This is a genomic window from Streptomyces sp. JLBT605 (assembly GCF_058215555.1).
On record NZ_CM177087.1, the window covers coordinates 3,750,924 to 3,806,529 of the forward strand.

Annotated in this window: 52 protein-coding genes, 1 tRNA gene and 1 pseudogene (1 of these 54 running past the window's edge); 35 read left to right on the plus strand and 19 right to left on the minus strand. The window is 71.2% G+C overall.

Annotation, left to right across the window (positions count from 1 at the left end):
* Positions 1-239: 239 nt before the first annotated feature.
* The 6 genes from ispD to AC4BDD_RS16305 all read left to right on the plus strand — a co-directional run bounded on the left by ispD (position 240) and on the right by AC4BDD_RS16305 (position 6,792).
* Entirely contained in the window at positions 240-1,013 is a 774-nt protein-coding gene (ispD, locus tag AC4BDD_RS16280; protein ID WP_490686160.1) for a 2-C-methyl-D-erythritol 4-phosphate cytidylyltransferase, read from the plus strand.
* Positions 1,003-1,491 (plus strand): 2-C-methyl-D-erythritol 2,4-cyclodiphosphate synthase, encoded by a 489-nt coding sequence (gene ispF, locus AC4BDD_RS16285; protein ID WP_490686161.1) that lies wholly within the window; start codon positions 1,003-1,005, stop codon positions 1,489-1,491. Before ispD ends, ispF begins: the two co-directional genes overlap by 11 nt.
* Before the next feature lie 300 nt (positions 1,492-1,791).
* Positions 1,792-2,202, plus strand: coding sequence for a PPOX class F420-dependent oxidoreductase (locus AC4BDD_RS16290; protein WP_490686162.1), 411 nt, complete (start codon positions 1,792-1,794; stop codon positions 2,200-2,202).
* A gap of 83 nt (positions 2,203-2,285) precedes the next feature.
* Positions 2,286-3,683: a cysteine--tRNA ligase gene (gene cysS / locus AC4BDD_RS16295; protein WP_490686163.1), complete on the plus strand. Its 1,398-nt coding sequence runs from the start codon at positions 2,286-2,288 to the stop codon at positions 3,681-3,683.
* Between the two features lie 102 nt (positions 3,684-3,785).
* Entirely contained in the window at positions 3,786-4,739 is a 954-nt protein-coding gene (gene rlmB / locus AC4BDD_RS16300; RefSeq protein WP_490686164.1) for a 23S rRNA (guanosine(2251)-2'-O)-methyltransferase RlmB, read from the plus strand.
* A gap of 268 nt (positions 4,740-5,007) precedes the next feature.
* Positions 5,008-6,792 carry a DoxX family membrane protein gene (locus AC4BDD_RS16305; protein ID WP_490686165.1) on the plus strand — a complete coding sequence of 595 codons (1,785 nt, stop codon included), beginning with the start codon at positions 5,008-5,010 and terminating at the stop codon, positions 6,790-6,792.
* A gap of 273 nt (positions 6,793-7,065) precedes the next feature.
* On the opposite strand, the gene AC4BDD_RS16310 is transcribed toward AC4BDD_RS16305, so the two are convergent.
* From AC4BDD_RS16310 to AC4BDD_RS16320, 3 genes are all read right to left on the minus strand, one after another.
* Positions 7,066-7,824, minus strand: coding sequence for a nucleotidyltransferase family protein (locus AC4BDD_RS16310; protein WP_490686166.1), 759 nt, complete (start codon positions 7,822-7,824; stop codon positions 7,066-7,068).
* Positions 7,825-7,943: 119 nt separating this feature from the next.
* The gene (locus AC4BDD_RS16315; RefSeq protein ID WP_490686167.1) at positions 7,944-8,360 is read right to left on the minus strand and encodes a hypothetical protein; all 417 of its coding nucleotides are present in this window, start codon (positions 8,358-8,360) and stop codon (positions 7,944-7,946) included.
* A gap of 335 nt (positions 8,361-8,695) precedes the next feature.
* Positions 8,696-9,832: an ABC transporter ATP-binding protein gene (locus tag AC4BDD_RS16320; protein WP_490691796.1), complete on the minus strand. Its 1,137-nt coding sequence runs from the start codon at positions 9,830-9,832 to the stop codon at positions 8,696-8,698.
* A gap of 180 nt (positions 9,833-10,012) precedes the next feature.
* Here AC4BDD_RS16320 and AC4BDD_RS16325 point away from each other — a divergent pair.
* From AC4BDD_RS16325 to AC4BDD_RS16350, 6 genes are all read left to right on the plus strand, one after another.
* Positions 10,013-10,085: transfer RNA gene (locus AC4BDD_RS16325), tRNA-Thr, on the plus strand.
* A gap of 176 nt (positions 10,086-10,261) precedes the next feature.
* Positions 10,262-10,639, plus strand: coding sequence for a PadR family transcriptional regulator (locus AC4BDD_RS16330; RefSeq protein WP_490686168.1), 378 nt, complete (start codon positions 10,262-10,264; stop codon positions 10,637-10,639).
* Positions 10,636-11,223: a hypothetical protein gene (locus AC4BDD_RS16335; protein WP_490686169.1), complete on the plus strand. Its 588-nt coding sequence runs from the start codon at positions 10,636-10,638 to the stop codon at positions 11,221-11,223. The genes AC4BDD_RS16330 and AC4BDD_RS16335 overlap by 4 nt, the downstream gene beginning before the upstream one ends.
* 799 nt (positions 11,224-12,022) lie before the next feature.
* Entirely contained in the window at positions 12,023-12,661 is a 639-nt protein-coding gene (locus AC4BDD_RS16340; RefSeq protein ID WP_490686170.1) for a hypothetical protein, read from the plus strand.
* 95 nt (positions 12,662-12,756) lie between these two features.
* Complete coding sequence (locus AC4BDD_RS16345) at positions 12,757-13,509, plus strand: helix-turn-helix transcriptional regulator (RefSeq protein WP_490686171.1); 753 nt, start codon at positions 12,757-12,759, stop codon at positions 13,507-13,509.
* 21 nt (positions 13,510-13,530) lie between these two features.
* A complete protein-coding gene (locus AC4BDD_RS16350; RefSeq protein ID WP_490686172.1) occupies positions 13,531-14,295 on the plus strand; it encodes an IclR family transcriptional regulator in 765 nt (254 codons plus the stop codon).
* Between the two features lie 421 nt (positions 14,296-14,716).
* Here AC4BDD_RS16350 and AC4BDD_RS16355 read toward each other — a convergent pair whose 3' ends face one another.
* Positions 14,717-15,916, minus strand: a complete 1,200-nt coding sequence (locus AC4BDD_RS16355) for a beta-ketoacyl synthase N-terminal-like domain-containing protein (protein ID WP_490686173.1) — start codon at positions 15,914-15,916, stop codon at positions 14,717-14,719.
* The gene (locus tag AC4BDD_RS16360) at positions 15,913-17,217 is read right to left on the minus strand and encodes a beta-ketoacyl-[acyl-carrier-protein] synthase family protein (protein ID WP_490686174.1); all 1,305 of its coding nucleotides are present in this window, start codon (positions 17,215-17,217) and stop codon (positions 15,913-15,915) included. Before AC4BDD_RS16360 ends, AC4BDD_RS16355 begins: the two co-directional genes overlap by 4 nt.
* Before the next feature lie 359 nt (positions 17,218-17,576).
* On the opposite strand from AC4BDD_RS16360, the pseudogene AC4BDD_RS16365 reads away from it, so the two are divergent.
* The 5 genes and pseudogenes from AC4BDD_RS16365 to mycP form a co-directional block, all read left to right on the plus strand.
* Positions 17,577-17,816, plus strand: a pseudogene (locus AC4BDD_RS16365) (acyl carrier protein); the annotation flags it as partial.
* Positions 17,817-17,902: 86 nt separating this feature from the next.
* Positions 17,903-19,006, plus strand: coding sequence for an acyl-CoA thioesterase family protein (locus tag AC4BDD_RS16370; protein WP_490686175.1), 1,104 nt, complete (start codon positions 17,903-17,905; stop codon positions 19,004-19,006).
* Entirely contained in the window at positions 19,003-19,740 is a 738-nt protein-coding gene (locus AC4BDD_RS16375; RefSeq protein WP_490686176.1) for a 2-hydroxychromene-2-carboxylate isomerase, read from the plus strand. Before AC4BDD_RS16370 ends, AC4BDD_RS16375 begins: the two co-directional genes overlap by 4 nt.
* Positions 19,741-19,926: 186 nt before the next feature.
* Positions 19,927-20,427 carry a DUF2563 family protein gene (locus AC4BDD_RS16380; protein WP_490686177.1) on the plus strand — a complete coding sequence of 167 codons (501 nt, stop codon included), beginning with the start codon at positions 19,927-19,929 and terminating at the stop codon, positions 20,425-20,427.
* 1,546 nt (positions 20,428-21,973) lie between these two features.
* Positions 21,974-23,239: a type VII secretion-associated serine protease mycosin gene (mycP, locus tag AC4BDD_RS16385; RefSeq protein WP_490686178.1), complete on the plus strand. Its 1,266-nt coding sequence runs from the start codon at positions 21,974-21,976 to the stop codon at positions 23,237-23,239.
* Positions 23,240-23,261: 22 nt separating this feature from the next.
* On the opposite strand, the gene AC4BDD_RS16390 is transcribed toward mycP, so the two are convergent.
* On the minus strand, positions 23,262-23,780 hold the full coding sequence (locus tag AC4BDD_RS16390; RefSeq protein ID WP_490686179.1) for a hypothetical protein: 519 nt from the start codon (positions 23,778-23,780) through the stop codon (positions 23,262-23,264).
* Positions 23,781-24,183: 403 nt separating this feature from the next.
* Here AC4BDD_RS16390 and AC4BDD_RS16395 point away from each other — a divergent pair, with 403 nt between their 5' ends.
* Genes AC4BDD_RS16395 through AC4BDD_RS16405 form a run of 3 tightly spaced genes read left to right on the plus strand, consistent with a single transcriptional unit; the run spans position 24,184 to position 27,417 of the window.
* A complete protein-coding gene (locus tag AC4BDD_RS16395; RefSeq protein ID WP_490686180.1) occupies positions 24,184-24,612 on the plus strand; it encodes a hypothetical protein in 429 nt (142 codons plus the stop codon).
* Between the two features lie 31 nt (positions 24,613-24,643).
* On the plus strand, positions 24,644-26,890 hold the full coding sequence (locus AC4BDD_RS16400) for a hypothetical protein (RefSeq protein ID WP_490686181.1): 2,247 nt from the start codon (positions 24,644-24,646) through the stop codon (positions 26,888-26,890).
* Positions 26,890-27,417, plus strand: a complete 528-nt coding sequence (locus AC4BDD_RS16405; protein WP_490686182.1) for a hypothetical protein — start codon at positions 26,890-26,892, stop codon at positions 27,415-27,417. The genes AC4BDD_RS16400 and AC4BDD_RS16405 overlap by 1 nt, the downstream gene beginning before the upstream one ends.
* A 29-nt stretch (positions 27,418-27,446) precedes the next feature.
* Here the strand turns inward: AC4BDD_RS16405 and AC4BDD_RS16410 are convergent, their stop codons facing one another.
* Entirely contained in the window at positions 27,447-27,893 is a 447-nt protein-coding gene (locus AC4BDD_RS16410) for an ATP-binding protein (protein WP_490686183.1), read from the minus strand.
* A 112-nt stretch (positions 27,894-28,005) separates the two neighbouring features.
* Between AC4BDD_RS16410 and AC4BDD_RS16415 the strand changes: the two genes are divergently transcribed.
* The 7 genes from AC4BDD_RS16415 (at position 28,006) to AC4BDD_RS16445 (ending at position 34,695) form a co-directional block, all read left to right on the plus strand.
* Positions 28,006-28,830 carry a helix-turn-helix domain-containing protein gene (locus AC4BDD_RS16415; protein ID WP_490686184.1) on the plus strand — a complete coding sequence of 275 codons (825 nt, stop codon included), beginning with the start codon at positions 28,006-28,008 and terminating at the stop codon, positions 28,828-28,830.
* Complete coding sequence (locus AC4BDD_RS16420; RefSeq protein WP_490686185.1) at positions 28,827-29,060, plus strand: DUF397 domain-containing protein; 234 nt, start codon at positions 28,827-28,829, stop codon at positions 29,058-29,060. Before AC4BDD_RS16415 ends, AC4BDD_RS16420 begins: the two co-directional genes overlap by 4 nt.
* A 6-nt stretch (positions 29,061-29,066) precedes the next feature.
* A complete protein-coding gene (locus AC4BDD_RS16425) occupies positions 29,067-30,770 on the plus strand; it encodes a phytoene desaturase family protein (protein WP_490686186.1) in 1,704 nt (567 codons plus the stop codon).
* Between the two features lie 147 nt (positions 30,771-30,917).
* The gene (locus tag AC4BDD_RS16430; protein WP_490686187.1) at positions 30,918-32,021 is read left to right on the plus strand and encodes an aminopeptidase P family protein; all 1,104 of its coding nucleotides are present in this window, start codon (positions 30,918-30,920) and stop codon (positions 32,019-32,021) included.
* 447 nt (positions 32,022-32,468) lie between these two features.
* Positions 32,469-33,452, plus strand: a complete 984-nt coding sequence (locus AC4BDD_RS16435) for a cyanobactin maturation protease PatG family protein (protein WP_490686188.1) — start codon at positions 32,469-32,471, stop codon at positions 33,450-33,452.
* A 24-nt stretch (positions 33,453-33,476) separates the two neighbouring features.
* Positions 33,477-33,716, plus strand: coding sequence for a hypothetical protein (locus tag AC4BDD_RS16440; RefSeq protein ID WP_490686189.1), 240 nt, complete (start codon positions 33,477-33,479; stop codon positions 33,714-33,716).
* A 4-nt stretch (positions 33,717-33,720) separates the two neighbouring features.
* Positions 33,721-34,695, plus strand: coding sequence for a S8 family peptidase (locus AC4BDD_RS16445; protein WP_490686190.1), 975 nt, complete (start codon positions 33,721-33,723; stop codon positions 34,693-34,695).
* A gap of 133 nt (positions 34,696-34,828) precedes the next feature.
* Here AC4BDD_RS16445 and AC4BDD_RS16450 read toward each other — a convergent pair whose 3' ends face one another.
* Entirely contained in the window at positions 34,829-35,821 is a 993-nt protein-coding gene (locus tag AC4BDD_RS16450) for a zinc-binding dehydrogenase (protein WP_490686191.1), read from the minus strand.
* Between the two features lie 173 nt (positions 35,822-35,994).
* On the opposite strand from AC4BDD_RS16450, the gene AC4BDD_RS16455 reads away from it, so the two are divergent.
* Positions 35,995-36,750, plus strand: coding sequence for a pentapeptide repeat-containing protein (locus tag AC4BDD_RS16455; protein WP_490686192.1), 756 nt, complete (start codon positions 35,995-35,997; stop codon positions 36,748-36,750).
* A 263-nt stretch (positions 36,751-37,013) separates the two neighbouring features.
* On the opposite strand, the gene AC4BDD_RS16460 is transcribed toward AC4BDD_RS16455, so the two are convergent.
* The 4 genes from AC4BDD_RS16460 to AC4BDD_RS16475 all read right to left on the minus strand — a co-directional run bounded on the left by AC4BDD_RS16460 (position 37,014) and on the right by AC4BDD_RS16475 (position 41,574).
* The gene (locus tag AC4BDD_RS16460; RefSeq protein ID WP_490686193.1) at positions 37,014-37,511 is read right to left on the minus strand and encodes a hypothetical protein; all 498 of its coding nucleotides are present in this window, start codon (positions 37,509-37,511) and stop codon (positions 37,014-37,016) included.
* 116 nt (positions 37,512-37,627) lie between these two features.
* Positions 37,628-38,713: an S-(hydroxymethyl)mycothiol dehydrogenase gene (locus tag AC4BDD_RS16465; protein ID WP_490686194.1), complete on the minus strand. Its 1,086-nt coding sequence runs from the start codon at positions 38,711-38,713 to the stop codon at positions 37,628-37,630.
* A gap of 159 nt (positions 38,714-38,872) precedes the next feature.
* The gene (locus tag AC4BDD_RS16470; RefSeq protein ID WP_490686195.1) at positions 38,873-40,501 is read right to left on the minus strand and encodes a M4 family metallopeptidase; all 1,629 of its coding nucleotides are present in this window, start codon (positions 40,499-40,501) and stop codon (positions 38,873-38,875) included.
* A gap of 497 nt (positions 40,502-40,998) precedes the next feature.
* Positions 40,999-41,574: a TerD family protein gene (locus AC4BDD_RS16475; RefSeq protein ID WP_490686196.1), complete on the minus strand. Its 576-nt coding sequence runs from the start codon at positions 41,572-41,574 to the stop codon at positions 40,999-41,001.
* A gap of 194 nt (positions 41,575-41,768) precedes the next feature.
* Here AC4BDD_RS16475 and arfB point away from each other — a divergent pair, with 194 nt between their 5' ends.
* Together arfB and AC4BDD_RS16485 are read left to right on the plus strand one after the other, a co-directional pair.
* On the plus strand, positions 41,769-42,230 hold the full coding sequence (gene arfB / locus AC4BDD_RS16480) for an alternative ribosome rescue aminoacyl-tRNA hydrolase ArfB (protein WP_490686197.1): 462 nt from the start codon (positions 41,769-41,771) through the stop codon (positions 42,228-42,230).
* Positions 42,231-42,486: 256 nt separating this feature from the next.
* Positions 42,487-42,981: a hypothetical protein gene (locus AC4BDD_RS16485; RefSeq protein WP_490686198.1), complete on the plus strand. Its 495-nt coding sequence runs from the start codon at positions 42,487-42,489 to the stop codon at positions 42,979-42,981.
* Positions 42,982-43,085: 104 nt separating this feature from the next.
* On the opposite strand, the gene AC4BDD_RS16490 is transcribed toward AC4BDD_RS16485, so the two are convergent.
* The gene (locus AC4BDD_RS16490) at positions 43,086-43,643 is read right to left on the minus strand and encodes a flavin reductase family protein (RefSeq protein ID WP_490686199.1); all 558 of its coding nucleotides are present in this window, start codon (positions 43,641-43,643) and stop codon (positions 43,086-43,088) included.
* Positions 43,644-44,125: 482 nt separating this feature from the next.
* On the opposite strand from AC4BDD_RS16490, the gene cdgB reads away from it, so the two are divergent.
* Together cdgB and AC4BDD_RS16500 are read left to right on the plus strand one after the other, a co-directional pair.
* Positions 44,126-45,814, plus strand: a complete 1,689-nt coding sequence (gene cdgB, locus AC4BDD_RS16495) for a diguanylate cyclase CdgB (RefSeq protein ID WP_490686200.1) — start codon at positions 44,126-44,128, stop codon at positions 45,812-45,814.
* 229 nt (positions 45,815-46,043) lie between these two features.
* Positions 46,044-47,084 carry a carbohydrate-binding protein gene (locus AC4BDD_RS16500; protein ID WP_490691797.1) on the plus strand — a complete coding sequence of 347 codons (1,041 nt, stop codon included), beginning with the start codon at positions 46,044-46,046 and terminating at the stop codon, positions 47,082-47,084.
* An 84-nt stretch (positions 47,085-47,168) separates the two neighbouring features.
* Here AC4BDD_RS16500 and AC4BDD_RS16505 read toward each other — a convergent pair whose 3' ends face one another.
* From AC4BDD_RS16505 to AC4BDD_RS16525, 5 genes are all read right to left on the minus strand, one after another.
* Positions 47,169-47,588 (minus strand): hypothetical protein, encoded by a 420-nt coding sequence (locus AC4BDD_RS16505; protein WP_490686201.1) that lies wholly within the window; start codon positions 47,586-47,588, stop codon positions 47,169-47,171.
* A gap of 96 nt (positions 47,589-47,684) precedes the next feature.
* Positions 47,685-48,539: a class II fructose-bisphosphate aldolase gene (locus AC4BDD_RS16510; protein WP_490686202.1), complete on the minus strand. Its 855-nt coding sequence runs from the start codon at positions 48,537-48,539 to the stop codon at positions 47,685-47,687.
* A 188-nt stretch (positions 48,540-48,727) separates the two neighbouring features.
* Positions 48,728-49,648, minus strand: a complete 921-nt coding sequence (locus AC4BDD_RS16515; protein WP_490686203.1) for a 1-phosphofructokinase family hexose kinase — start codon at positions 49,646-49,648, stop codon at positions 48,728-48,730.
* A 208-nt stretch (positions 49,649-49,856) separates the two neighbouring features.
* Positions 49,857-51,179: an N-acetylglucosamine-6-phosphate deacetylase gene (nagA, locus tag AC4BDD_RS16520; RefSeq protein WP_490686204.1), complete on the minus strand. Its 1,323-nt coding sequence runs from the start codon at positions 51,177-51,179 to the stop codon at positions 49,857-49,859.
* Positions 51,179-52,111, minus strand: coding sequence for an ROK family protein (locus tag AC4BDD_RS16525; protein WP_490686205.1), 933 nt, complete (start codon positions 52,109-52,111; stop codon positions 51,179-51,181). Before AC4BDD_RS16525 ends, nagA begins: the two co-directional genes overlap by 1 nt.
* A gap of 346 nt (positions 52,112-52,457) precedes the next feature.
* On the opposite strand from AC4BDD_RS16525, the gene AC4BDD_RS16530 reads away from it, so the two are divergent.
* The 3 genes from AC4BDD_RS16530 to otsB all read left to right on the plus strand — a co-directional run bounded on the left by AC4BDD_RS16530 (position 52,458) and on the right by otsB (position 55,250).
* Complete coding sequence (locus AC4BDD_RS16530; RefSeq protein ID WP_490686206.1) at positions 52,458-53,681, plus strand: extracellular solute-binding protein; 1,224 nt, start codon at positions 52,458-52,460, stop codon at positions 53,679-53,681.
* Between the two features lie 168 nt (positions 53,682-53,849).
* Positions 53,850-54,188, plus strand: a complete 339-nt coding sequence (locus tag AC4BDD_RS16535; protein WP_490686207.1) for a DUF3263 domain-containing protein — start codon at positions 53,850-53,852, stop codon at positions 54,186-54,188.
* Positions 54,189-54,344: 156 nt separating this feature from the next.
* Positions 54,345-55,250 carry a trehalose-phosphatase gene (otsB, locus tag AC4BDD_RS16540; protein ID WP_490686208.1) on the plus strand — a complete coding sequence of 302 codons (906 nt, stop codon included), beginning with the start codon at positions 54,345-54,347 and terminating at the stop codon, positions 55,248-55,250.
* 36 nt (positions 55,251-55,286) lie between these two features.
* Here otsB and AC4BDD_RS16545 read toward each other — a convergent pair whose 3' ends face one another.
* Positions 55,287-55,606: the 3' end of an endonuclease/exonuclease/phosphatase family protein gene (locus AC4BDD_RS16545; protein WP_490691798.1), read on the minus strand. It continues 607 nt past the right edge of the window; the window shows 320 of its 927 coding nt (coding positions 608-927); its start codon lies off the right edge, out of view; the stop codon is at positions 55,287-55,289.

Genomic DNA, 55,606 nt, shown 5'->3' on the forward strand with positions numbered 1-55,606 from the left:
GCCACACGGCCGCTGTACCGTTCGTCCGCGCCGCTCGTCCGGGTGATGTCGCCGGATGAGCGACGCCGACGTGTCGCCGCGTCGTGGAGTCCGCACCTCGTCGTGCGGTGTAAGGAGTGTGCCGGGCCCGGGCAGCTGGCTCGACCAGTCGTCACGGAAGGGTCCGGTCGGGGCATCGCGCCCGGCACGCTGTGGCCATACCCATTTCGGCCGAGGAAGCAAACCTGAACGCGAACGCAATGTCCGCCCCCCAGGGCGCTGAGCGCCCCCAGCGGACTTTCCGTACCGCCGCGGTCATCCCCGCGGCCGGCCGTGGCGTACGCCTCGGCCCAGGCACCCCCAAGGCGCTCCGCGCGCTGGGCGGCATCCCCATGCTGGTGCACGCGGTCCGGGCGATGGCCGGATCCCGTGCCGTATCCCTCGTCGTGGTGGTCGCCCCGCCCGACGGCGCCACCGAGGTCCAGCACCTGCTCGACGAGCACCCGCTGCCTGGCACCACCGAGCTGCTGGTCGTCCCCGGCGGCTCGACCCGCCAGGAATCGGTGCGGCGCGGGCTGGCGGCCCTGCCCGCGGACATCACCACCGTGCTGGTGCACGACGCGGCGCGCCCGCTCGTCCCGGCCGACACCGTGGACTCGGTGATCGCCGCCGTCCACGAGGGCGCGCCCGCCGTCGTCCCCGCGCTGCCGCTCGCCGACACCGTCAAGCAGGTCGAGCCGCGCACCGGCGACCGGGCCGGCGAGCCCGAGCCGGTGGTCGGCACCCCCGAGCGGGCCCTGCTGCGCGCCGTGCAGACCCCGCAGGGCTTCGACCGCGCCACGCTCGTCGAGGCCCACGAGAAGATCACCTTCGACGGCGAGGGCGCCACCGACGACGCCGGCATGGTCGAGCGGCTCGGCGTCCCCGTCGTGGTCGTCCCCGGCCACGAGGAGGCGTTCAAGGTGACCCGGCCGCTGGACCTGATCCTGGCCGAGGCCGTGATCGCCCGCAGGAGGGCCACCGATGGTTTCTAGCGCCGCCGTCCCCCTGGTCGGCATCGGCACCGACGTACACGCCTTCGAGCGCGGCCGCGAGCTGTGGTGCGCGGGCCTGCACTGGCCTGGCGAGGAGTACGGCCTGGCCGGGCACTCCGACGGCGATGTCGCCGCCCACGCCGCCTGCGACGCGCTGTTCTCCGCCGCCGGCGTCGGGGACCTCGGCGCGCACTTCGGCACCGACCGCCCGGAGTGGTCCGGCGCCTCCGGGGTCACCCTGCTCACCGAGGCGGCCCGGATCGTGCGGGCCGAGGGTTTCGAGATCGGCAACGTGGCGATCCAGGTGATCGGTGTCCGCCCCAAGATCGGCAAGCGCCGGGGCGAGGCCCAGCGGGTGCTCTCCGAGGCGATCGGCGCCCGGGTGTCGGTCTCCGGCACCACCACCGACGGCCTCGGCCTCACCGGCCGCGCGGAGGGGCTCGCCGCCATCGCCACCGCCCTGGTGCTCCCGGCCTGACCGCGGGCCTCCCGGGCGGCCGGCCTGACCGTCACCGCCCCCGGCGCTTCCGGCCCGCCCGTGACCGCCTCGTCGGAGGTCGGCCGTCCCTCGCCCGGCGCAGCGGGCCCGTCCCGCGTGGGCCCTCGCGGCGGTGGCGCGGCGTCCGGGTGGTCCCGGCGTGTCGCCACTCAGGGAGCGCCGGGCGGCTCGCGCGGTGCCACGGCGCGAGCGTCATCCACGTGGTAGTCAGGAGTAAGGCGGAGGGGAGCGCAGCCGGGGGGCGCCCGTGCATGTTCACGACTCCGTCCGGGAGGACTCATGGCCGCGCTGTCGGACAACCTCAAGCAGCTCCTCGACTCGCCCGTCTTCGTCATCCTGGCGACCATCCAGCCCGACGGCAGCCCCCAGGTCTCCCCGGTGTGGGCCGACCGGGAGGGCGACGACGTGCTGATCTCGACCACGATCGGGCGGCGCAAGCAGCAGAACATCGGCCGGGATCCGCGGGTGACCGTCGTCGTGCAGCCCTTCGACGCGCCCTACAACTACGCCGAGATCCGCGGCACCGCCTCGCTCACCACCGAGGGCGGGCAGGAACTGATCGACAAGCTGTCGCGCAAGTACACCGGCAAGGACTACCGCGACTTCAACCCGGCCGCCGTCGATGACGCCGAGCGCGTCGTGGTCCGCGTCACGCCGCGGAAGATCGTCGGCATGGGCAACCTCACCTGACGGCAAACGCCCCGAGTGTCACGCTTCGGTGTCCCCAGGCCCAGCGTCACGGGGCACCGCCGCCTTCCGTCTACCCTTGATGCGTGACTATTCGCCTGTACGACACCAGCGCCCGGCAGATCCGCGACTTCACCCCGATCACGCCGGGCTGTGTCTCGATCTACCTGTGTGGCGCGACCGTGCAGGCCGCCCCGCACATCGGGCACATCAGGTCGGGGCTGAACTTCGACATCATGCGCCGCTGGTTCGCCTACCGCGGTTATGACGTCACCTTCATCCGCAACGTCACCGACATCGACGACAAGATCATCGCCAAGTCCGCCGAGCAGGGCCGCCCGTGGTGGTCGATCGGCTATGACAACGAGCGCGGCTTCAACGCCGCGTACGACGCGCTCGGCTGCCTGCCGCCGACGTACGAGCCGCGGGCCACCGGGCACGTCCCGGAGATGATCGAGATGATGCGCGGGCTCATCGAGCGCGGGCACGCCTACGCCGCCGAGGGCAACGTCTACTTCGACGTGCGCTCGTTCCCCGGCTACCTGGGGCTGTCCAACCAGTCGCTGGAGAAGCTGGAGCCCGCCGGGGACGTGGACACCGGCAAGCGGGACTCCCGCGACTTCGCCATGTGGAAGGCGGCCAAGCCCGGCGAGCCGAGCTGGGAGACCCCCTGGGGCCGCGGCCGTCCCGGCTGGCACCTGGAGTGCTCTGCCATGGCGCACAAGTACCTGGGCCGCGCCTTCGACATCCACGGCGGCGGGATCGACCTGATCTTCCCGCACCACGAGAACGAGATCGCCCAGGCCAAGGCGTTCGGCGACGACTTCGCCAACTTCTGGGTGCACAACCACTGGGTCACCATGAGCGGCGAGAAGATGTCGAAGTCGCTCGGCAACTCGGTGCTGGTCTCCGAGATGGTCAAGCAGTGGCGGCCCATCGTGCTGCGCTACTACCTCGGCACCCCGCACTACCGCTCGACCATCGAGTACAGCGAGGACGCCCTGCGCGAGGCCGAGTCCGGCTTCGCGCGCATCGAGGGCTTCGTGCAGCGGGTCACCGAGAAGACGGGCAAGCCCGTCGAGCCCGCCGCCGAGGTGCCGCCGGCCTTCGCCGACGCGATGGACGACGACTTCGGGGTGCCGCAGGCCCTCGCCGTCGTGCACACCACCGTCCGGCAGGGCAACTCCGCCCTCACCGCCGACGACAAGGAGACGGCGGTGGCGCGGCTGGCCGAGGTGCGCGCCATGCTCGGCGTGCTGGGCCTGGACCCGCTCGACGATCACTGGGCCGGCGGCGCGGACCGCGGCGACGACCTGCACGGCGTGGTCGACTCGCTGGTCCGGCTGGTACTGGAGCAGCGGCAGGCCGCCCGCTCCCGCAAGGACTACGGCACGGCGGACGCCATCCGCGACCAGCTCCAGCAGTCCGGGCTGGTCATCGAGGACACCCCGTCCGGTCCGCGCTGGGAGCTCGGCTCGCGCTGACCTCCCTCTTTGTGCCGCCCGGTGCTCCGGGCGGCACACTGTTGACCAGTAGCACGTACGTTTGCTGAGCAGTGCTGAGCAATGAAGAGACAGGTGACATTCATGGCCGGCAACAGCCAGCGCAGGAACCGTCGTACCGCCAACAAGAAGGGCGCCACGGTCGGCAGCGGCGGCAAGCGGCGCCGCGCCCTGGAGGGCAAGGGCCCGACCCCGCCCGCCGAGATGCGTAAGGGGCACGTCAAGCAGCGTGCCGCGAACGCCAAGGCCAAGCAGGCGGCCCGCCGCCCGGCGCCCCGCCGCGGCGGCCCCAAGGGCACCAGCGAGCTGGTCGTCGGCCGCAACCCGGTGGTCGAGGCGCTGCGCGAGGGCGTCCCCGCCAACACGCTGTACGTGCAGCAGTTCATCGACAACGACGAGCGGGTGCGCGAGGCGCTGCAGCTCGCCGCCGAGCGCGGCGGGATCAACCTCATGGAGGCGCCGCGCCCCGAGCTCGACCGGATGACGAACGGGCTCAACCACCAGGGCCTGGTGCTCCAGGTCCCGCCGTACGACTACGCGCACCCCGAGGACCTGCTCGACGGCGCGGCGGACGGGAACGAGGACCCGCTGATCGTCGCCCTCGACGGCGTCACCGACCCGCGCAACCTGGGCGCCGTGGTGCGCTCGGTGTCCGCTTTCGGCGGCCACGGTGTGGTGGTGCCGGAGCGGCGCGCGGCCGGAATGACGGCGGGCGCCTGGAAGACCTCGGCCGGCACCGCGGCGCGCACGCCGGTCGCGCGCGCCACCAACCTCACCCGCGCGCTGGAGTCGTACCAGAAGGCCGGGCTGACGGTGGTCGGTCTCGCCGCCGACGGCGAGGTCGAGCTGCATGAGCTGGAGGCGCTCGACGGCCCGGTGGTGATCGTGGTCGGCAGCGAGGGCAAGGGCCTCTCCCGCCTGGTCGGCGAGACCTGCGACCTGCGGGTGCGGATCCCGATGCCCGGCGGCGCCGAGTCGCTGAACGCGGGCGTCGCGGCGGGCGTGGTGCTCTACGAGGCGTCTCGCCGCCGCGCCTGAGCCGCGCGCGTCCCACCAGCCCCAGGCCCCGGGCCCCAGGTACTCGTGCCTGGGGCCCGGGGCTTTGCGCTCGGTGCGCCCCGGTGGGGCCCTGACGCCCGACGCCCGGGGCCTGGGGCTGACGTCCGACGGCTGGGGCCTGGGCCTGACGAGGCTGCCCGGCCGGCGGCCGACTCCCGGCCGACCCGCGGTGTGGATCTTGACTTGACGGGCCTCCGACAGATGGGGCCGGTCAAGGCAGTGTCTTAAACGCGGGTCACTCGGTTAGATGAGCGTGGACACCAGAACACCCCGCACGCCTACGGGGGGCCGCTCACCGGGATTCGACGACGAGCCGCAGCTGGCCATGGCCAAGGTGCCGAGCGATCCGGCGCAGGTCGTCGTCAATCACGCGAGCTTCCGCGTGGAGCTCGCCCACCCGGTCCCCAGCCGCGGGCCGGCGGACGCGGCGCGGCTGGACACCGTGCCGGGCGCGCGCCGCCGCCGTACCCCCGTGGTGTGGAGCGGGCGCACCGAGCCGGGCGGTGACCCCGCGGCGCAACTCCTCCAGGCCGTCCGGCACTCGGGCCGCACCTGGGCCACCGGATCCGATGCCGACGAGGGCACCCTCACCCAGGTCCTGCCGCGCGTGTCCGTGGACGACCCACCGACGGTCGTGATCGCGCCGCGCGGCCCCCGTGACCCGGGGGGCCGTCCTCCCCGGCTCCCGGCGGCCCGCACCGCGGACACCGCGTTGGACGACGCCTCCCCCGATTCCTCTTCCGCCTACGACGATCGAGACGATCGATACGACAGCGCCGGCGGCGCGGGCCGGCTCGGCGCGCTGGGCGCGCGTTTCGCCCGGGTCCGCACCGCGGGCGAACGGCCGGGCGAGGCCGGTCCGTTGGACGAGGCCGGCGGCGACGAGTTCGACGACGACTTCGACGACGACTTCGACGAGGACGAGTTCGACGACGCCGCCGGGCCGGGCGGCGGACGGCGGTCTCGGCTGCGGCGCAACCGCGCGGGCTCGGGCGCCGGCGGGCCGGGCGTGCGGCACGCCTACTACCCGGGCCGCCGGATGAACCTGGGCATCGTGCTGCTGCCGATGCGGGTCTTCCTCGGCCTGATCTCGATCTACGCGGGCATGGGCAAGCTCGCCGACCCGGTCTACTTCGACGGCGGCGAGCGCGGCTCGATGGTCAAGTGGCTGCGGTCCCTGCACCCCTGGCCGATCGCCGAGCCGCTGCGCGACTTCGCGCTGGGCCACCCGGTCGGGGCCGGTCTGACGGTCGCCTTCCTCCAGGTCGTCGTCGGCGTGCTCACGGTCATGGGGCTGTGGCAGCGGGTGGCGGCGGCGTTCGGCGCCCTGCTGTCCGCCGCCCTGCTGGTGACGGTCAGCTGGCGCACCGTGCCGGCCTATGACGCGCCGGACATCATCTATCTCGCGGCCTGGAGCCCGCTGGTCATCGCCGGCGCCCCGGTCTACTCCATGGACGCCCGGCTGGCCGGTGAGGCGTGGCGGCGGCTGGGGCCGCGCGTCGAGCTCTGGCAGCTGCGGCGGCGGGTGCTGCGCAGGGGTGCGGTGATGACCGCCGTGGTGACCGGAATGACCCTGCTCTTCGGGTCGATGCTCGGCGCGGCGGTGCGCTCCTCGCAGACGGTCGACTCCCCGAGCCGGGACGACCATCCGCGCAACAGCCTGCCCGGCTCGCCGCTGCCCGAGAGGTCCGGTCGCGGCGAGCACCGGCACCTCAAGAAGGGCGCCACGGCGTCCGCGTCCGCGCGTGAGCGGTCGGCGAGGCCCTCGGCCTCGGCCAGCTCCTCGGCCCCGGCGGCGCTGCCGGGCACGCCGACCGCGGGCAGCACGGCCGGCAGCATGCCCAGCCGGACCCAGGGCGCCACCCAGGGCGCTCAGCAGCGGGCGCCGCAGCGGCCCTCGGCCACGGCCGGACCCAGCTCCTCGGGCGGGACGGGCGGTTCCGCCGGCACCGGCGGCGGGGCGAGTGGCGGCTCGTCCTCCGGTTCGTCCGGCGGCAGCGGTTCGGACGCCCTGGGCGGCCTGCTCGGCTGACGGCAGCGGCCGCCCGTGGCCGCCCCGGCCTTCGGCAGCGGGCGGCGGACCGGGCCCGTGCGGAAACGCGTGAGCGTCTCCGCACGGGCCCTTTGTCTTGTGTCCTCAATCTCCCCCAGCTACCGCTGGGAGGTGCCCCCAGGACGGGCTGGATTTTCCAGCCCGTCCTGGGGGCACCTCCCTGGGGGCACCCCCGGACGAAGTCTGGGGGAGGTAGCTGGGGGAGATTGAGGGCCGGGGCTGCCTGGGGTGGAGCCCCAGCCAAGAAACGGCTCAGCGGCCCGCCAGCTCCTTCGCCGCCTCCGTGAGGTCCTTCGCGGTGTCGATGGCCCGCCAGTACGCCCCCTGCGGCAGCGGGAAGCCGGCCAGCCGCCGCTCCCGGGCCAGGCGCGGGAAGGTGGTGCGCTCGTGGTCGCCGTGGTCCGGCAGCAGTGCGGTGAACTCGGCGGAGAAGACGTACACGCCCGCGTTGATCAGGTAGGGCGAGGGCGGCGCTTCGATGAAGTCCAGGACATGGCCGAACTCGTCGGTCTCCACCGCCCCCCACGGGATCCGCGGCCGGGCCAGGGCCAGCGTCGCGACGGCGTCGCGTTCGCGGTGGAAGTCGGCCATCTCGCGGAGCGAGAAGCGGGTCCAGATGTCGCCGTTGGTGGCGTACCAGGGCTGGTCGGGGTGGGGAAGGGAGGCGGCGGCGTACTTCAGGCCGCCGCCGCGCCCGAGCGGCTCGGTCTCGACCACGGTGGTCACGCGCAGCGGGAGCTCCGCGGTGGCGAGCCAGTCCTGGAGGACGTCGGCGAGGTGGCCGCAGGAGATGACGGCGTCGGTGACACCCTCGGCGGCCAGCCAGGCGAGCTGGTGGCCGATGATCGGCGTCCCGGTGCCGGGGATCTCGACCATCGGCTTGGGCCGGTCATCGGTGTAGGGGCGCAGCCGCGAACCCTGGCCCCCGGCCAGGACGACTGCCTGGGAGGGCCGTGCGGGCCGTGCCGGCTGCGCGGGCGGCTGAGCGGTTGTGCGGGCGTCACCTGTCATGGTGCGCACCTTATGTGGTGCCGGTCAGCGGCCGGGCCCCGGTGTCCCGGGGCCAGGGATGCCCGTTCCCGCGGCGGCCCCTCGGGCACCCGCCAGGGGGCGCCTGGGCCGGTGCCGGGTCAGTGCCGGACCTGGCCCACGCCGGACGCGAAGGAGGTGTCGCAGACGGGCCGGGCGTACCGCTGGGCGCGCTGGGTGCCGTACTTGGCGACCGCGGCGCGGCCGAGCGCGCGGGCGATCGAGGCGCAGTGCCGGGCCAGCGAGGGGCGGCGGTCGGTCTCCGTCTGGAGGTGGGTGAGCGCCACGCTCGGGTTCTTCTCCTGCAGCTCGGCGAGGAGCCGGTCGCGCAGCACCTTGTGCGGGGCGGACCGGGTGGCGTGGGTGGAGGCCCGGTCGGCGGAGGCGGTGAGGATCTGCGACTCGGCGCGCGGGTCCGCCCAGGGCACGCGGGTCACCGCGAGCGTCCCGGAGAGCACCAGGACGACGGGGAGGACGAGGGCGAGAGTTCTGCCGATGCGGCGGGTGACGGTGTTCACGAAGGTCCTCGCGGAAGTTCGGATTTCGGGGAGGGGACTGCGATACGCCCGCGATCGTAGCGAGGAGTGATGATTTGGCGACATTCGGTCACTCTGATGAGGGATGGCGAACGCGGTAAGGCCGTCGTGATGTTGACGTACAGGATCGAAATGGCCGTTCTGTCTGGACACTTGTCGACAGGGCAACCCGGCAGCGCCGTCCGCGCGCCCCGCCACCGCGGCAGCGCCCGGCGCCCCGCCGATGCGCCGGCACCAGCCCCCCCCGCACCCGGCAACGCGGCGGCGCCGCCTCCCCGCACTCGCGGGAAGACGGCGCCGCCGTCTCGTCTGGTCGGTCAGTCGCTGAGCCGCTCGCCCGAGGAGGTGGAGAAGACGTGGGTCTCGCCCGGCCGCGGCACCACGTGCAGCACCGAGCCCTTCTCCGGGACCTGGCGGCCGTTGACCCGGACCACGAGGTCCTTGGTCTCGCCACCGACCTCCGCGTGGCCGTACACATAGCCGTCGGCGCCGAGCTCCTCGACGACGTTGACGGTGACGGCCAGGCCCGCCGGGGCGTCCTTGCTCTCCTTGGACAGGGACTTCGTGGCCTCGCTGCCCTGCTCGACCACGTCGAAGTGCTCGGGGCGGACGCCGACGGTCACCGTGGTGTCGCCCTTGTCGGCGGCGGCGCCCAGCGCCTCCCGGGAGACCGGCACCACGCTGTTGCCGAACTTCACGCCGCCGTCGGTGATCGGCACCTCGACCAGGTTCATGGCGGGGGAGCCGATGAAGCCCGCGACGAAGAGGTTGGCCGGGCGGTCGTACATGTTGCGCGGCGAGTCGATCTGCTGGAGCAGGCCGTCCTTGAGCACGGCGACCCGGTCGCCCATCGTCATGGCCTCGACCTGGTCGTGGGTGACGTAGACGGTGGTGATGCCCAGCCGCCGCTGGAGCCCGGCGATCTGGGTGCGGGTCTGCACCCGGAGCTTGGCGTCGAGGTTCGACAGCGGCTCGTCCATCAGGAAGACCTGCGGCTCACGGACGATGGCGCGGCCCATCGCGACCCGCTGCCGCTGACCGCCGGAGAGCGCCTTGGGCTTGCGGTCGAGGTACTCGGTCAGGTCCAGGATGCGCGCCGCGTCCTCGACCTTCTGCCGGATCTCGGTCTTGTTCACGCCGGCGATCTTGAGCGCGAAGCCCATGTTCTGCGCGACGGTCATGTGCGGGTACAGCGCGTAGTTCTGGAACACCATGGCGATGTCCCGGTCCTTCGGCGGCAGGTGGGTGACGTCGCGGTCACCGATGCGGATCGCGCCGCCGTTGACGTCCTCCAGGCCGGCGAGCATCCGCAGCGAGGTGGACTTGCCGCAACCGGAGGGGCCGACGAGGACGAGGAATTCGCCGTCCTCGATCGCGATGTCCAGCTGGTCGACGGCGGGCTTGGTGCTGCCCGGATAGATCCGGGTGGCCTTGTCGTAGGTGACCGTAGCCATGGTGATGAGTCCCTTCACCGGCAGGAACGTGCCGGACGATCCGAGTAAAGGAGGTTGGTCTGGTCCACGTGCGCGGACCTGCCGTGACGCTACCTGGCGGTGGCCTGGATGTCAGCAGTCGGACAGCGGCGAAGTTTCCGGCCGGCGCACCCCTCCGCCGTGGGTACACTTCAGGGACTCGCCGACTTAGCTCAGCTGGTAGAGCACCGCTCTTGTAAAGCGAAGGTCGTCGGTTCGAACCCGACAGTCGGCTCTGCTGAGACCGCGGGGTCACCACAGGTGGCCCCGCGGTCTTTTGTTCTTCCCAGGCCGCGAAGCGCCCCAGTGACATCAGAGGCACCAGAGGCATCAGTGGCATCTCAGCGCGTCCATTGCCATGCGCCGCAAGTCTCTTGCGTCGCATGGCAATGAGCGACTATCTTGTGCCGCATGACAAAGGGGCTACCGACCACGGCCGACCAGCGGCGCAGTCAGCTCCTGCGCGGAGTGCTCGACCTGTGCCTGCTCTCGCTGATCGCCGAGCGCCCCCGGTACGGCTACGAGATCACCGAGGGGCTCGCCGACAGCGGGCTTGAGCTGGTCAGTGAGGGCAGCGTCTATCCGCTGCTCGCCCGGATGGAGCGCGCGGGGCTGATCTCCTCGTACCGCGCGCCGTCCCCCAGCGGCGGCGCCCCGCGCAAGTACTACCGCCTGACCGAGGCGGGGCGTGCCGAGCTGAGCGGCGGCCAGGCCGTGTGGCACGACTTCGCCGGGCGTGTGGGCCGGATCCTGTCCGAAACCGAATCCACGGGGGAGCACACACCATGACGGCCACGACCACCATGACGAAGGAGCGGATCCTCGCGGTCTGCCGCACCAACTGGGAGTACCGGGGGGTCGACGAGGCGTCGGTGCGGGAGATGGTCGACGAGCTCGCCGCGCACCTTCAGGACGCGGAGGCGGCCGGCCGCACGGCGCGGGACGTCGTCGGCGGCGACGTCAGGGCGTTCGCCGCCTCCTGGGCGCGGGCCCGCGCCCCGCTGCCCGTCCGCGCGCTGCGCACCGCCTCGCTGCTCTGCGCCGTGGTCGGCTTCGCGCTGCTGCTGATGTACGTCATCAGGTGGACCACCCGGCTGGAGCTGACCGCTGGTGACATCGCCTTTCCCCTCGCCGGCGCGGTGGCCACCGGCGTCTGGGAGATGCGGCGCGGCAGTCTGGGTTTCCGCAGGAGCTGGCTGATCGCGCTGGTGGTCGGCCTGCCCACGGTGCTGCTCGCCAAGTGGCTGGCCGGTGACGAGGTGCTGTTCACCGTGGAGCTGTGGGCCGCGCCGGTGCTGGTGCTGCCCGGCCTGCCGTACATCGTCGGTGACATCCGGGCCCGGAAGGGCGCCGCCGTCCCCGACGCCGGCTGACACCGATCGGCCACCCACCGCACGTCCCTGACGCCTCTGGCGCCCCCGATGTCGCTGACGCGGGGCCGCCGGCCGGAGCGGGTGCCGCACCGACGCCGGGCTCCCGACGCCGTGCCGTCGCGGCGCCGGGCGGCTTCCTTTCCGACACCGGGGCGGTCCCCTTCCCGACATCGGGCGGTCCCCTTCGCGGCGGGGGCCGTCCCCTCGGCGGCGCCGCACGCCCTGATCTTCGCGGCTGTCAACAACCGGCCATCCAGGGCGAGTTCGATCGCCCAGGGTGGCGCGGCGGGTGCGCAGCGCTCGCACCGGCCGGGCCGGGTGGCATGGCCCGGCCGGTTGTAGTGCAACTTGCTGACAATTCCTGTGCGTACAACCGGTCGCCGCCTTGTGAAGTGCCTGGTAGTCGTGGGGTCTTTTGTGTGTTCACTGTCCGACGCCGTGCGTTGACTCGATTGCAGCGAGCGAACTAATCTCGCGCGTCAAGCGCTTGCGACGAATTTTCCACGTAATGCGTGTCCGGCCCGCTCAGTTCTTACCTGCGAGTGAAGGGCCGGTGGCGCGCCGGTGGACATGGGGGTCGGGTCGGGCGATCGCGTCATTTCGGATTCCATTGCTGGATTCAGGCGGACGCGCATCATATGGGGGAGTCATGGCAGATCTGCCGCGGACAGTTCAGAGGAAGACTCGGCGATCGGAATCGGGTGGCGCACGGCCGGTGCGATCGGATGACGCACACCCCGGCCCATCGGTCGGGGCACCGCCCGCGCGATCGGATGGCGCGCAGCCGGCGCCCGCGCCGATGGTGCTGGCCTCCGACGGGCCGGGGGTGCGCCGGGAGATCACCCGGCTGCTGAACCAGGCCAGGCACAGCGTCAACGTCATCATGCCCGGCAGCTACGAGCGGGCCAGGCCGTTCGCCCCGCTGCTCGGCCGGCTGACCGCGCTGCGCGGCTCGGGCGTCACCGTACGGGCGCTCTGCTCGCCCGGAGTGGTGGCCCCGCTGGCGCTGGCGGCCGCCGCCCGCCGGGACACGAACCGCTGTGACCTGCGGGTCAGCGAGGTCGGGCCGCAGGGCATGCTCATCGTGGACGGGCGGCAGGCGTTCGGGCGCACCGGCCCGGCCCGTGGCGGGCGCCGGCTGTCGCTCATCGCGGACCCGGCCGCCGTACGGGCGCTGGACCTGATGTTCGCCGGGGCCTGGAGCAGCGCGATGCCACTCGCCGAGCACCTGCGGCTGTCCGAGCGGCTGAGGACCGACTCGGTGCGGCTGATCCTGGAGCGGCTGCGCGCCGGCCGCACCGACGACGTGGCCGCCAAGGAGATGCAGGTGAGCCTGCGCACCTACCGCCGCCATGTGGCGGCGATCATGCGCGAGGTGGGCGCGAACTCCCGCTTTCAGGCCGGCGTCCGCGCCGTTGAACTGGGACTTCTGTCGTGAAGTGAGCGGTGTGAGCGAATGCGGTCCTTGCCAGTGTGCGTGGTGCCAGTGTGAGCGATGCCAGCCTGAGTGATGCCAGTTTTGAGTGATGTCAATTGAGCGGCAGTCTGAGCGGTACCGGTTTGTGTGACGAGGAAATCGCGGCGGCCGCGACGGAATCGATCGGCCAGGCCACCGAGGGCGTCGATGTCGTACTTGCGGCGGAAGCCGCACACGCCCGGGTGATGCATTCCGTCCTGGGGGAATGGCTCGCCGGAGACGGTGGCGACAAGAAAACCCGGATGCTCTGCGCGCAGAACCTGGTGGACTGGGAATTCGTCGAGCGGCACACCGGAGGCGGCCGGCCGCTGGACATACGAGTCGCCCGCATTCCCCGGCTGGCCGCGCTCATCATCGACGGCCGGGCCGCGTTCGTCTGCGCCGACTCGGCGGCCGGGAGCCGGGCCGGCCCCTCGGCCATCCGGGACCCGGGCGTCATCGAGACCCTGCGGACCCTCTTCGACGGCATCTGGCACACCGCCCTGCCGGTGACCGAGCGCATCGACTTCGGCGACCGGGTCCGTGCCGACCTGGTCGGACCGATCCTGGAGTGGCTGCGCCTGGGCGTCACCGACGACGTCGCCGCCCGCCAGCTGTCGGTCTCGGTCCGCACCTATCGCCGGTACGTCGCGGAGATCATGGCGCAACTCGGCGCCAACTCCCGCTTCCAGGCCGGGGTGAGGGCAGCGGAGCTGGGCCTGCTGCCGATCACCCCGCCGCCGGATCCGCCGCACTCGCCGCACTCCCCGCACTCGCCGCACTCGCCGTACGCGCCGCACTCGCCGCGCCCGCCGCACGCGCGGCGCTGAGTCCCATGAGGAGACACATCCATGACGACCTCTCCGACGGCCTCTCCGACGGCCGCTCCATCGGAGCAGGCAGTGAGCGGAGTCGGTGTTCTCGACAAGGCGTCACTCCTGCTCGGCGTCGTGGAAGGCGGCCCGGCCTCGTTGGCGAGACTGGTCTCGGACACCGGTCTGAAGCGTCCGACGGTGCACCGGCTGGTGGTCGCGCTGGAGCGGCTGCGGCTGCTGGCCCGCGACGGGCAGGGCCGGTTCGTCCTGGGCCCGCGGCTGGGCCTGATGGCCATGGAGGCGTGCCGGGACCACCTGGCGCTGTCGGCCGATCCGGCGCTGGCTGAGCTGCGGGACGCCACCGGGGCCAGCGCGCGGCTCTACCGGCGCCGCGGCACCATGCGGATCTGCGTGGCCGAGGCGACCGCCCCGGACAACCCGGCCGCCCGCGACCGCGTGCCGCTGGGGGCCGCGCTGCCGATGAACGCCGGCCCGGTCTCCCAGGTGCTGCTCGCCTGGGAGCGCCCGGAGGAGCTGTACGCGGCCCTGCGCGGCGCCCGGTTCACCGCGGCCACCCTCTCCGGGGTGCGGCGGCAGGGCTGGGCGCAGAGCACCGGCGCCCGCGAGCACGGCATCGCCGCCGTGGCGGCCCCGGTACGCGGCCCCGGCGGCCGCGTGGTCGCCGCCGTCTCCATATCCGGCCCGGTGACACACATGACCAGCACCCCGGGCCGGCTCTACGGCAACGCGGTGGTCGACGCCGCGATCCGGCTGAGCGGGGGCGGGCTGTACGCCGGCTGAGCCGCGCGGCGCGCGTGCGGGCTGGGCGGGCTCCGCGTGCGTGCGGGCCGGGCGCCGTGTGCGCGCGGGCCGGGCGCCGCGTGCGTGCGGGCCGGGCGCCGCGTGCGTGCGGGCCGGGCGCCGCGTGCGTGCGGGCGCGGGGCGCTGCCTGTACGGCGCGGGGGCGACCCCCGTACGGCGCGGCAACTGCGCGTGTACGGCTCGGCAGGTGCCGGGTGTGGCTCACGGGCCGGGCGCCGCAGCTCCGGGCGGCGGCCGCATGGCTGAGCGTCGGGCGCGCAGGTGCCGGCGGCGGGCGGGGGGCGCTCGCCGGCACGGCGGGCCGCGCCCGGCCGATCGGCGCCGCGCGCGTGCGGGCTCGGCGGGCCGGGCGCCAGCGGCACCGCGCGCCGGGCGTCCCGGCGGATGCGTCGGGACGCCGTCAGCGCAGCCGGAGCAGCGCGCAGGCCAGGGCGCCGTCGCGGTCGACCGAGGTGATCACCGCCACCCGGCCTCGCGATCGAGGGCTGTCCTGGGCCGCGGTGAGCGTGGCCACCAGCTGGAACGCGGAGCTGGCCGCGGAGGTGTCGCCGATCAGGCCAGGCAGGCCACCCCGCCCGGGCGGGCCGGGCGGGCCGGGCAGGCCGGTGTCGGCAGGCTGCCCGATGGTCGGCAGGCGGAGATCGCCGAAGAGCGCGTCCAGCGCCGCGCGTTCCTGGCGTCCGGCCTCCCCGGCCGGAGCCGACAACGAGCGGGCCCACAGCTCGCCCCGGGAGATCCCGGCGCGCCTGAGGGTGTTCCCGACGACGCTCTCCAGCGAGGCCGCCACCCCGCCCGGGCCCACCACCCCGGCGCCGACCCCCACCACCTCGGCGAGCGCCTCGTCGTCCCGCCCGCCAACGCCGCCCGGCGCGCGCAGCGTGACCACCGCGCACCCCTCACCGAGCACCGCGCCCGCGTCGGCTGTCTCATCGTCGAGGCCGCGCGCGTGCCACTCCAGCCAGGCCCGATCGGCGGTGTACTCCTCCGCCGCGCCGCAGAGCACCGTCCTGGCCCGGCCCGCCGCAAGCAGTCGACGGCCATAGCCGAGCGCCGAGATCCCCGAGCAACGGCCGGTCGCCAGGGTGGTGTTCGGCCCCTTGAGCCCGTACCAGATGGCACACATCGCGGCCGGCGCGTTGCCGATGGCGTTCGGGATGTGCGCGGTGTTGATGTAGTACGGCTTCTCGTCGGTCAGGGTGTCCCGGGTGATGTCCACCATGCTCTTGGCGCTGCCGTGCGTGGTGCCCAGCACCAGGGCGGTGTCCGGGTCGGCGTCCTCGGACGGCAGCGGCCCGCCGGTGGTGTCCAGCAGCCGGCCGACGGCGGTCACCACCAGGCCGGTGACCCGGTCCATGGCCCGCGTGCCCTTCCTCCCCAGCACGTCCTTGATGACGAAGCCGGGAACCAGGCAGGCCCGCCCGTCTGGCCCACCCCCCTCCAGCCCGTCCTCACCCGGCCCGTCCCCGTCCCCCACCGACTCCAGGGGCGCGTCCGTCGTCCGGCCGCTGCGGAAGCCCTCCTCGAAGGCCGCGCGCCCGATCCCGTACGGGGAGACGGCCGACCAGTCGGTGATCAGCGGCCCGCCCGCCGTTCCGGTCATCGCGCTCCCTCCGCGGTCCCGGCTCCCGGCCGATCAGCCCCGTCCCCGTCCCCGCCCCCGTCGTATCTGCCCAGCAGCACGACGGCGTTGTTGCCGCCGAAGGCCAGCCCGTTGTTCTGGACGATCCGCAGGTCGGCGGCGACGGACTCGTTCGGTACGCAGTCGATTCCGCACTCCGGGTCGGTGGCGCCGTGGTTGATGGTGGGCGGGATGAAGCCGTGGACGATGGCGAGCGAGCAGGCGATCGCCGCCAGCGCGCTCGCCGCTCCCATGGTGTGTCCGAGCATCGACTTCACCGAGATGGTGCGCGGCGGCTTGTCCCCGTAGACCGAGCGGATCGCCCGGGCCTCGGTGATGTCGTTGGTCTTCGTCCCGGTGCCGTGCGCGGAGATCAGATCGACCTGCTCGGGCCGCACCCCCGCGTCGCGCAGCGCCAGCTCCATGCAGCGCGCCACATCCGCCTCCAGTGGTGCCACCTGGTGGCCCGCGTCGCAGTTCAGCCCGTAGCCGAGGACCTCGGCGTAGATCCGGGCGCCGCGCGCCAGCGCCGATTCCTCGGTCTCCAGCATCAGCACCCCGGCGCCCTCGCCGGTCAGCAGCCCCTGGCGGTCGGCGTCGAACGGCCGGCAGCGCTCCGGGGCGATGGTGCCCAGCCGGTAGAAGCCGGCGAAGGTCTTGCGGCTCATGGCGTCGGCCCCGCCGCACAGCGCGAAGTCGACATCGCCGGAGCGCAGTGCGTCGAAGCCGTAGCCGATGGCGTAGTTCCCGGCGGCGCAGGCGGTGGGGATGGTGACCGCCTCCACATCGGTGAGCCCCAGTTCCCGGGCCGCGGTCGCCGACAGCCGCCCGGCCCGCACCCGGCCCGCGATGGACCGGTCCATCCGTGCCGGACCGTGCCGGAGTTGGCTCGCGACCAGCCGGTCCAGGTCGTAGGACTCGCCGTCGGTGGTACCGATGGCGACCAGGCCGCGCCGCTCCCGCAACTCCGCCGGATCCAGCCCGGCGTCCTGGACCGCCATCCGAGCCGCCGCCGACGAGAACTGACTCGCCCGTCCGAGGCCCGCGACATCCAGGGTGCGGACCCATCGCTCGGGCTCGAAGCCGCGGATCTCGCAGCCGTTGGTGTGCTCGAAGCCCTCGGTGTCGAACGCCGTGATCGGCTTCGCGCCGCTCCGCCCCGCGCGCAGCCCCTCGGCGAACTCGGCCGCGCCCACGCCGATGCTGGAGATGACCCCGAGCCCGGTCAGCACCACCGTGTGGCCATCGCCACGCACTCCGGTCCCGGCTTGATGTGTCGACATGGACTACCGACCCGTGGAACTGGAAACGATCTCCCTGACGGCAGCGGCACGTGAGGCGGTGACTTGGGCCATGAGGCAGACGACCTTCCGCGTATTCCTGGGTATTTCCCGGCGTCGTGAAGTGTCCCGCCATGAGTTCCGGTCATTGACGTACGTGACCTGGACCTGCCGTTACGGGGGCCGAATGCCGGTGCGCCGGGGCCTGGTTGGCAACTTCCTGACGGGCGGACCGGGGCTTCCTCCGGCCGCCTCTAGTGTTCCAGTTGCCCCAGCGAATCCGCATTCTTGTTCCCGCGATTCGGTGCGGGGACATTTCCACTTTCCTTCCCTATCCGTTCCGCCCCCTGTGGAGGTCCCTCATGTCCGCGATCGCTGACGAGCGCTTCGAGCAAATCAAGGAGATCGTCTGCGAGATCCTGGAGTTGGAGGAGGACGAGGTCACCGCGACCAGCCTCTTCCGCGAGGACCACGGTGCCGACTCGCTGCGGGCCATCGAGATCCTGGCTTCCCTGGAGAAGCAGTTCAAGATCGTGATCGACCAGGCGGAGCTTTCCCGCATGGTCCATCTGGACGCCGTGGTGGAGGTCGTCACCGAATCGCTGGCCGCCAAGTCCGCGTCCGCCGCGTCTCCGTCCGCAGCGTCTCCGTCCGCAGCGTCTCCGGCCGCCGGTCAGGACGCCTGACGATGACCGAGATCGACAGCTCGCTGAAGGGCCTGCTGACCGAACCGACCACGGTCGTCCACACCCCCGGGTACGAGGGCGCCAACATCGGCACCATCATCGGCTTCAAGCACGTCAACTACCTGGTCGAGAAGGCCGTCATCGACCACTTCCGGGCCGGCGGCCTGCCGGTCGGCGCGCTCTACGAGGACCATGGCCTCGGCTTCGACCTCACCCACCTCGACGCACGCCTCAACACCGCGCTGATCGTCGACGATCAGGCGTCGATCGAGGTCAGGCCGGTCACCAAGGACGGCGACGACGAGCTGGCCTTCAAGGTCGCCATCACCGTCGACCGCGACGGCGCCCCGGTCAAGGCGGTCACCGCCACGGCCCGCGCGGTGCTCCGCCGCGACGAGGACGACCGCCGCATGCCCGACCGCACCCCGCCCCCGCCCGGCCTGGAGCGCTTCGTCCGCACCCGCATCGGCGACGCGCGGCCCGGCGAGCCGGTCAAGGAGGGCGGATCGGCACCCCTGATCTCCGGCGGCAGCACGGACAACGCGGACGCGAACGCGAACCCGGACGCGAACCCGGACGCGAACCTGGTCGCGAACCCGGACGCCACCCCGGACGCGAACCCGGACGCGAACGCCAATGACCCGGTCCTGGCGCAGCTCACCCAGGGCCAGAACGCCTACGCCTGGAAGTTCCGCGTCCCCTATCCCTACGTCCACTTCTTCGAGCGCGTCCCGATGTCCGGCTATCTGCGCCTGATGGAGGAGGCCAAGCACCGCTTCGTCGACGCCCGCGGCATCTCCATCCGCACCCTCCTGGCGGAGTCCAACTGGATCCCCGCCGTGACCCGTTCGCGCATCACCCTCCTCGACGAGACACACCTCGAAGAGGACCTCTACACCGTCTACACCGTCGACAGCGTCTTCAAGAACCTCCTCTACACCGCCCGCGTCGACTGGTACGTGGTCCGCGACGGCCACCTGATCAAGACCGCCACCGGTGAGATCACCCACGGCTACGGCGTGGTGGAGAACGGCAAGCGGGGCCGCCTGGTGGAGTGGGACGACCGTGTCGCCCGCGCCCTGAGCGGTGAGGAGGGAGGGCGATGACCGCGCGGAAGACCAAACGCAGCAAGCAGCCCCGCTGGTACTTCTCGCTGCGCAGCCCCTACTCCTGGTTCGCCTACCGCGACCTGCTCGACCGCTATCCCGACGTCGCCGACACGATCGAGTGGATCCCCTTCTGGGAGCCGGACCCCATCACCCAGAAGCTGCTGGACGAGGCCGGCGTCGAGTTGCCCCTCGTTCCGATGTCCCGGGCCAAGAACTTCTACATCCTCCAGGACATCCGTCGGCTGTCGAAGCTGCGCGGCCTGGAGATGACCATCCCCATCGACCGCGACCCCAACTGGGAGGTCTCGCACCTGGCTTATCTCCTGGCGGACGACGCGGGGCAGGGCCGCGCCTACATCGACGCCGTCTACCGAGCCCGCTGGCAGGAGGGCCAGGACATCACGACACGCGACACCATCGCCGCGATCGCCGAGCGGCTTGGCCTCGACGCGAACCGGGTGGCCAGCGCCTCCGACGACCCCGACCTACGCGCCCGCGGCGTCCAAGTCCTCACCCGCGCCTACGACGACGGCCTCTTCGGCGTCCCGTTCTTCGTGCACGGCTTCGACAAGTTCTTCGGCGTCGACCGCCTCAAGCCGTATGTGGCCGCGGTGCGCGGCACGGAGCCGGTGGAGGGCGACATCGACCAGTCCTGGCTCGGCGAGCACGTCGAGCTGCCGGAGGCCGGGGGCCCAGGCGGCGACGCGGGTCCGGCGGGAGGCTGCGCATAGGACACGACCCCTGGCCCTAATCACACTGGCGTGATTTCGATCGCTCTGCGCGGCCAGTCGACCGTGAACTGTCACGACAGGTCGTTAGAGTTACAAGCCGAACTTCGGCTAAACGGCCGCGCAGGGGGGATCGTGTCAGGAAGCAAGGACGGGAAGCACTCGGGACCGTGGTCGTGGACGTCCGACGTGAAGCATGGGGTCGAGGGCTTTCGGGAGAGATTCGGTGACCGTGACCTCGTCACCGAGCTGACGTCGTTCACGAAGTTCCAGCAGCGCGTCGACAAGCTGATCACCGACCTCAAGGGCTCCGACGCGGGCCCGGGCAAGGTGGGACAGGAGCCATTGACCCGCAACCAGTTCGGCGGGGGCCATGACGGCTGGGTTGAGGCGGCCGGTCTGTTCAGCACCTACCAGACGGTGATCACGGAGTTGGAGAAGCTCTCCAAGGTGCTGTCCGACTCGATCGAGGGCATGGGCATCGCGGTGCAGGCTTCGCATAACGGTTACGCGGAGTTGGACGTGTCGGTTCGCGACCGCATGGCCGCGATCAGCAAGGAGACCACCGAGCATTACGGGGGTGCCTACGACCCCACGGCGCCGCACGGGGCCGAGAAGAGTAGCGACAGCAGCGGAAAGGGACAGCAGGACCAGGCGTCGTCGGGCGAGGACTCGGGGGTCAAGGCCTAATGGGTGGCAAGAAGAGCGGTGGCCGCACGTCTTTCGACGACATGAGTCACGAGCAGATGCTCGCTTGGCTTGACGAGGCGAACGCGTCCACGGTGCAAGCAGCTGCTGAACGGCTAGCCGCGGCGGCCACGGAGCTTGGCAAGATCGCGGAAGATATCAAGTTCTATCCACAGTACGTGGAGTGGAAGGGTGAGGGCGCGGACGCTTTCCGCACCTGGACCGCTGACCTCGGCAACTCCACGCTGCGCTTGGCCATGCTCAGCGGGTCATCGGCGGCGCTGCTCGGCATGGCGTCCGAGACGATTTCCCAAGTCCAGTCGGCGATCCCCCGCGACAAGACCAGTGCAAAAGCGAATCTGGACGCGGCAGAGTCGGCGCCCAACGACCCGGACTCGGACACGGTGTCCAGAAAGTCCTCGGGCGAGCTGGCGCAGGGAAAGGAAGCCCTTCGACAAGAGGCGATCGGCCAGATGAACAAGCTAGGGGAGGCCTATCAGTTTTCCGCCGCGTGGATGGCTGCACAGGAACGGCCCAAGTTTCCGCCTCCGCCGATGGCTATTCAGCCAGACCCGAGCCAGGTCACCCAGGAAGAGGCGGTGTCCGCTGGGAGCCCCGACTCTGGCAGGTCATCGGGCGTTGGTGCATCTGGTGTCTCCCCCGGCGCCGTGGCTCATCGAGTACCTCCCGAGGCCACTGGGGGTGTGGCGACGCCGGGCGAATCTCACCTGCCTGTGGTCACTGGGCCTGAAATCCCTGGCGGGAACCAGCGACCGACACCCGCCGATCCCGTTGGCGTAGAGATTGACGGTACGGCGCCGGTGCCGGAACTGCCGACAACTCATACGCCCCCCGTCGGCTTGCCGCATGGAGGTGGCGAACGCGGAACTCTGCCGCCCATAGATGGCTTTCCACCTGTGGTGGGTGGTGCGAAGGGTCTACCCTCAGGGCCGAGCTTCCCCACCGGGCCCGGGCGTGTGGTGCCCGGTGTCCGGCCCCCTGGTCTGCCAGGACGAGGACTGACAGGGCCGGTCTCCGGCCCGCTACCGGGTGGTGGCAACCAGCCCATGACTGGGAACCCAGCGGGACGCTCGGTGCCTGGTGGTCGTCCTATGGTTCCCGGGCTCCCTGGGCCGGGGGGTCCCGGTGCGACCCCAGGGCGTAACGGCATCGTGGGCGGTCGGCCCATGCCGCCGTCCACCGGTCGGCCGACCGGTGGACTGCCTCGCGGCACCGTCATCGGCGATGAGCGATCGGGAACGCATGGTCGAGGGCCGATAGGGCAGGGCGCTGGCAGCGGTGTCGGCGGGGCGAGTGCGGGGCGTCGTGGGGCAGGGCCCGAGCGTCGCTTGGCGGGGGAGACTGGCGGCATTGTGGGAGGGCGAGCGCAACGGGGGCCTTCCGCCTCGCGAACGTTTACACCTGGTGGCTCGGGGTTGGTGCGTCGGGATCGTGACGAAGGGGACCAGGAGACCGGGCGCCAGGCTGGTCCCGGGGCTGCGCCCCCAGCTATTGATTGATCTTGTCGAGAAATATCGAGAGGAAGCGAATGTCTGCCAGCACCACGCGAAATGGCCGACTGAAAAGTGCCGTCTCCGGGGCCGTAGGCCTGGTGCTGGTGGGCATCGCGGCCACTCCCGCGCATGCGGAGTCGATCCGTTCGCGGGAGTGGCACCTTACGGTCATGAAGGCCGAGCAGATGTGGAAGAGCAGCACCGGGAAGGGCATCACGGTCGCTGTCATCGATACCGGCGTCAACGACGACCTGCCAGACCTGCGGGGACAGGTCCTGCCCGGGAAAGACGAGGCCCCGGCGGCGCCTGGCGATGAGCGGACAGACCCAAACGGCCACGGAACCATCATGGCACTTGAGATCGCCGGCACTGGCAAGGCTAATGGAGGCAATGGCACCTTTGGGCTGGCTCCTGGAGCCAAGATCCTCCCCATCCGCGTACCTGATCGTGGTTTTGAAGCCAACAAGTACCCCGAAGAGTTCAACGATACGGTTAGCCGAGGAATCCGTTATGCCGCTGATTCCGGAGCTCAAATCATCAACATCTCGCTGCGGTCATGGAAAACCTCAGAGAAGCTCACGGCCGCTGTGAAGTACGCGCTGGATAAGGGTTCGCTGATCTTCGCGGGAACCGGGAACAAGGGCACGCGGGTAGTGGAGTACCCGGCGGGGACTCCTGGCGTGGTAGGAGTCGGAGCCATCGGCAGGGACCTTCACAAGACCGAGGAATCTCAATACGGGCCGCAGGTAGATGTCTCCGCGCCTGGCGATGAGATGTACCACGCATGCGGAGGCGGCGAGGGCGACCTGTGCAGGTCCCACGGCACCAGTGACGCCACCGCGATCGCCTCCGCCAGTGCCGCCCTCATCTGGTCCAAGCACCCCAACTGGACCAACAATCAGGTCCTGCGGGTCATGCTCAACACCATCGGTGGCCCCACCGACGGAGCCAAGCGCAATGACTCCGTGGGGTATGGCCTCGTCCGACCGCGAATCGCGCTGAAGGACCCCGGTGACCCCGGCCCCGCCGATGTCTACCCGCTCTCCGACTTCAAGTACGAAGACAAGACATCGCCCCGGCCCTCCAGCCCCGCACCATCGAAGTCAGAGCCGCCGGCCTCCGCCGATGCCAAGCCCAACGCCGCCCCCGATGACGAAGACGACGACAGCAGTTCCACGACCTGGATCGCCGCAGGCGTCACCGCCGCCGTTCTGACCGGTGCGGTGCCCTTCGCCCTGTCGGCCCGCCGGCGCCGCCGAGACGCCGCTGCGGCGCAGGCTCACAACACCTGGAGGCCGTGACACGCCGGGTGCTGTGGGCCGGTCACAGCTTGGAGCGCTTCAGCACTCCGCGCCAGATCCAGCCCGCGCCGAGGACCGTGTCGCGCACGGGGTTCTTCATGTCCCGGGAGTCGAAGCTGAACGTCTCGACCCTGCGCCGGCGGCCGTCGGGCCCTTTTTCGTACGTCCACTGCTTGGAGACGGTGGTCGTTGGCCCGCGGCCGTAACTGCGGGACATGGTCTTCTTGGGCGGGTTCCCGACCCAGGTCACTTCCCACTGCTCTTCGAGGCCGCGCACCTCGCGCTTCCCCGGGACCAGGTGCATGGAGATCCGGAATTGCCGTTCCAGCTGGCTCCGGCGACCGAAGTTCTGCGAGGCGGGTTCCTGGATCCGCCACTCGGCCACCAGGTCCGCCTTCTCGCCAGGGTGGGCGTCGCGCACGACGAACGGCACGTCTGGGCCATTGAGCGCGAGCAGCGCTGCCCGGAGTTCCGTGGTGGGGCGCGGTGTGGTTCCGGCGTCGGGGTGCCGGGTGCCGGTGAACTTGTCCCAGAAGCCCATCGCTACGCCCCCGCTCCGGTATCGAGCATGTCCACAGGCTGGTCCACGCTCCCTGAGCGCAAACGGTCCCACCCCTGGTCGAATTCCTCCGACATCGTCAGTCCCCCATCGACAGGCTTTTGATCATATGTTTCGGGCCGCCACGGGGAGCATCTGACACTGACGAGCCCAGTGGTTCAACCGCCTTTACGGACGCGACCTGTCGACTTCTGGTTGCCGCAAGGATCAAGCGCTCGGCCGGGCATGCCGCGTCAAGGGCGTGTCAGTGTGGGAACCGAGGCAACTGCCATGCTCGTTCGGATAGTTGGAGCTATCGGTCCGGTCGTCGCGGTGCCTGCGTGCTCGCCCGTTCGCAGGTGCCGCCAGGTCATACGGCGGCAATGTCCGCTGGGGAGGCGTTGCGATGGCGTGGGATGAGTGGGAGCGGTTAAAGGCAGAGGCAGAGGCGCGGCAGGGGAATGGGATGCGCCTCGACGGGGCATCCGGTCCGCCGGGCGGCGGGGACGTGGCCAGCCTCAAGACCAATGCTGCCGGTAATGGGAGGGCGGTCGCCGCGTTGCGGGACAGCATCCGGCCCGCTACGGACGTGGTTGGTAGCCACAGTAAAGATCCCTCGGACGAGGCCGTGCGTGAGTTTTCGGGCTGGTGTACCGCCACTGGCCTCAGCGAGGCGCAGATGGAATGGAATGCGCAGCTCAAGAATCTGGTGGCACGTCTTGAGGTGGATCAGGAGGCTCTGCAGAAGAGGAAGAGCGACTTCCAGTACGTCGACTTCGATGTGAGTGACCGGATAGCGCAGCTCGACCCGGGCCACGGCCAGCGCGAGATCTGAGAAGCCGAACAGGAATCGGGGAGGGACGGGCGTGCTCACCTATCAGGACGTCATCAGCATCAAGCTCAGTAAGTTGACGGACGCGGCTACCGCTTGGGAGGACATGGCCAAGGGATTCGACACGCTGGAAGACGCCTACAAGTCGGAGGTGGAGTCGGCCGCGACCCAAGGCGAGACCGGCCTGAGTGCCACGGCGGCCAGCACGCGGTTCGCGGCGACACGTAAGCAGTTTGCCAACGCCCAGGTCGAAGCCCGGGCCATCGCCTCGCTTCTGCGGGACGCGCACGCGCAGTTCACCGAGCGGATCCGCCATGTGAAAGAGATTGTCAGGGAGGCGAAGAAGGATGGGGAGTTCTCCGTCAACAGCAACGGGCAGGCGGTGTACGACCACACCAAGATTTCCATAGACCACCACGACGCCCGCTACGAGGGCCTCATAAGGGAGGTGCGAGATGCTGAGGCGGCGTGGACGAGGAAGATCAAAGATGCCGTGCAGGCGGTCGATGACGCTGACCAGGGCGTGAAGCTCGCGCTCCGCGAAGCAGCGGGCGTCAAAAATCTCGTTGAGCTCATGGCGGGGGAAGCGCACACCTTCAACGGGGAAGCGGTCGGCGATATCGAGGTCTACGAGGCACGCTTGGCCAAACGGTACGCCGATCAGATCCTGGAGGGCGAGGAGGATCCGGATAGTGCCGAGTCGTTTGCCGACCTGATGCGCGCCAACTCAGGTGACAAGGCCTTCAGTCGGACACTGCTTGACGAGTTGGGCCCGGAGGAGACGCTGAAACTTTCCAACAAGATTGATGATCTGGCCTACTTCGACGACACCAAGCACAAGAGCGTCTACCTGAAGATCAACGGCGGCCTCTCCGACTCGCTGGCGACCGCCATGCGTGTGCCTGAGTTCAAGGACTCCGAAGGTAAGCGTCTGCGTTTTGGTACCGAGGCGTACAACCAGGAATTCAAGAAATGGCAGAAGAAACCAGAAGCTGATTTCTACAACAGGTGGCTCGAGTCCCTGCATGAGCTCGGTGACGACAAGTACGACCTGAAGGCTGCGGGCGAGAAGGTCGACAGTACCTACAAGGGACACAACCAGCAGGTGCGGGGCTACCAGAGCCTGGCCACGCTGATGCAGCAGGGCCACGGGTATTCGCCGCAGTTCGTCGCGGACGTCACCGACGACATGATCGCCATGGAGAAGGAGGACCCCGGCATCTGGGACCTCTACGGCAAGTTCGGTGGTAAGGACGGCGATGGCTGGTTCGCGAACGACCCCGTCGACGCTGCTCTGGGGGTCATGTCGCGCACGCCGGAAGGGGCCGCCGGATACCTCGACCCCGGCACGCCTGCCGGCAAGGAACGCTTTGACTATCTGGTCGGCGATGGTGACGACAGTCGCGACTGGGGCCTTGTCAACACGACCCGATGGGACAACACCGGTAGGGAGTTCGATGCCGACGACACCGAGGACACCGACAGCCGTAAGGGTCTTGGCGATGCCCTGACCGCGGCTGCCACCGGTGTTTCCCCCGCGGGTGGGGCTCACGCTCCCACCGAACACACGGATGCCAACAACCGGGTCTTCAAGTACTCGCTGGAAGTTCTATCCGGGCAGGGCGACGATATGCCGGAGTCGCTGCGGGACGACATGGCGAAGGTTTTCACCAACCATGGGCGTGAGGTGCTGGTCGCCATGAGCGACCAGAGCGGTGAGATCTCGCCGCTGGACCAAAATCAGGTTATGGAAATGACCAAGCAGATCTCGCGGAGTGAGAACTCCTACGGCATGCTCCATGAAGGCATGAACTACGCGATGGTCGAAAGCTTCCATGACAAGAACAGCAAGCCGGAGGATACGCTGGATTCGGCCGGTCTCGCGGTCGGCTTCATGGAAGAGGCTCGGTACAACGCGCTCAAGGGCGATCAGCACGACTACACGTGGGACAAGGCATGGAGCTACCACGCCTCAGGTGGGCTGCTCAACTTCATTCCGTTTTTTGGAGATGGCGCCCAGCGAGGAGCTGATGTGGTCACCACCAAGTGGATCATGGACGAGCAGGCGCGTGATGCAGAGGAGTTGACCGACAACAACAAGGAGACATACGAACGGCGAAGGCGTCAGCTCAATGCTCTCGCTGACGAGTGGTATTCCGTTAATCGGGACTGGGCAAAGGGTGAAACAGGTTACTCGGAAACGAAGGGGAAATACAACAAGATTGCTGCGGCTGCGAATGATGGCAACGCATGGGCCGACGGTCTTTCGGGTGATCAGTGATGAGATTGACGCTCCGGGTCGCGGGCTTGGTTGCTTCTGTCGTACTGATGGCAACCGGGTGTACTGAAGCGAGCTACACCCCTCCGGAGGCGTTCTGTGGCGTCCCGGTGAAGAGTGAGGTTCTGTCGCCGATGTTGCCGGACGGGGAAAAGCTAAGAAATAGGCATGACGAAGCGCAGAGTCGCCCTGGGGCATACTGCTTCATGTACGTCGACGGCGCTCAAATATTTTTCGCAACCATTCTCTACTATGACGATCACCCTATGGAGCCGGTGGACTGGGGCTTGGTGGCTTCCAGGTTGAGCTACCCTGTCAAGGGAGGGATTTCTTTCCCGGGTGAAGGGGTTATCGGAAGCAATGGTGCTTTGGTCTACCCCAAGTGTGACTCCCCGACTGCGAGCATGTCTGTAAATTTCGACCTCAATGACAAGTTCGCGGACAATTCCAGGGCGGGATACAGGAAACTTCAGCGCCTTATCAATGACTTTGTGCCGAAGGTGGCGAAGAAGTACGGCTGCACCACATAGCCGGTCGAGGGCTGAGTCGGTGACGCTGATCAGCGGCAGCGGATGAGTGGCTCGTCCTCGATCCGGCGGGAGATCCGCAGCTCGCACCAGACGGTCTTGCCGAGGATGTGTTCGTCCACGCCCCACTTGTCGGCCAGCGATTCCACGATCAGCAGGCCGCGCCCGCGCTCGGCGGAATCCTCCTGCTCCTGGAGGCGCGGGCGTTCCGGGCTGGTGTCGCGCACGTCCACGCGGAGCAGCCAGTCCTCCTCCAGCCGCAGCCCGAGGCGGAAGGCGTGGCCGCCCGGGACGGCGTGCTGTACGGCGTTGGTGGTCAGCTCGCTCACGCAGAGCAGGACGTCCCGGCACCGGCGGCGGTCGGCGAGGCCCCAGCCGATGAGGGTGTGCCGGACGAAGTTCCGGGCCAGGGGGACGGCCTCGGGTTCCCGGTCGTAGAAGGCGCGGCGGGTGGCCGGGAAGTGGATCTCGTGGTTCATGAGACGAGGGTCACGGTCCGTGATTAGCCTCTGCCATTGAGTCAGGTCGTACGGATGCGTTGTACGACCCTGCGGCGGAGTCACGGATGTCCCGGATGGGAAGTGAGGCCCCATGCAACCGGCGAACAAACCCCAGAAAGTCACCTCTTGGCAGCTGATCGGCGCCCAGCTCGCCCACTGCCGCAAGCAGGCCCGCCTCTCGCAGGAGGCGCTGGCCGAGCGGGTGTCCATGCACGTCGACTCCATCGCCTCCGTCGAGCAGGGCAGGCGTGCGCTCAAGCTCGACCTGGCTGAGCAGCTGGATGAACTCCTCGATACGCGCGGAGTGTTGGCGGTGGCGGTGAAGAAGGTACCGAAGAAGGAGAAGCTGCCCGCGTTCGTGCAGGACTTCGTGGAGTACGAGGCGTTGGCTTTGACCTTGCTCTCGTACGAGAACCAGGTCGTGCCGGGGCTGCTCCAGACCAAGGCGTACGCGCGCGGCCTCTTCAACTGTCTCTATCCGCCCATTGACGCGGACCAGGTGGAGGACTGGGTTGCTGGACGGCTGGACAGGCAGAAGCTGCTGGATCGTAAGAAGCCGACGCCCATGCTGAACTTCATCCTGGAAGAGTCCATCCTGCATCGCCATATTGGTGGCCGTGAGGCCATGCAGGAGCAGATCCGCCATCTGAGGCGATGTGCCGAACTACCCTTTCTGGGACTCCAGATCATGCCCCTGAGCCGGGCCCATCACGCGAGCCTCGCTGGCCCAATGGTCCTGCTCGAGACCCACGAACACGAGCATCTGGCCTATCTGGAGGCGCATTACGTCGGTTTACTCATCGATGATCCGGATCAGGTAAGCCTCTACCAGCAGAAGTATGGGATGCTGCGCTCGCAGGCCCTCAACCCCGAAGAGAGCATGAGCCTGCTGGACGACCTGGCGGGAGCGTCATGAATTGGTTCAAGTCCAGCTACAGCGCCGACACTGGCGGCAACTGCGTCGAAGTCGCCTATAACTGGCGCAAGTCGAGCCATAGCGCTGACACCGGCGGCGACTGCATCGAGGTCGCCCAACACCCCGCCGCCATCCACGTCCGTGACTCCAAGGACCCCGACGGCCCGGTCCTCACCTTCAGCCCGGACGCCTGGGCCGCCTTCGTCAGCGACGTCGCGTCGGAGCACTGACGCGCGGTGGGCTCGGAGGCGTGGGACGCGATCGTCGTCGGCGCCGGGCTGGGCGGGCTGACCTGCGCGGCGACGCTCGCGGCGGCGGGCCGGCGCGTACTCGTCCTGGAGCAGCACGACATCGCGGGCGGCAACAGCCATGTCTTCCGGCGGCGCCGCGCCTATGAGTTCGACGTCGGCGTCCACTACATAGGCGACTGCGGCCCCGACGGCATCGTGCCCACGATCCTGGGCGGCCTCGGCGTCCGCGACCGCATCGCGTTCCGGGAGCTGGATCCGGACTGTTTCGACCGGATCGTGCTGCCGGGGCTGACGGTGGAGGTGCCCGCCGGGTGGCCGGAGTACCGGGCGCGGCTGAGGAAGGCGCTGCCGCGGGACCGTACCGGGCTGGACGCCTTCTGCGACATCGTGGAGGGGATGGGGGAGGAGCAGCGGGCCACCCTCTTCACTCCGCCCGGCACCCCGCTGCCCGAGATCATCGCCAGTACGCCCACCATGCAGGCGTGGGGCCGGGCCACGCTGACCGAGCTGTTCGACCACTGCGGGCTGTCCGGGCCCGCCCGTACCGTGCTGGCCGCCCAGTCGCCGAACTACGGGGTGGGTCCTGATCAGGCCACCGTCTCCGTCCACGCTCTGGTGACCGACCACTATCTGCGGGGGGCGTACGTCCCGGTCGGTGGGGGGCAGATCCTGGCGGCGACGCTGGTGGAGGTGGTGGAGGCGTACGGCGGCGAGCTGCGCACCCGGGCGCTGGTGGAGCGGATCACCGTCGAGGACCAGCAGGTGCGCGGGGTGGTGCTCGATGACGGGACCGCGATCGACGCGCCGCTGGTGGTGTCGAACGCGGACTACCGGCGGACCGTGCTGGAGCTGGTCGGCCCCGACCACCTGAGCCGGAGCGTCATCCGGAACGCCGAGCGGGCCGAGATGGGGCTGCCGGTGGTGACGCTGTACGTGGCGCTCGACCGCGAGGTCGGGGCGCTGGCGGGGCTGCGGAACGAGGCGAACATCTGGTGGTACGACACCGATGACATCGGCGCGTACTACCGGGGGCTGACCGCGGGGGAGCAGCCGCGTGACGTGCCGTTCCTCTTCCTCTCCTTCGGTTCGCTCAAGGATCCCCACTCGCGGCACCTCTGCCCGCCCGGGCACAGCAACTTCCAGCTGATGACGCTCTGCCCGCCGGGCTACGCCGCCTGGGGTGTGGAGGCGGGACCGGCCGAGGGCGCGCGCTACCGGCGGGTGGCGGCGTACCGGGCGGAGAAGGAGCGGGTCAAGGAGGCGATGCTGGCCGCCGCCGAGCGGGTCCTGGGGCCGTTCCGTGATGCGATCACCCACTGCGAGCTGGGGACGCCGCTCACGCAGGAGCGGTACACCCGGTCCACCGGGGGCACCCCTTTCGGGATGGCCACCTGGGGGCGGGCCGGGACCCGGCCGGGGACGCGCACCAGCGTGCGGGGGCTGCATCTGGTCGGGCAGTCGACGCGGTACGGGAATGGGGTCACCGGGGTGATGGTCGGTGGCATGGCCGCCGCCGCGGACATCCTGGAGCGACCGCTGATGTACGAGCTGCGGCGCGGCGCCGTGCTCGGTGATCCCGCGTTGCTCCCGGCGCGCGGTCCGGAGTGGGATCCGGTCGTGGTCTCGCGCGGCAGGGCGCGGCGCACGGCCCGTGGCCTGGCCCCGATGGACGTCCGCCCGCGCGGGTGAGCGGCCGTCGGCGAGCCGCGCCGTTCCGGGCCATGCCGGGGCCATGCCGGTGGGGCTGGGGGCCTGCGCGGCGTCCGTCGCCGAGTTTCGCCTCGTAGCCGGCATATTCCTGTCGCATCGTGGTCGCCGCTGCGCGATCCTGGCCGCATGACCTTCGTCGACTACTCCGACCGCATGGCCCGCGCGTCCCGCGCGGCCGAGGACGCCGGACTCGCCGGACTGATCGTCACCCCGGGCCCGGACCTGGTGCACCTGTGCGGCTACCAGCCCACCGCGATCCTGGAGCGGCTGACCGCTCTGGTGCTCGTCCCCGGCGGCACGCCCCGGTTGCTGGTGCCCCTCCTGGAGCGGCCCGACGCCGAGGCCGCGATCGGCGTGGCGTCGACCGAGGTCACCGGCTGGCCGGACGGCGCCGACCCGTACGTCACCCTCGCCGAGTTCCTGCCGTCGCGCGGCCGGTTCGGCATCTCGGACGGGGCCTGGGCCGTCCATCTGCTCGGCCTCCAGCGCACTCTTCCTGACACCTCCTACGCCGCGCTGAGCGAGGCGCTGCCGATGCTGCGCGCGGTCAAGGACGCGTACGAGGTGGAGCGGCTGGCCGCGGCCGGGGCGGCGGCCGACGCGGCCTTCGAGGAGATCGTCGGGGTCCGCTTCGCGGGGCGCCGGGAGCGCGACATCGCCGCCGACCTGCACGCGCTGCTCCTCGAATACGGCCACCACCAGGTCGACTTCACCATCGTCGGCTCCGGTCCGAACGGTGCCAACCCGCACCACGATGCGGGCGACCGGGTCATCGAGGAGGGCGACATGGTCGTCCTGGACTTCGGCGGCCTGAAGGACGGCTACGGCTCCGACACCACCCGCACCGTGCACGTCGGCGAGCCCACCAAGGAGGAGCTGCGGGTCCACGAGATCGTGCGCGAGGCCCAGCAGGCGGGGTTCGAGGCGGTCCGCCCGGGCGCGGCCTGCCAGGACATCGACCGGGCCGCCCGCGCGGTCATCGTCGAGGCCGGTTACGGCGAGTACTTCATCCACCGCACCGGCCACGGCATCGGCGTCACCACGCACGAGCCGCCTTACATGGTCGAGGGCGAACACCTGCCGCTGGTGCCCGGCATGTGCTTCTCGATCGAGCCGGGGATCTATCTGCCGGGGCGTTTCGGGGTGCGCATCGAGGACATCGTGACCTGCACCGAGGACGGCGGCCGACGGCTGAACAACTCCGACCGCCAGATGCGCGTCGTCGCCTGATCATTTTCCCTCCCCCCGGTGGATGCCGGCTTCGCGGTGCCGAGATGCAGCCTGCTTCGCGCGGGGGGAGCATGAAAACAGGGGGCGGATCACCGCGTAATCCGATGTGCGGGCCTCCAGGTGATGGCGATGAGTCAGGGTGAGAAGAAGACCGGCCGCGGCAGGGCAGCCGAGGTTCGGCCGCATCGGGTGCGCATTCCCGGATTCGTCAGCGGCGATGAGGAAGTCGGGCTCGGCGACGCCATCAAGCGCGTGACGTACGCGATGGGGGCGAGGCGTCCCTGCGGTGGTTGTGAACGACGCGCTGCCGCGCTGAACCAGTGGGTGACGTTCTCGAACCGACGAGGCCGCGGATAGTCGCGAAGCCGACGGGCCGACGGGGCCGCGGACAGTCGCGAAACCGACGGGCCGCGGAGAGTCGTGCTCTGACAGCAAGAGGAGGCACCGATGGAGCCCGAACAGAGCGACGCTGTGACAAGCCATCCCGTGAACGGAGGCGATGACGAGCGGGAGGCCGTGGCTCGGGTCGAGAAGTCCGAGATCTCTGAGGCGCCGTCGTTCCGCCAGGCCTCCTGCGACTGCGCACGGGAGGTTGCGGCCGCGGGCGTGCACCAGGAGACGACGCAGGCCGCTGCCGGGGCGGAGATCGCCGCGAGCCCCGGGTATGTCTATGCGTTGGGGCACATCGAAGCCCGGTTTCCCAGCCCCGGGGTGGAGAAGGAATTCGCCCAGGTCCTGGGCCGGGCCGAAACCCCGGACCTGACGGACGAGGAGATGCTCTATCGGGTCCTCTCCGAACCGGACAACCGCTATCTGGCGCGGCAGCTGTGTTTTGTGCTGTGCGTGCAGGGGCTGGAGACCTACCTCCTGCGGCCCCGCGACCCGATGGATTTCGGCGCGCTGATCGACGCGGTGCGTCCGGGGCGCAGCCCGCTCGATGTCGATGTGGTCATCGGGGTGCGCGGGCCTGTCGCACCGCCTGAACTCTGCAACGGGCTGGCCATTCCGGTGGTCATCTTCGACAAGCTCTATTCCTTTGCCAGGGAAGAGCTGATCAAGGCGGTCAAGCGCCCCAAGGACATTCCAGCCAAGGATTTCGAGAAGTCGGCGACGGAGGTACTGGACAGACTGCTTCAGGTCGGTGACAACGCCGGCACGGCCGATGAGCACCGCGTCATCAACTATCTGGCGGTCCGGAACGAGAAGGTGTACCAGGAGACGGTCAAGGCGTACGCGGACGGCTTCCGGCTGTCCAGCGTGGATGTCTGCCCCTCCCGGCTCAACGGCAACAACACCCGCAAGATCCTGGATGTCGTGTTCTCGTACACCAGCCGTTCATCGGAGGTGACCGAGAAGTCGTTCGTCCGGGTCGACGTCACCGAGGAGTTTCCGTTCGTGAGGACCAACTGGTCGCCCTACTACGACCGGTGACCTCCGAAGAAGAGGTGAACAGGCATGACTATTCCTGGATTTACCGCCGGCTCGGCGGTCTATCAGGGCAGGACTACGGGATTCGGCCGGCTGCCGACTGGCACCGCTGTCCGTGCTGGGGACCGGGTGGTCCCGCAGGGGCTGTGCGAGATCGAACTCGGCCCGGTGTGCCGGATGAAGTGCCGGAACTCATGGGACCCGCGGCGCTGCTTCAACGAATGCATCAAGGAGATGTGCAAGCCGGATTACGGGGACTACTGGTAGGCCGATGGACCCGCTGGAACTGGTCGGGCTGCCGCCCTTGATGGAGCGTACGGCCGGGAGTTCCGCGGTCGCCATCGGGCTGATCGACGGGAAGGTGGCGCTGGACCACCCCGGTCTGAACGGTCATCCGGTGCGGGAGATCGGTCCGGTGTGGCCGCGCGGTTCGGGGGCGCGGGGGGCTGCGGGGGCGCGGGGCTGCGCACCGGGTGACGCCTGCTGTGCCCATGGGACGTTCGTCGCCGGGATCCTCAGCGCGCGACGCGATTCGGTGGCACCGGCCATCTGCCCGCACTGCACGCTGCTGACCCGCCCCCTCTTCTCGGACGAGACAGCCGGACAGACGGTCGGCGAGGCGGTCGGCGCGGGCAGTGCGCCGGGGGCGGGGTGCCTGTCCGGCGCGCGGGCCGAGGAACTGGCCGCGGCCGTGGTCGATACGGTGGCGGCGGGCGCCCAGGTGATCAACCTCAGCCTCGCGCAGGCGCAGCCGTCCGGGAGGCGGCACCGCGAGCTCGACGAGGCGCTGGACCATGCCGCGAGCCACGGTGTGCTCGTCGTCGTCGCGGCGGGCAATCAGGGCACCCTCGGCGCCTCGGCCATCACCCGGCACCCCTGGACTATCCCCGTCGTCGCCTGCAATCTGGGCGGTCACCCGCTGGGCCTGTCCAACCTCGGGGGCTCGATCGGCAGGCGCGGTCTGGGCGCGCCGGGCGAGGACATCACCAGTCTCGGGACCGACGGCAGGGCGCTGACCCTCAGTGGGACCAGCGCCGCCGCCCCCTTCGTCACCGGTGCGATCGCGCTGCTGCGCTCGGAGTTTCCCGCGGCGTCGGCGGCGGAGGTGCGCTTCGCGGTCACACACTCCACCGCGGTCGCACACTCCGCCGCCGTGCGCGGGCGGGGGCGGAGTTCGGTGACCCCGCCCCTGCTGGACGCCTGGGCGGCGTACCGCGTCCTGCTGGCGTCCCACGCCCGTGGCTGAGCCCCGGCCGGCGTGCCCTGTGCCCCTGCGCTCGCGCGAACCCCCGTTCCGCGCGTCGCCGCCGGGCCCGGGGCGTACCTCGGCCCGGCCGTCGGACGGTCGGGCCATCGGGCCGTCCGGCACGGACGCCCGGTTACGGCACCAGCACCACCTTGCCCATCGTGTCGCGGGTCTCCAGCGCGCGGTGGGCGGCCGCGGCGTCGGCGAGCGGGAAGGGGTGGACCGCCGGGACGAGGTGGCCGGAGGCGGCCGCCTCCATGGCCTCCTCCTCCAGGGAGCGCAGGCCGCCGGGGGAGCCGATCAGCTCACGCCACTCCGGGCTGCCGAGCACCGCCTTGGAGGTGAGGGAGCGCGCGGCCAGCTCCTCCTCGGCCGGCTCGTAGGCGGCGCCGGTGGACCAGCCGAAGACCAGGTGGCGGCCGCCGGGGGCGAGGAGGCCGACCGCCCCGGCGGCCGGTTCGCCGCCGACCGAGTCGAAGACGACGGTGGGGCCAAGGTCGCCCAGCGCGGCGCGTGCCCGGTCCGTCCAGCCGTCGGCGGTGTAGTCGACGGCGAAGTCGGCGCCGAGTTCGCGGGCCCGCTCGACCTTGGTGGGTCCGCCGGCCAGGGCGAGGACCGTCGCGCCGACGTTCTTGGCGTGCTGGACCAGCAGGGAGCCGATGCCACCGGCGGCCGCGGTCACCACCGCCACGTCGTCCCGGCTCAGCTCGGCGAAGCGGAGGACGGCCATGGTGGTGCGGCCGGTGCCGATCATCGCGATGGCGTGGTCCTCGCGCAGGCCGTCGGGGAGTTCGTGGAGCCTCTCGACCGCGACCACCGTCTTCTCCGCGTACCCGCCGGGGGCCATGCCCAGATGGGCGACGACCCGGCGGCCGAGCCACCGTGCCTCGACGCCCTCGCCGAGTGCGTCGATGGTGCCGGCGACCTCGCGGCCGGGGATGGTGGGCAGCTCCGGCGGCGGGTACGGGCCACTGGTGTCGCCGAGCCGCAGCGCGGTGTCGAGGAGGTGGACGCCGGCCGCGGCGACCGCGACCCGGACCTGTCCCGGGCCGGGCTCGGGGTCCTCGACCCGCTCGTAGACCAGGTTCTCGGCGGGGCCGAAGGCGTGCAGACGGATGGCGTGCATGGCGTTCTCTCCCCAGGTGGGTGGGTGCGGTGCGGAGCCGGGTGGGCGCGTGGCCCTCGGCCCCGCACCCACCCTCCGACTTCAACCGAGGTTGAAGTCAAGTGGCGTTGGTGATCTCGGCGGCGGGCCGTTGTCAGTGGCGTGACGCACGATGGAGACACCATCGGCTCGCGATGGGGGACCGAAGGGCGGTGGCGGCGGTGGCGCTGACCGGGCGTGGTGGCCGGCATGACGGTCGGCGGAGCGCCGGCCGGGGCGCCAGCGAGGACGAGGTGGTGCGGGCGCCGCGCCGGCCGGAGCTGTCGCTGCCCGCGCTGCGGGCGTACGACGGGGAGGAGCTGGAGCCGGACGGCGACTACGACGGCGTGGAGTTCGCCGACGCCGACCTCGGCGGGCAGCGGGCGAGCGGTGCCAGGTTCCTGGACTGCGCGCTGCGGCGGACCGCGCTCGACGAGACGGACCTCGGGCGGGCCCGGTTCATCGACTCCGTGCTGGAGGAGGTGCGAGGGGTGGGCACCGATCTGGCCGGGGCGACGCTGCGCGATGTCGAGGTGCGGGACGCCCGGCTTGGCGGGGTGCAGCTGTACAACGCGGCGCTGGAGAGGGTGGTGGTGCGCGGCGGCAAGATCGACTATCTGAATCTGCGCGGCGCGAGTCTGCGGGACGTCGTCTTCGAGGACTGCGTCCTCGCCGAGCCGGACTTCGCCGGGGCGCGCCTGGAGCGGGTGGCGTTCGTCGGCTGTGTGCTGCGCGGGGCGGATTTCAGCGGTGCCCGGATGGACGAGGTGGACCTGCGCGCGGCCGGGCGGCTGGAGATCGCGCGAGGCGTGGACGGGCTGGCGGGCGCGGTGATCGGCGCGGAACAGCTCCTCGAACTGGCCCCGGCACTCGCGACCCACCTCGGCCTGCGCGTGGCGGCGGGGGCGTAGGCCGCGGCGCACGGACCGGGGGGCGTAGGCCGCCGCGTGCCGGGGCGGAGGGCGCTGCGGGGCCGGGGCCGCGGCAAAGGCTGCCATGGATGGGCCGGGGGCCGCCGCGTGCCGGGCCAGCGGTGCGGGCCGAGTGCAGGCCGGGGCGCAAGCCGCCGCGTGCCGGGGCGAAGGACGCCATGGACGGGCCGGGGGCCGGAGCTCGCCGCGTACGGGCCGGGGCGGGGGCCGTCGCGTGTGGACGCCGCGCGCAGGGCGTGCGCTCAGACGCGGGGGAAGCGTGCCAGCAGATCCCACACCACGGGGTTGTCGCCCAGGCCCTCGTGCATGTCGGTGAGGTCGGCGACCAGGTCGTGGAGGAAGTCGCGGGCCTCCCGGCGCAGTGCGCCGTGGTTGAAGGTCAGCGGGGGCTCCTCCAACGGAACCCAGTCGGCGGTGACGTCCACCCAGCCGAAGCGGCGCTCGAAGAGCATCCGGTCGGCGGACTCGGTGAAGTCCAGCTCGGCGTGGTGGCGCTGCGCCGAGCGGCTGCCGCGCGGGTCGCGGTCGAGCTGCTCCACGATGTCGCACAGCGCCCAGGCGAAGTCGAGCACCGGCACCCATCCCCAGGCTGTGGACAGCTCGCGGTCCTGGTCGGTGTCGGCGAGGTAGACGTCACCGCAGAAGAGGTCATGGCGCAGGGCGTGCGTGTCCGCCGTGCGGTAGTCGGTCTGCGGAGGGTCCGGGAAGCGCCGGGAGAGGGAGTAGCCGAGGTCGATCACCGGACGATGGTGTCACGCCGATCGGGGCGGCGGCCGCCACACCCTGCCCCGCCCGGCCGCCACCCCCCACCAGGCGCCCCTCCGGGCGCCCCACCGGGCGCCCCACCGGGCACTCCCTAGAAAACGACCACCGAGCGCAGCACCTCGCCGCGCCCCATCCTGGCGAACGCCTCCTCGATGCCGTCCAGCGCGATCGTCTCGCTGACGAACGCGTCGAGGTCGAGCCGCCCCTGCCGGTAGAGGTCGATCAGCATCGGGAAGTCGCGGGAGGGCAGGCAGTCGCCGTACCAGGAGGACTTCAGGGCCCCGCCGCGCCCGAAGACGTCCAGCAGCGGCAGCTCCAGCCGCATCTCCGGGGTGGGGACACCGACCAGGACGACAGTGCCGGCCAGGTCGCGGGCGTAGAACGCCTGCCGGTAGGTCTCGGGGTGCCCGACGGCCTCCACGACGACATCGGCGCCGTGCCCGTCGGTCAGCTCCTGGATCGCGGCGACCACATCGGTGTCCCGGCCGTTGACGGTGTGGGTGGCGCCCAGCGAGCGGGCCCACTCCAGCTTCCGGTCGTCCAGGTCCACCGCGATGATCTTCGCCGCGCCGGCCAGCCGGGCCCCGGCGACGGCGGCGCAGCCCACGCCCCCGCAGCCGATCACGGCCACCGAGTCGCCGCGCCCGACGCCGCCGGTGTTGATCGCGGCACCGAGCCCGGCCATCACCCCGCAGCCCAGCAGCCCGGCCGCCGCGGGGGCCGCCGCCGGGTCGACCTTGGTGCACTGCCCGGCCGCCACCAGGGTCTTCTCCGCGAAGGCGCCGATGCCCAGGGCCGGGGAGAGCTTGGTGCCGTCGGTGAGGGTCATCGGCTGGGACGCGTTGTGGGTGGCGAAGCAGTACCACGGGCGGCCGCGTCGACAGGCCCGGCACTGGCCGCACACCGCACGCCAGTTGAGGATGACGAAGTCGCCCGGGGCGATCTCGGTGACCCCCTCGCCGACCGACTCCACCACCCCTGCCGCCTCATGTCCCAGCAGGAAGGGGAAGTCGTCGTTGATCCCGCCCTCCCGGTAGTGCAGATCGGTGTGGCAGACCCCGCACGCCTGCACCCGCACCACCGCCTCGCCGGGTCCCGGGTCCGGGATGACGATCGTCTCGATCCTCACCGGCTCGCCCTTGCCGGGAGCCACCACGCCGCGCACCTGTTGAGTCATGTCAGCAGCGTAGGCCGCTCCGGGGCGAGTTCGGAGCGAACGCGGCGAAGCGGGCCGCACCGAAGGCATCCGGTGCGGCCCGCTTCGTGGTGACGAGGTGACGAGCCCGGGTCAGTGGCCGTCAGCGACCGTCAGTTGCTGTCAGGTGTGGTCAGCGGGTCACTTGACGTTGACCGCGGTCCAGGCGGACGCGACCGCCTTGTACTCGGTGCTGGTCGCGCCGTACAGGTCGCTCGCCGCCTTGAGGGTCGCGACGCGCGCGTCCGCGTAGGTGGTGGTGGACGTCATGTACGTGGTCAGCGCCTTGTACCAGATCTTCTCCGCCTTGGCGCGGCCGATGCCGGTGACGGTGGAGCCGTCGTACGTCGGGCTGTTGTAGCTGACGCCGTTGATGGTCTTGGCGCCGCTGCCCTCGCTCAGCAGGTAGTAGAAGTGGTTGGCCGGACCGGAGGAGTAGTGCACGTCCACCCGGCCGATGCCCCGGTACCAGGAGTCCTTGGACGCGCCGTCCCGGCTCGGCTTGTCCTGGTAGCGCAGCGGGGTGCCGTCGCCGTTGATGTCGATCTTCTCGCCGATGAGGTAGTCGCCCGGGTCGGCCGGGTTGTTCGCGTAGAACTCGGTCGAGGTGCCGAAGATGTCCGAGGTGGCCTCGTTCAGGCCGCCGGACTCGCCGCTGTAGCGCAGGCCCGCGGTGTTGGCGGTGACGCCGTGGCTCATCTCGTGCGCCGCGACATCCAGCGAGGTCAGCGGGTTGGAGTTGCCGGAGCCGTCGCCGTAGGTCATGCAGAAGCAGCTGTCGGACCAGAAGGCGTTGACGTAGTTGTTGCCGTAGTGGACGCGGGAGTACGAGCCCACGCCGTCGTTCTTGATGCCGTTGCGGCCCAGCACGTTCTTGTAGAAGTCCCAGGTGGCGGCGGCGCCGTAGTGGGCGTCGACGGCGGCGCTCTGGCGGCCACCGCCCCACACGTCGTCGGCGTCGTTGAAGAGCGTGCCGGTGCCGTTGGTGCCCTGGTTCAGGTCGTACGTCTTGTGGCCGCCGCGGACGCCGTCCTTGAGGTCGTAGCCGCTGCTGCCCGGCGTGGTGGTGAGCGGGACCGTGCCGTTGTAGTCGCCGGTGCCGGTGCCGGTCTCGATCGCCTCGTCGGTGAAGAGCTTCTTGCCGGTGGCGGCGTCGGTGATGACGTGCAGCTCGCTCGGCGTGCCGTCGTGCTGGAGGCCGGTGACGACGGTCTCCCAGGCCAGCACGGGCTTGCCGGTCGCGGCCCAGATCACCTTGCGCGGCGCCTTGGCGGTGGTGTCGGCGGCGCTGCCCGCGTGGTCCTCGGCGGCGGCGGCCTTCAGCGCGGCCTGCTTCGCGGAGGCGGCGGGCTTCTCGGCGGCGGTGGTCGACACGGATATCCGGGCCTTGGTCGCCTTGGTGACGGACTGCTTGCCGCTCTTCTTCTCGTGCACCACGAGGTCGCCGCCGAGGACGGGCAGTCCGGCGTAGGTGCGCTCGTAGCGGGTGTGAACCGTGCCGTCCGCGTCCTTGATGACGTCCCGGACGACGAGCTTCTCCTTGGCGCCGAGCCCGAGGGACTCGGCCTCGGCGGCGGCGTCAGCCTGGGCGGCCTTGATGGCGCCTGCGCGCTGGTTGGCGGAGAGCGTCACGGCGGTGGCGCCGGTCTCCCGCTCGGGCTGCGCGTTGGCCGATCCGGTCTGGACGCCGATCACGACCATCGCGGCGGAGGCGACCAGGGCCGCGCCGCGGACGGCGTTCTTGCGAGGGGAGGAAGCGATGCGTCTCACTCGGTCTCCTTGCACGGGGCCGCAGGTGGCGGCCTGTGGGGGCGAACGGCCTGGGTGGGGCCGCCCGTTGTGCGCACCGCCGGCGCCGGATTGCCGATGCGACGCCGTGGGTGCGGATGGTGCGAATGATGCCGATGGGTTTGGTGCACGCGTCAGGGACGCGGGCGCACTCCTGCGTCAGGGGAGTGACGCGGGTGCGACCGACCAGAGACTGACATCAATCGACGCTTTCCGACAGACCGGTAACAAGGATTTGACATTTGAATGTTCGTTGAGGGTCGTCGCGTGTCCGATATCGGGCGAACGGCGCCTGTCAGGTACGGACTTATCGCGCTACGCACCCGCGGCGAGCTTGAGCGTGATGACCCCGGCGATCATCGCGAGGAAGGGCGCCGGCTTGGGCAGGGTGGTCCGCTCCCCGTAGCCATCCGCACATGAGGAAGGCCCCCGAATCCGGTGGATTCGGGGGCCCGTCGCCCGTCGCGTCAGGCGGGGACTCAGACGTTGACGCCGAAGTCCTTGGCGATGCCGACCAGGCCGGAGGCGTAGCCCTGGCCGACGGCGCGGAACTTCCACTCGGCGCCGTGGCGGTAGAGCTCGCCGAAGACCATGGCGGTCTCGGTGGCGGCGTCCTCGCTCAGGTCGTAGCGGGCGATCTCGGCGCCGCCGGCCTGGTTGAGGATGCGGATGTAGGCGTTGCGCACCTGGCCGAAGTTCTGGCTGCGCGCCTCGGCGTCGTAGATGGAGACCGGGAAGACGATCTTCTCGATGTCCGCCGGCAGGCCCGCCAGGTTGACGTTGATCTGCTCGTCGTCGCCCTCGCCCTGGCCGGTGAGGTTGTCACCGGAGTGGACGATGGTCTGGTCCGGCGTGGACTTGTTGTTGAAGAAGACGAAGTGCTGGTCGGAGTAGACCCGGCCGCCGCCGTTCACGCCGATGGCGCTCGCGTCGAGGTCGAAGTCCGTGCCGGTGGTGGTGCGGACGTCCCAGCCGAGGCCGACCGTGACGGCGGTAAGGCCCGGTGCCTCCTTGGTGAGCGATACGTTGCCGCCCTTGGACAGGCTTACAGCCATGGGGAGTCCCTTTCGTGTTCGGTTCGTCGGGCTTCGTAACTCCAACGAAGCTACCGTCACTCTCCACAACGCGAATCGGGGACCGCCAGGTTCCAGGTCTCTTTACTTTCTTTGCCAATTTTCGTTCGGTTCCCTCCCCGGCGGGCGCTGAAAAGAGGGTGACGGGGCCGCCCGGGGCGCGGAATCATGGGGGCATGTCCGGGCCATATCAGGGGACCAGGGGCCATCCCCCGGGTAACCGCACGATCAGGGGTTCGGTCTCCCTGCCGGAGGCCGAGCTCATGTGGCGTTTCTCGCGCTCCTCCGGGCCCGGCGGGCAGCACGTCAACACCAGCGACAGCCAGGTGGAGCTGCGGTTCGACCTGGCCCGTACCGAGGCGCTGCCGCCGGTGTGGAAGGCGCGCGCCCTGGAGCGGCTGGCCGGCCGGCTGGTCGACGGGGTGGTGTCGGTGCGGGCCTCCGAGCACCGCTCGCAGTGGCGCAACCGCGAGGCCGCCGCCGTCCGGCTCGTCGCACTGCTGGCCGAGGCGACCGCGCCGCCACCCAAGCCGAGGCGCCCGACGCGGATCCCGCGCGGCATCAACGAGCGACGGCTGCGGGAGAAGAAGCAGCGCGGCGAGACCAAGCGCGGGCGGAGTGGCCGAGACTGGGGCTGACGGCGCGATGGGCCGGATGGCGTGATGGGGCCTGATGGCTCGATGGGCCTGGCGGCGCGATGAGGCCGGATGGTGGGTCGGGCCTGGCGGCGCGACGAGGCCGGATGGCGTGTTGGGCCTGATGGGTTGCCGATTGCTGCATTCCGGTGGCTTCCGGGCCACGTTTGGCGGTGCCGACCGCCCCTCACTCGTGATTGTCCGCTAATTAGGAAATAACGGACATAATCTCCGAGTAAGAGGTGGCGTGATTTTCGTGATGCTCCAGACGATTCGCCGTGGTCTGGCGATCCTCGGCATGGTGGTGGCGGGACTCTTCGTCCCGATGACCGGCATGGCCGCCGCGACGCCGACCACCGGGCCCGGCCAGCCGGCCCATGGGAACCACGGTCAGCACGGCGACGGCAGACATTCCCATCAGGGCGGACACCACGGCGATGGCCATGGGTCCATTCACATCGGCCATGGGTCCATCCACATCTCGTGGAACGGGCGCGGGCGCCACCACGACGGTCACCATGGCACCTGCGAGCACCGCGACGGCAAGGGCATGGGCGGTTACGGTGACAGCGGCTACAGCCGCGGCGGCGACTCCGGGTATCAGGAGTTCAGCGAGATGCGCCACGGCAAGCAGAGCTGCGGGCACCACCATGGCTGGGACGGCCACGGCCACGGCCACGGACACGGTCACGACCACGGCAAGCACCACCACCACGGCGGTCTGCTCACCTGGCTGCTGAAGCTGCTGATCTGATCAGCCGCCGCGCGCCGGAAACGGCGCCCCATCCCAGGCGCTGCCTCGAGCACCGAAGCGCGCTGCTGCCTTGAGAAGCGAATCGCCCTCCGCGGCCGTTGCCGTCAGCCCAGCTGCCGGTAGCGGCCGCGGAAGTATGTCAGCGGCCCGGCGTCCGTGGCGGAGGTGGCCGCGGTGAGCACCCGGCCCACCACCAGCGTGTGGTCGCCCGCCGTCACCCGCTGCTCGGTGCGGCACTCCAGCTGGGCCAGCGCCCCGGTGATCAGTGGTGCGCCGGACGACTCGCCGCGGGTGTGCGCGATGTCCTGGAAGAGCAGCCGGTCGCTGATCCGCCCCTTCATGGCGAACCGCCCGGCGATGTGCCGCTGGGTTTCGGACAGGATCGAGACCGCCCACAGCGGCTGGCGGGCCAACAGGTCGTCCATCCGGGACTCGTTCCGCAGGCTCACCATCACCAGTGGCGGGTCCAGGGACACCGACAGGAACGCGGTGGCCGTCATGCCGATGTCCTCGCCGCGCGGGGTGTCCTCCGGGTCGTGTGCGGTCACCAGCACCACGCCCGCGGCCAGCCGCGAGAGCGCGGCCCGGAATTCCTCGTCGCTCACCCCATCAGAATGGGGCACATCGGTCTCGGGGGGCGCGGAAGGGCTCGTCTGCAACACTCCTGCACGCTAACCGGACTCAGCCGGTCCACACATCGGTCGCCGGGACCAGCCGGGGCTTAGGACCGACGGCCGAGTGCGCCCGCCGTGCGCCGGGGGCCCGGGGGCGCCACCGGCGGGCGTCGGAGGTGCGGCGCCGGGGCCGGGGAGCGAAGGTCGTGCGCCCCCGTGCGCCGACCGGGCGCGACTGGACGGAATGCTTCCGTTTTCCCCTGTCAGGCTCTTGCGGGCACGATACCGCCGCGCTCGGCCACCCCCGCGTACCCCCTCGAACAACCGGACGACCGATTTGCTTTCCGAAAAAATCGGAGCGCTCCCACACCCTCTGTCCAGCACATGTGTACACGCTGTGACATGGGTCACAGCAGGCGAGAATTGTTGACCCTGTGTACCGAGTGGGCAGCTCGCTGTGATTCAGTGGCGGTGGCAAACGGACGACAAGAAGCCTGGAGTTGCTGTCGAGGTCTCGGGGGAGAGCGACGATGGAGACCGAGTCGGAGCCGTACATCCGCCTTGCGACCCTGCGGCAGCTGCACCAAGTGGTCGCCGACCTGAATACCGCCCGCAGCCTCGCTGACACCCTGCAGACCGTCGCCGACGGCATCATCGCCGGCCTCGGCTACGAGCTCTCCGCGGTCAACCTGGTGCGCCCGGACGGAGACCTCGTGGTCGCCGCCGTCGGAGGCAGCCCGGGCGCGGAGGCGCTGATGGCCGGTCGGGTCGGGCCGCGCAGTTCCTGGGAGCGCCGGCTGGCCATGGGGGACCGCTGGGGTGACCTGCGCTTCATCCCGTACACCGAGGGCTGGGTGCTGGACGACGACGACGTCCCGCAGTGGCACACCGCCGGCCCCGCCCCGCGGTTCGCCGACGAGTGGCACCCCATGGACCGCCTCTTCGCCCCGATGTACGCGGCCGGCACCTCCGGCGGGGAGCTGATCGGCGTCATCTCGGTCGACAAACCGCGCAACGGTCGCCGCCCCGGCGCCTGGGGCCGCGAGGCCCTCCAGATATACGCGTTCCACGCCGCCATTGCGATCGGCAACGCTCGGCTGCGCGCAAACATGCAGCGCGCCCTGGTCCGCCTGGAGCGCGAGCAACAGGCCCTGCGCGCCAGCGAGGAGAGCTTCCGGCAGGCCTTCGAGTACGCGCCCAGCGGCATGGCGATAGCCGAGATGGGCGGCGATCAGCACGGCCGGCTGCTGCGCACCAACGACGCGCTCTGCCGCCTGCTGGGCCGCCCCGCCTCCGTGATGCGCCGCTACTCCCTCTCCGACCTCGTCCACCCCGAAGACCTCGGCACCCTGCTGCGCACCTCCGCCGAAGGCGGCCGCGCCGAGCTGCGCCTGGCCCGCCGCGACGGCAGCTATGTGTGGGTCTCGCTGCGCAACTCCGTGGTCGCCGACGCCGCCGACGGCCCCCGCTTCCTGCTCACCCACGTCGAGGACATCGAAGAGCGCAAGCGGCACGAGATCCAGCTCGCCCACCGCGCCAGCCACGACTCGCTGACCGGGCTGCCCAACAGCGCCGAGCTGCGGGCCCGCCTCGGCGCCCGGCTCTGCGGCCACCCGCCCCGCCCCGGCCAGCCCGGCCACCCCGGCTACGGCCCGGACGCCACCACCATGCACGGCGGCGGCCCGGCCGCGGACCCCAGTAGCCCCGGCTTCGCCGACGGTTTCGGTGCCGAGGGCTATCCCGGCGGCCGGCCGGCCGCCGACGGGCTGCCCTTCGACCACCAGCACACCTACGCCCCCGACGAGACCGTCGACGACGGCCACAAGGGCCTGGCGGTCCTCTTCTGCGACCTGGACGGCTTCAAGTCGATCAACGACCGGTTCGGGCACCACACCGGCGACGCCGTCCTCATCGAGGTGGCCCGCAGGCTCAGCAGCGGGGTCCGGGACGGCGACACGGTGGCCCGGCTCGGCGGGGACGAGTTCGTCGTCCTCGCGGACGGGCTCGGCCGCGCGGACGCCCAGGACCTGGCCGTCCGGCTGCGCAACGCCATCATCCCGCCGATCCGGGTGGACGGCCGGGCGGTCCGGGTGGGGGCGAGTTTCGGCATCGGCTGGGCGAGCTGCGGGATGTCCGCCGAGGAGGTCCTGCGCTCCGCCGACCAGCGGATGTATGTGGAAAAGCGCTCCCGATCCAAGGCGAACCGCCGGGCCGGATGATTCGGTCACACCCGCGTGGGCTCACTCGATCGGGGTAGGCTGCGCCAGGTCGGCAGTGTCGCCGACGGCGAATCGATCATGAATATTGGCCATCGGGACCGCGCGGACCGAAAGCTCATGCCTCCCCCCGCCTTGATATGAGCTGTTCTGCCAGGCCAGAGTCCGCCCCCGCACCGACGAAAGGCGCGGACGTGCGGATGGCCATATGCATTGGAGAGTGACGAGAGGGATGACGGCCGGCAACAACGGCTCGGACGCGCCGGAGAACGACGACCCCTTCGCCTACCTGTACCGGCAGGAGGGCGATCAGGGTGGCCAGGCGGGGCAGACGGGGGCGGCCGCCCCCCGCACCGGAGGCTACGGCTACCCCGGCCCCGCCGCCCCGCACCAGCCCGGTGTCCCCCGCACCTCCTACAACCAGGTCCGCGCGGTCGGTGAGCGCACCTACGGCGGCCAGCAGCAGCTCGCCGGTCAGGGCCCGTACGGCCAGGGCCACGGCCAGCAGGGCCAGGGATACGGGCCGGGCGCGGCCCAGCCCGGCTACGGCCGGACCAACGCGCACTACGCGGCGCCCGAGACGCTCCCCGGGGGCGCCCCGCGCCACCCCGCGCCGGGCGGCGGGCACGGCGGCGGCCAGGGCGGCGGCCGCGGCCCCAACGTCCGGGGGCTGCTGATCGGCGCGATCGCGGTGGTCGCCGTCGTCGTCACGGGCATCGGGGTCGCCCTGCTGACCAACGGCCCCGAGGACGACAAGAAGCCCCAGACGCAGGCGAGCAACCAGCCGACGGGCGCGGAGAGCGTCAAGCCCAGCGAGCCCGCGGCGAAGCCGGACAAGCCCAAGGCCCTGCCGAGCGGCGACTCCTCCGCGCTGACCCTCTCCGGCGGCACCGTCCTCGCGGACACCATCAAGGGCGCCAGCTCCAAGAGCGGCAGGTACATCGCGGGTTTCAATCAGCCTGGTGCTGCGGCGAGCTGGGAGATGGATCTGGAGGACGGCGGGAAGTACACCCTGTTCGTGGAGTTCACCGTCCCGGGCAAGGATGCCAACGCCACGCTGACCGTCAATGGAAAGCCGCAGGGCAAGCCGTTGAACATGAAGAACTTCGCCAAGGCCACGGAAGGCAAGTGGGAAGACGGCTGGACGCACACCTATGCGTGGATTGACCTCAGCAAGGGGCCGAACACGATCAAATTGTCATGTGAGCAAGGCAATGCGTGCGACTTCGCGCTTGATCGGGTCTCCCTCAAGAAGGGGGAGGTCACGGGGTGATGGTTCCCAGGCGGAGCACCTGACAGCGCGCCATGGCGCGGTGAAGCCGCTCCATGGCGCGCTGTCGCTCACCGCTCTCTGACGTCAGCCGGCCTTGCCCCACTCAAGGCAGCGGCTCGCGGTCCACGCCTTCCTGCCGTTCCAACGGACCGCGTGCCACGTCTTCTCGACCGGGGAGATGTTGCTGCACCGATAGCTGCCACCATTGAACGTTCCTCCATGGCAGTTGTCGTAGTAACAGTAGACATGCTTCCCGGCCTTCAGGGTGCCGAGCTTTCGCGAGGTGGTGGTGGGCTTCTCCCTGATGCTGACGTCCTGGAAGTCGCTCCAGCCCCACCCCGCATCCCTTGGGCTGAAGGCTGTTGTGGAGCTGTCAGATGCTGTCGCAGTGGGCGAAGCGGCAGCCACCGTTCCGAGCACGAGAGCGCCAGCAGCGACGAGCTGCAGACTCTTGATCCGCTTGGTTGAATTACGCAATGTTCCCCCAAAGTGGCTTTCATCCATGTGGTCGCTGTTCACCCTAAGTGCTGGCACCGACACAGGAGTTGAGGGTGCGAGTGATGTGCAACACGCGTGAGCATGCAGACCGGCAACACCGCGTCACGAGGAAGTGGCAACGCCCAGGAAGTGGGCCACGGTGCGGGCCATCGCGTCCCGGGCGGGCGTGAGGTACTTCCGGGGGTCGACCACCTCGGGACGCTCCGCCAGGTGGCCCCGGACCGCGCCGGTGAAGGCGGTGTTCAGCGCCGTGCCCACATTGATCTTCACCATGCCGGACGCGACGGCGCGCCGGATCTCCTCGTCCGGCACGCCGGAGGACCCGTGCAGCACCAGCGGCACCGGCACGGCGTCCCGCAGCCGCGCGATCAGCCCATGGTCCAGGGCAGCCGTGCGCTCGGTCATGGCGTGGGTGCTGCCCACCGCGACGGCGAGCGCGTCCACCCCGGTCGCCGCGACATAGCCGGCCGCCTCGTCCGGGTCGGTCCGCACCCCCGGCGCGTGCGCGTCCAGAGGCACCTCGCCCTCCTTGCCGCCCACCCGGCCCAGCTCGGCCTCCACCCAGATGCCGCGCTCATGCCCCCAACGCACCGCCTCCGCCGTGGCCTTGACGTTCTTGTCGTACGGCATCCTGGACGCGTCGAACATCACCGAGCCGAAGCCTTCGAGGTGCGCGGCGCGCAGCAGGTCGACGCTCTGCACATGGTCCAGGTGGAGCGCGAGCCGGGCGGCGGACTCCCGCGCCACCGCCGAGACCGCGGAGGCGAGCGGGGCCAGCCGGCCGCCGTGGAACCGCACGGCGTTCTCCGAGATCTGGAGGATCGCGGGCGCGCCCGCGGCCTGAGCACCTGCGGCGATCGCCTCGGCGTGCTCCAGGGTGATCACATTGAACGCGGCCACCGCGTGGCCGGCGGCGCGCGCCGAGCTGACGAGTTCACCAGTGCTGACGACAGGCATGCGGTCCCCGATCCCGGGCCGTGGCGGGCCCATTGTGGTGCTGCTCTGCGGTGCTGCTCGGTGGTGCTGAGTGGTGCTGCTCTGCGGTGGTGCTGGGTGGTGCTTTTGTGCGGTGCTCGGTGGGTGCTGCTTGGTGCTTGGTGCTTGGTGCGCGGCGGGTGGTGGCTGGGTGTGGCGCTCACGCCGCCTTACGGGTGGTCGGTGACTCTGACGCGGGGGAGCAGGTCGTCGTAGGCGGCGGCGTCGAACTCGCCGGCGGCCCGGGCCCGTACGGTCGCCGCGGACAGGGCCACCGCGCGCGCCAGGCGGTCCGGCCAGGTCAGCCCCTCGACCAGGCCGGAGAGGAGGCCAGCCACCGCCGAGTCGCCGGCGCCGGTCGGATTGCCCGTCAGACGGCGCGGCGGGACGGCCCGCCAGGCGCCGGAGCCGGTGACCGCGAGCATGCCGTCCGCGCCCAGCGAGGCGGCGACGGCGTGCGCGCCGCGCCGCCGGGTGTCCCGGGCGGCGCGCAGCGGCTCGGTGGAGCCGGTCAGGCCCGCCAGCTCGTCGGCGTTGGGCTTGACCACGTCCGGGCGGGCGGCGATGCCGCGCCGCAGCGCCTCACCGCTGGTGTCCAGCAGCACCGGCACACCGGCCGCGTGCGCCTCACGGACCAGCTGGGCGTAGCTGCCGACCGGCACCCCGGGCGGCAGACTGCCGCACAGCGCGACCGCCGCCGCCTGCCGCAGCAGCCGGCTGTACGTACCGAGGAAGGCGTCCCACTCGTCCACGCCGATCAGCGGGCCGGGCTCGTTGAGCTGGGTGGTGTCGCCGGAGGAGGCGTCGACCACGCCCACGGTGCGGCGGGTGGCGCCGGCGACCGGCACCAGCGCGTCGGTGACCCCGTCGACCGGGGCGAGCAGGGCGCGCAGCGCCTCGCCGGTGCCGCCGCCGACGAACCCGGTGACGACGGCCCGATGGCCGAGCGCGGCCAGCACCCGGGCGACGTTCAGCCCCTTGCCGCCGGGCCGTTCGACGACCTCGGCGACGCGGTGTGAACTGTGCGGGAGGAGCCGGGGGACCCGGTAGGTGATGTCCAGGGCAGCGTTGAGTGTGACCGTGAGGATCACCCTGGTGTCCCCTCTCCCATGGCTCTTCCCGGCTCTCACCGTCTCCCCCGGCGGATGTGTTCCGCGAGCGATCATGCCATTGGGATTCCCGGTGGGCGACCCCTTGTATTCCCACTGTTATGACTATTCAGCCCGGGTGTCGGTCCGATGAGCTCCCCGGTGTCCGAAGTGCGGCGTCTGGGGCTTCGGGCTCCCGAGAAGACGACGGTCAGCGCGCGGGCGGCTCGACCACCCACTCGCCGCGCCGGGCCACGCCGACCAGCTCGAACGCCTCGTCCAGGACGACCAGATCGGCGTCCTTGCCGGGCTCCAGCGAGCCGACGCGGTCGGCCAGACCGAGGACCCGCGCGGGCGTGGCGGACAGCGCGCGTACCGCCTGCCCGACCGTCAGGCCGTCCAGTGTGACGGCTCGTTGGAAGGCCCGGTCCAGCGTGAGCGTGGAGCCCGCGATGGAACCGGCGGTCGGCCCCTCGCTGATCCGCGCGACCCCCTCCTTGACCTCGACCGTCATCGGGCCCAGCGGGTACAGCCCGTCCCTCATCCCGGCCGCGCCCATCGCGTCGGTGATGAAGGCGACCCGGTCCGCGCCCGCGCGGCGGAAGGCCAGCTGCAGCACCGAGGGGTGCAGGTGCGTGCCGTCGTTGATCAGCTCGACGGTGACCCGCTCGTCCTCCAGCAGGGCCGCGATCGGCCCGGGCGCGCGGTGCAGCAGCGACGGCATCGCGTTGAACAGGTGGGTGGCGACCGTGGCGCCCGCGTCGACGGCCTCCCGGGTGGCGTCGTACCCCGAATCGGTGTGGCCGACGGCGGCGATCACGCCCTGCTCGACGAGGAGCCGGACCGAGTCCAGGCCGCCGGGCAGCTCGGGGGCGAGCGTCATCATCCGGGCGGTGCCGTGCGACGCGTCGATCAGCTTCCGCACGTCGGCGGGGTCCGGGTCGCGCAGCAGCTCCGGCTGGTGCGCGCCGCAGCGGTGCGGCGAGATGAACGGGCCCTCGAAGTGGATGCCGGCCAGCTCCTCCTGCTGCACCAGCTCGGCCAGCGCCGCCGCCTGGCGGGCCAGGTCGTCCAGGCTGCCGGTGACCGTGGAGGCCAGCATGGTGGTGGTGCCGTGGGCTCGGTGGGTGCGGGCGACGGTCAGCGCCTCCTCGGCCGTCCCGGCGGAGAACGAGGCCCCGCCGCCGCCGTGCACATGGATGTCGACGAAGCCGGGGACCAGCCAGTGGCCGGTGAGGTCGATCGTGCGAGCCGCGCCCGCGTCGGCGCGGACCGAGCCTGCGCCGGTGCGAGCCGCGCCCGCGTCGGTGTGCGCGCTGCCGGCGTCGGTGTGCGCCGCCGCGCTCCCGGCCGCGCCGCCCCGGGCCGCACCGCCCTCGGCCAGGCCGCCTCCGGCCGCGCCGACCCCGGCCGCGCCTGAGCCTGGTGCGCCGGCCGCGACGATGCGGGGGCCTTCGATCGTCACCTGGCCGCCCTCGACGATGCCGGACGGCAGCACGACCCGGGCGCCCGTGAGAACCGTTCGTTGGACCATCAGGCGGTTACCTCCGTGGAGAGAAGATCCCAGGCGAGCAGCCCTGCGCCCAGGCATCCGGCGTTGTCCCCGAGGGCCGCCGGGACGATCTGCGGGGAGTGCTGGAAGGTGATCCGGTCCGCGACCGCCGCGCGCAGCGGCGCGAACAGCGTCTCGCCCGCCTCGGCGAGCCCGCCGCCGATGATCAGCATCCCCGGGTCCAGCAGGGTGACGCCCATGACCAGCCCGTCGGCGAGCGCGGCCACGGCCTCGCCCCAGACGGCGCGGGCCCGCGGGTCCCCGGACTCGACGGCCTTCGCGCAGTCGGCGGCGTCGGCCGCCGGATCGCCGCAGGCGGCGGCCCAGGCGTGGCCCACCGCCGAGGCCGAGGCCAGCCGCTCCAGGCAGCCGGACTGTCCGCAGCCGCACGCAGGACCGCCCGGCCGGACGATGAGATGGCCGATCTCGCCCGCGGAACCGTGCGCTCCGGGGTCGATGCGCCCGCCCGTGCCGATCGCGCCCGCGATGCCGGTGCCGAGCGCCAGGTAGAGGAAGCGGTCGGCGCCGTTGCCCGCGCCGATCCGGCCCTCGGCCAGGCCGCCGGTGCGTACGTCGTGCCCCAGGGCGACCGGGACGCCGGCCAGCCGCTCGGAGAGCAGGGCGCGCATCGGTACGTCCCGCCAGCCCAGGTTCGCCGCGAAGACGGCGATGCCCCCGGCCTCGTCGATCACCCCGGGCACACCGACCCCGGCCGCCACGGCGGTGGCCCCGTACCGCCGCTCGCCGAGTGCGCGCAGCTCGTCGGCGAAGTCGAGGATGCCCGCGACGACCGCCTCGGGTCCGCGCTCGCGGCCTGTCGGCCGCCGGTCCTCGTGCAGCAGTGCGCCGTCCGCCCCGACCAGGGCGGCCTTCATGCCTGTGCCGCCCACATCGAGGGCGATGACGTGTTCCACGGGGACAGTGTCGCGCGATAGCGGCCGAGAGGTCTAGTCCACTCGCCGTGTCCCGGCCGCCCTCCGGGCCCCCTCCGTGGCGGATCCGTGGCGGATCGGCGACCCGGCACCGGAGTTGCGCCGCCTTTAGCAGGCCGGAGACCGGAAACGGAAGCCCGGTCTCATCAGGCGATCGCCCATGGTGTAGACCTTGGGAGGATTGGCGGAAACATTTGCCGATCGCACCGGGGCCACGGAATGACGCTCCGGTGACGGAACGAAAACGTACAAACCAGCGAGGCAGGTAGCGGCTGTGCAGCGGCGGCGGTTCTTGAGTCTGACAGCGGCGGGCGCGGCGACGGCGGCGATGACACCCACACTGACCTCCTGCGGCAGCACCGGATCCGGCGGCGGGGTCACCCTCAAGGTGGTCGCGGCCGACTACGGCGACAGCGTCGCCAACACCTCGCAGAAGTACTGGGACCGGCTGGCCGTCGCCTTCGAGGCCGACCACAAGGACATCAGCGTCGACGTCTCGGTCTACAGCTGGCGCGACGTCGACCGGAAGGTCGCCGAGATGGTCGCCCGCGACGAGGCGCCGGACGTGGCGCAGATCGGCGCGTACGCGGACTACGCCGCCGCCGGCAAGCTCTACCGCGCCGACCAGCTGCTCTCCATAGCCACCCAGGCGGGCTTCATCGAGCCCGTCGCGGAGGCGGGCGAGATCCTCCGCACCCAGTACGGCCTGCCGTTCGTCGCCAGCTCCCGGCTGCTCTTCTGCAACAAGAAGCTGTTCGCCAAGGCGGGCATCTCCTCCCTGCCCAGCGACTGGGAGGAGCTGAAGCAAGCCGCCACCAAGCTCAAGGCGGCCGGCGTGAAGATCCCCTACGGGCTGCCGCTGGGCCCCGAGGAGGCCCCGGCCGAGACCATGATGTGGATGCTCAGCGGCGGCGGTGGCTACACCGACCCCAACGGCAGCTACACCCTGGACTCGCCGGAGAACATCAAGACCTTCGAGTGGCTGCGCGACGAGCTGGTCGGCCCGGGCCTCACCGGCTCCGTCGTCCCCGGCCGCGTCGACCGGCAGCAGCTCTTCGACGCCTTCTGCCGCGGCGAGGTGGGCATGCTCAACGGCCACCCCACCCTGATGAGGCAGGCGGAGTCCCGGGGCATCAGCTACGAGACTGCCCCGATCCCCGGCGTCAAGGGCGAGTCCAAGTCGACCATGGGCGTCGCCGACTGGCTGATGGCGTTCAAGCAGAACGGCCACCGGGACGAGATCGGCAAGTTCCTCGACTTCGTCTACGCCGACCAGAACGTGCTCCGGTTCACCGGCCAGTACGACCTGCTCCCGGTGACCGCCGCCGCGTTCACGGAGATGCGCGGCGACCGCGAGTACAAGCGGCTGTGGCAGTTCCTGGACCAGCTGGAGACGGCGGAGTTCTACCCCGCCAGCAAGACCTCCTGGGCGAGCGTGAGCAAGGGCATCAAGCAGCAGATCGGGGACGTCGTCGCCCCCGGCGGCGACCCGGCGAGCGTGCTCGGTGAGCTGCAGCGCGCCGGCGAGGAAGCCGAGAGCGCGCAGCGGTAGCCGACGGGTGGCACGTGGGCGGGGTCGCGGCCGTGGTCGTGGTCGTGGCGATGGTCGTGGTGGTCGCGATGGCCGCGGTCGTGGTCGCGGGTGCGGACCGCGGCGGCGTGCGGGGGATGTGACGGCGACCGCGGACAGCTGTCCGTGACCGGTGGCAAGGTGGAGCACGTGAGCCCGACCGCGAACCCTTCGCCAGAACCCCGCCCCGCCGGCCCGCCCGCCGCCGGTGGCGGCCAGTCGGACGGCCGTGGTGTGGCGGACGGCCGTGGTCTGTCGGACGAGCGTGGTCTGTCGGACCGGGACCGGGACGTGCTCGACGTCGAGCGCCGCGGCTGGCCCGGCCCGGGGGCCAAGGAGCGCGCGATACGCGAGCAGCTCGGCATCACCCCGACCCGCTACTACCAGCTGCTCAACGCACTGCTGGACGACCCGCGCGCCCTCGCCCACGACCCGGTCACCGTCAACCGGCTGCGCCGGGTCCGCGACACCCGCCGCGCCCGCCGCTGATCCCCGCCGCCGCGTCCGCCGCCCCCCGGCCCTCCGGCACCGGCCCATCGCACTCCGGTCTTCCGACAGCGGCCGTCGTGCTCCGGCGCGTCCGCGCCACCCGTGTGCGCCTGTGCAACCGGCACGCGCCTGCCCGCGCCCCGGTAGGGTCGCCGCATGGGCAGCAGTCACCCTTCCCCTCGCCCGGCTGGGGCGACCCCCATTCCGGTACCCGCGACCCCCGCCGGCCGTGACGGCCTCGCCGCACTGCTGGCACATCCCGAGCGGGCCGTCATCGCCCTGGACTTCGACGGCACGCTGGCCGGCATCGTGCCCGACCCCGAGCAGGCCCGCGCCCACCCCGACGCGGTGCCTGCCCTCGCCCGGCTCGCCCCGCGCCTCAACTCGGTAGTGGTGATCACCGGCCGCCCGGCCGGGGTCGCGGTGCGGTACGGCGGCTTCGCCGGGGTGCCCGGCCTGGACCGGCTGACCGTCCTCGGCCACTACGGCGCCGAGCGCTGGGACGCGGTCAGCGGCGCGGTCACCGCCCCCGCACCACACCCCGGGGTCGCCGCGGTACAGGCGGAGCTCCCCGGCCTGCTGGACCGCATCGGCGCCTGGCAGGGCACCTGGGTGGAGACCGCGCACATCGAGAACAAGGGCGGCCGGGCCGTGGCCGTCCACACCCGCCGCGCCGCCGACCCGCAGGCCGCGTTCGAGGCGCTGCGCGAGCCGCTGCGCCGGCTGGCCGAGCGGCACGGCCTGATCGTCGAGCCCGGCCGTCTGGTGCTGGAGCTGCGCCCGCCGGGCGTGGACAAGGGCGTCGCGCTCGCCGACTACGTACGGGAGTCCGGCGCGGGCGCGGTGCTGTACGCGGGCGACGACCTGGGCGACCTGGCGGCGTTCGCGGCGGTGGAGAAGCTCCGGTCGGACGGGGTGCCGGGGGTGCTGGTGTGCAGCGGCAGCAGCGAGGTGACCGAACTCGCCGACCGCGCCGACCTGGTCGTCGACGGCCCCCCGGGCGTCGTCACCCTGCTGACCGCCCTGGCCGACGCGCTGGCCGGGCCCGCCGCCGGCTCCTGACCGACCGGCCGACCAGCCGGTCAGCCGATCAGCCAGTCAGTCGGTCACCCGGGCAGCCGGTGAGACATCAGCGGGGCGCGGCCGCAGCGTCAGGTCGGCGACCACCGCGGCGTGATCGGACGGCCAGACCCCGTCGATGGGGGCGTCACCCGCCCGCCGCACCGCGCGGACACCGCCCAGGCCGCCGCGGCCGGGCACGCCGACGTGGATGTAGTCGATGCGCGAGCTCGGCTCCAGGCTCTCGGCGGCGTGCGGGTTGGCGCGGTCCCAGGTGGCCGCCGGGGCGGCCGGGTCGGCATAACTCCAGGCGTCCAGCAGCACCTGCCCGGGCACCACCGGGGCGGTCAGCCGACCGC

Excerpts from the sequence above, each read along its gene's own strand:
- AC4BDD_RS16320 (WP_490691796.1), bottom strand. The coding sequence starts at position 9,832 with ATGGCTACGGTCACCTACGACAAGGCCACCCGGATCTATCCGGGCAGC.
- AC4BDD_RS16440 (WP_490686189.1), top strand. The coding sequence starts at position 33,477 with ATGACTATTCCTGGATTTACCGCCGGCTCGGCGGTCTATCAGGGCAGG.
- arfB (WP_490686197.1), top strand. The coding sequence starts at position 41,769 with ATGTCCGGGCCATATCAGGGGACCAGGGGCCATCCCCCGGGTAACCGC.
- AC4BDD_RS16370 (WP_490686175.1), top strand. The coding sequence starts at position 17,903 with ATGACCGAGATCGACAGCTCGCTGAAGGGCCTGCTGACCGAACCGACC.
- cdgB (WP_490686200.1), top strand. The coding sequence starts at position 44,126 with ATGGAGACCGAGTCGGAGCCGTACATCCGCCTTGCGACCCTGCGGCAG.
- AC4BDD_RS16430 (WP_490686187.1), top strand. The coding sequence starts at position 30,918 with ATGACCTTCGTCGACTACTCCGACCGCATGGCCCGCGCGTCCCGCGCG.
- AC4BDD_RS16485 (WP_490686198.1), top strand. The coding sequence starts at position 42,487 with ATGCTCCAGACGATTCGCCGTGGTCTGGCGATCCTCGGCATGGTGGTG.
- AC4BDD_RS16415 (WP_490686184.1), top strand. The coding sequence starts at position 28,006 with ATGCAACCGGCGAACAAACCCCAGAAAGTCACCTCTTGGCAGCTGATC.
- AC4BDD_RS16435 (WP_490686188.1), top strand. The coding sequence starts at position 32,469 with ATGGAGCCCGAACAGAGCGACGCTGTGACAAGCCATCCCGTGAACGGA.
- mycP (WP_490686178.1), top strand. The coding sequence starts at position 21,974 with ATGTCTGCCAGCACCACGCGAAATGGCCGACTGAAAAGTGCCGTCTCC.
- AC4BDD_RS16445 (WP_490686190.1), top strand. The coding sequence starts at position 33,721 with ATGGACCCGCTGGAACTGGTCGGGCTGCCGCCCTTGATGGAGCGTACG.
- AC4BDD_RS16505 (WP_490686201.1), bottom strand. The coding sequence starts at position 47,588 with ATGGATGAAAGCCACTTTGGGGGAACATTGCGTAATTCAACCAAGCGG.
- nagA (WP_490686204.1), bottom strand. The coding sequence starts at position 51,179 with ATGGTCCAACGAACGGTTCTCACGGGCGCCCGGGTCGTGCTGCCGTCC.
- AC4BDD_RS16475 (WP_490686196.1), bottom strand. The coding sequence starts at position 41,574 with ATGGCTGTAAGCCTGTCCAAGGGCGGCAACGTATCGCTCACCAAGGAG.
- AC4BDD_RS16335 (WP_490686169.1), top strand. The coding sequence starts at position 10,636 with ATGACGGCCACGACCACCATGACGAAGGAGCGGATCCTCGCGGTCTGC.
- AC4BDD_RS16350 (WP_490686172.1), top strand. The coding sequence starts at position 13,531 with ATGACGACCTCTCCGACGGCCTCTCCGACGGCCGCTCCATCGGAGCAG.
- AC4BDD_RS16360 (WP_490686174.1), bottom strand. The coding sequence starts at position 17,217 with ATGTCGACACATCAAGCCGGGACCGGAGTGCGTGGCGATGGCCACACG.
- AC4BDD_RS16330 (WP_490686168.1), top strand. The coding sequence starts at position 10,262 with ATGACAAAGGGGCTACCGACCACGGCCGACCAGCGGCGCAGTCAGCTC.
- AC4BDD_RS16340 (WP_490686170.1), top strand. The coding sequence starts at position 12,023 with ATGGTGCTGGCCTCCGACGGGCCGGGGGTGCGCCGGGAGATCACCCGG.
- ispD (WP_490686160.1), top strand. The coding sequence starts at position 240 with ATGTCCGCCCCCCAGGGCGCTGAGCGCCCCCAGCGGACTTTCCGTACC.
- AC4BDD_RS16290 (WP_490686162.1), top strand. The coding sequence starts at position 1,792 with ATGGCCGCGCTGTCGGACAACCTCAAGCAGCTCCTCGACTCGCCCGTC.
- ispF (WP_490686161.1), top strand. The coding sequence starts at position 1,003 with ATGGTTTCTAGCGCCGCCGTCCCCCTGGTCGGCATCGGCACCGACGTA.
- AC4BDD_RS16510 (WP_490686202.1), bottom strand. The coding sequence starts at position 48,539 with ATGCCTGTCGTCAGCACTGGTGAACTCGTCAGCTCGGCGCGCGCCGCC.
- AC4BDD_RS16405 (WP_490686182.1), top strand. The coding sequence starts at position 26,890 with ATGAGATTGACGCTCCGGGTCGCGGGCTTGGTTGCTTCTGTCGTACTG.
- AC4BDD_RS16500 (WP_490691797.1), top strand. The coding sequence starts at position 46,044 with ATGACGGCCGGCAACAACGGCTCGGACGCGCCGGAGAACGACGACCCC.
- rlmB (WP_490686164.1), top strand. The coding sequence starts at position 3,786 with ATGGCCGGCAACAGCCAGCGCAGGAACCGTCGTACCGCCAACAAGAAG.
- otsB (WP_490686208.1), top strand. The coding sequence starts at position 54,345 with ATGGGCAGCAGTCACCCTTCCCCTCGCCCGGCTGGGGCGACCCCCATT.
- AC4BDD_RS16530 (WP_490686206.1), top strand. The coding sequence starts at position 52,458 with ATGACACCCACACTGACCTCCTGCGGCAGCACCGGATCCGGCGGCGGG.
- AC4BDD_RS16355 (WP_490686173.1), bottom strand. The coding sequence starts at position 15,916 with ATGACCGGAACGGCGGGCGGGCCGCTGATCACCGACTGGTCGGCCGTC.
- AC4BDD_RS16420 (WP_490686185.1), top strand. The coding sequence starts at position 28,827 with ATGAATTGGTTCAAGTCCAGCTACAGCGCCGACACTGGCGGCAACTGC.
- AC4BDD_RS16465 (WP_490686194.1), bottom strand. The coding sequence starts at position 38,713 with ATGACTCAACAGGTGCGCGGCGTGGTGGCTCCCGGCAAGGGCGAGCCG.
- AC4BDD_RS16410 (WP_490686183.1), bottom strand. The coding sequence starts at position 27,893 with ATGAACCACGAGATCCACTTCCCGGCCACCCGCCGCGCCTTCTACGAC.
- AC4BDD_RS16375 (WP_490686176.1), top strand. The coding sequence starts at position 19,003 with ATGACCGCGCGGAAGACCAAACGCAGCAAGCAGCCCCGCTGGTACTTC.
- AC4BDD_RS16395 (WP_490686180.1), top strand. The coding sequence starts at position 24,184 with ATGGCGTGGGATGAGTGGGAGCGGTTAAAGGCAGAGGCAGAGGCGCGG.
- AC4BDD_RS16310 (WP_490686166.1), bottom strand. The coding sequence starts at position 7,824 with ATGACAGGTGACGCCCGCACAACCGCTCAGCCGCCCGCGCAGCCGGCA.
- AC4BDD_RS16455 (WP_490686192.1), top strand. The coding sequence starts at position 35,995 with ATGGGGGACCGAAGGGCGGTGGCGGCGGTGGCGCTGACCGGGCGTGGT.
- AC4BDD_RS16390 (WP_490686179.1), bottom strand. The coding sequence starts at position 23,780 with ATGGGCTTCTGGGACAAGTTCACCGGCACCCGGCACCCCGACGCCGGA.
- AC4BDD_RS16305 (WP_490686165.1), top strand. The coding sequence starts at position 5,008 with ATGAGCGTGGACACCAGAACACCCCGCACGCCTACGGGGGGCCGCTCA.
- AC4BDD_RS16450 (WP_490686191.1), bottom strand. The coding sequence starts at position 35,821 with ATGCACGCCATCCGTCTGCACGCCTTCGGCCCCGCCGAGAACCTGGTC.